The sequence below is a fragment of the Oceanisphaera psychrotolerans genome, from assembly GCF_001870485.1.
In the GTDB taxonomy this organism is placed as follows: Bacteria; Pseudomonadota; Gammaproteobacteria; order Enterobacterales; family Aeromonadaceae; genus Oceanimonas; species Oceanimonas psychrotolerans.
Map to the genome: position 1 here is coordinate 1 of NZ_MDKE01000033.1, position 57,671 is coordinate 57,671.

The window sequence follows — 57,671 nt, forward strand, 5'->3', positions numbered from 1 at the left end:
GAACACGTACCCAGTCAGAAAGAAAAATGCCGTTCACCTTAAGTGAACGGCATTAGGGAATCATCCCGGCTTTTTCTATTTACCCATTAACCTGTCAGGCTGGGGCTGAAGTTTTACTCGGCCTTGTCGGCCGGTGCGGCTTCTGCCCTGGCTTCTTCGGCCGGTGCTGCTTCGGTCTTCTTGGCTTCTTCTACCTTGGTTTCCTCGACAGCAGGTGCTTCGGTGGTTTCTGTCGGCTCTTTCGCTTCCTTGATGGACAGACGAATTCGACCCTGACGATCCACTTCCAGTACCTTGACCTTGACGGTGTCACCCACGGTCAGGTGATCGGACACGTTCTTGACCCGCTCTTCGGTGATCTGGGAGATGTGCACCAGACCATCTTTACCGGGCAGAATGTTGACGAAGGCACCGAAATCGGCCAGACGCACGACCTGACCGTCGTAGATGGTGCCGCTTTCCACTTCTGCGGTCAGCTGCTCGATACGACGAATGGCCAGTTTGGCGGCTTCACCGTCCACGGCGGCAATTTTAACGGTACCGTCATCATCCAGTTCGATGGTGGTGCCGGTTTCTTCGGTCAGGGCACGGATGGTGGCGCCGCCTTTACCGATCACATCACGGATCTTCTCCGGGTTGATCTTGATGATATGAATGCGCGGAGCGAAATCGGAGATCTCGGCACGCGGGGCCTGCATCGCTTCATCCATCACTTTCAGGATGTGCAGACGGGCGTTACGCGCCTGCTTCAGCGCCACTTCCATGATTTCACGGGTGATGCCTTCGATCTTGATGTCCATCTGCAGTGCGGTCACACCCTGGGTGGTACCGGCTACCTTGAAGTCCATGTCGCCCAGGTGATCTTCGTCACCCAGGATATCGGACAGCACGACAAAGCCTTCTTCTTCTTTCACCAGACCCATGGCGATACCGGCTACGGAAGCTTGATCGGCACGCCCGCATCCATCAGCGCCAGCGAAGTACCACACACCGAGGCCATGGAGGAAGAACCGTTGGACTCGGTGATTTCGGATACCACACGTACAGTGTACGGGAACACATCGGCACTCGGCATCACGGCAGCAACGCCGCGCTTGGCCAGACGGCCGTGACCGATTTCACGACGCTTGGGGCTGCCGACCATACCGGTTTCACCCACACAGTAAGGAGGAAAGTTGTAGTGCAGCATGAAGCGGTTGGTCCGGGCGCCGGTCAGCTCGTCGATCAGCTGGGCATCACGCTCGGTGCCCAGGGTGGCGGCAACCAGAGCCTGGGTTTCGCCACGGGTGAACAGGGCGGAACCATGGGTACGGGGCAGCAGACCGGTGGCCACGTTCAGGGCACGGATCATGTCCGGTTCACGACCATCGATACGGGGTTCGCCGCGGACGACGCGGCCACGCACGATGTGCTTCTCCAGCTTGCCCAGCTGTTCTTGCACTTCCTTGATGCTCTGCTCGGGGCTCTCGGTCAGAATGGTTTCCAGCACCCTGGTCTTGATGGCGCCGATGGCATCACGACGGGCGGTCTTGTCGGTGATGCGATAGGCTTCGCCCAGCTCGGCGGTGGCCAGCTCGGCAACCCTGGCTTTCAGGCCTTCATTCTCGGCCTTAGGCTGCCAGTCCCAGGGCTGGGTGCCCACTTCGGCGGCGAATTCGTTGATGGCCTGAACGGCGGTGTTCAACTGCTCGTGACCGTAAACCACGGCGCCCAGCATGACCTCTTCGGGCAGAATGTTGGCTTCGGACTCCACCATCAGTACGGCATTGGCAGTACCGGCAACCACCAGATCCAGCTCGCTGTTCTCCAGCTCGCTGATGGTCGGGTTCAGCACATATTCGCCATTCATGTAACCGACGCGAGCGGCACCGATGGGACCGGCAAACGGAATACCGGAAATGGCCAGAGCAGCAGAGGTGCCCAGCATGGCGATGATGTCCGGCGCGATATCGGGATTGGCCGATACCACGGTGGCGATCACCTGTACTTCGTTTTTGAACCCTTCGGGAAACAGCGGACGGATCGGACGGTCAATCAGTCGCGAGGTCAGCGTTTCGCCTTCCGTCGGGCGGCCTTCGCGCTTGAAGAAACTGCCCGGGATGCGGCCGGCAGCGTAGGTACGCTCCTGGTAGTTAACGGTCAGCGGAAAAAAGTCTTTGCTTTCATCGGCTTCACGCTTGCCAACGACGGTCACCAGAACGGCGGTATCATCGATGCTGGCCATGACGGCGCCGCTCGCCTGACGCGCCATCACACCGGTTTCGAGGGTAACGGTATGCTGACCGTACTGGAAGGTTTTCACGATAGGATTCACGTTGTAGATTCCTTAATATGTTTGGTCTCTTAATTTACCGGCACAGTATACTTGATTCCCGTTTAAAGGACAGAATCGCAAGGGAAAAACAGGCGGGCAGGTGGGGAGTGAAGTGCCGGGATGAGGCGAGAAACACCTGATTCACGGCGCGGTTTTACTCCTGACACCTCAGGCCTTACCCCTAACCTTGAACAACAGTGGCAACAAAAAAGGGGCCGAAGCCCCTTTTTCTTGAACCGGATGGTCGATTAACGACGCAGGCCCAGTTTTTCGATCAGTGAGCGGTAACGCTCAACGTCTTTACGCTTCAGGTAGTCCAGCAGGCTACGACGCTGGGATACCATGCGCAGCAGGCCACGACGGCTGTGGTGGTCGTGGATGTGCTGCTTGAAGTGACCTTGCAGGTGGTTGATCTGGGCGCTCAGCAGGGCTACCTGAACTTCAGGTGAACCGGTGTCGCCTTCGCCACGAGCAAAGTCAGCAACGATTTGGGCTTTGGTTTCAGCATTTAGTGACATCTTGTTACTCCAAAGAGATGAATGTTTATTCCAGCCGATCACTAATTCAGCCGGAAAGCGAGCTGCGCATTCTACCAGTTAAGCCGGTGTTGGCAACCAGAAAATGTCGTCGCTGAAATCAGGCCCTGCCGGGCCTGATTTCAGCCGGAGATCGTCTCCGTTCAGCGTACCAGACGCTTGGGCGCGACCTTGCCATCGTCGTCGATCTCACCGACACCGATAAACTGGTGTTCTTCACCCATGGTCATGCGTACAAAACCGTCGAGTGGCGCACCGGAAACCTGTACCGCCTGGCCCTGATTGATATAACCGGCCACCAGTTCGGACATGTTCACTTCCGGCAGGCTGGCCACGGCGGTATCCATCGGCAACAGCAGCGGATCCAGCTCCAGCCGGGGGGCAATGTCCTGCGCCCGGCAGTTTTCGAGGATGCACTGCAACTGCTCCAGGGTCAGCATGCGATCGGTCGGATAGCCCGCCACTGCCAGCCGGCGCAGCACGGTAACATGGGCGCCGCAGCCCAGCACTTCACCCAGATCATCGACGATGGTCCGGATATAGGTACCCTTGCTGCAATGTACTTCCAGCTCCACTTCATCACCTTCAAAGCGGATCAGGGTCAGCTCATAGACGGTGATGGGACGGGATTCCCGCGGTACTTCGATACCCTCACGGGCGTACTGGTACAGCGGTTTGCCCTGATACTTGAGCGCCGAGTACATGGACGGGATCTGCTCACTCTGGCCACGAAAACGATCCAGCGCCTCGATCAGATCGCCCGGAGCCACATTGACCGGCCGGATCTCGACCACTTCTCCATCCGCATCACTGGTATCGGTGCGCTCGCCCAGCTTGGCAACCACCCGATAGCGCTTGTCCGCATCCAGCAGGAACTGGGAAAACTTGGTTGCCTCGCCCAGGCAGATCGGCAGCATGCCGGTGGCCAGCGGATCCAGGGCACCGGTATGGCCGGCCTTGGCGGCGGCATAAATACGCTTGACCTGCTGCAGGGCATCGTTGGAGGTAATACCGGCAGGTTTATCCAACAACAGGATGCCGTCTACCTCACGGCCACGAAATCGACGCTGACGGCCCATGCTCAGTCCTTCTTCTCTTGGTCTTGGTCTTGTTCGTTCTCATCCCGGTCAGATTCCTGCATCCGGCGCTTGTCTTCGGCAATGGTGCTCGACACCAGGGTGGAAATCCGCATACCCTCGACCAGGCTCTGATCGTAGGAGAAACGCAGTTCCGGGGTCACCCGCAGTCGCATCGCCTTGCCCACCAGGCTGCGGATAAATCCGCTGGCATCTTTCAATACTTTCATGCCCTGTTCGATTTTTTCCGGATCATTTTCCAGGAAGGTAACGAACACCTTGGCGTAGTTAAGATCCCGTGACAATTCCACACCGGATACGGTCACCAGTTTGAGGCGATCATCTTTGATTTCCCGCTGCAGGATCATCGCAATTTCTTTTTGCAGTTCCTGCCCAACCCGGCGGGTACGGCTGAATTCTCTGGCCATAATGATTCAATCCAATAAAAAAAGGAGCCAAGAGGCCCCTTAATATCAATCCAGGTGACGAAAGGATACAGCTGAGCCGACTGTCGGCGGCAGGGATACCGCCGTCAGGCCCCCATTAAGGGTTTATGGCGTGCCGGCGGGCTGTGCCTTCCGGCCCCGGCTGTACCGGGGCCGATGTCGCCCTTACAGGGTGCGCTGTACTTCCACGATCTGGAAGACTTCTATCTGGTCGCCCACTCGTACATCATTGTAGTTCTTCACGGCGATACCACATTCCATGCCGTTACGCACTTCCTGGACATCGTCTTTGAAGCGACGCAGAGATTCCAGCTCGCCTTCGTAGATAACCACGTTGTCACGCAATACCCGGATCGGGTTGCTGCGCTTGACGTTACCTTCGGTGACCATACAACCGGCCACGGCACCAAACTTGGGTGAACGGAACACGTCACGTACCTGAGCCAGACCGATGATTTCCTGCTTGAACTCGGGTGCCAGCATGCCGGTCATGGCCTGCTTCACTTCGTCCAGCAGTTCATAGATCACGCTGTAGTAGCGCAGATCGATGTCTTCCGATTCGATCATCTTGCGGGCAGACGCATCGGCACGGACGTTGAAGCCCACGATGATGGCGTTGGAGGCCGCGGCCAGGCTGGCGTCGGTTTCGGTGATACCACCCACACCGGAGCCGATGATCTTGACCTTCACTTCGTCGGTGGACAGTTTCTGCAACGAGTCGGAAATCGCCTCGATGGAGCCCTGAACATCCGCCTTCAGTACCAGGTTGACTTCGGCCACTTCGCCTTCGGTCATGTTGGAGAACATATTCTCCAGCTTGGCTTTCTGCTGACGCGCCAGTTTCACTTCGCGGAACTTGCCCTGACGGTAGAGCGCCACTTCACGGGCTTTCTTCTCGTCACGGACCACGGTGGCTTCGTCACCGGCAGCCGGCACGCCGGACAGACCCAGGATTTCGACCGGAATGGACGGACCGGCGGTCTTGATTTCACGACCCAGTTCATCCTTCATCGCACGAACGCGGCCATATTCCAGACCACAGAGCACGATGTCACCCTGGTTCAGAGTACCTTCCTGTACCAGTACGGTGGCAACCGGACCACGACCCTTGTCGAGACGCGACTCGATGACCACACCGGACGCCATGCCGTCATACACGGCATTCAGTTCCAGTACTTCCGCCTGCAGCAGGATGGCTTCGAGCAGTTCGTCGATACCCTGACCGGTTTTGGCCGAGATGAACACGAACATGTTTTCGCCGCCCCAGTCTTCCGACATCACGCCGTGCTGAGACAGTTCGCTCTTGACCCGATCGATATCCGCTTCCGGCTTGTCCATCTTGTTGACCGCAACGATCAGGGGGACACCGGCGGCCTTGGCATGCTGGATGGCCTCAACGGTCTGCGGCATCACGCCGTCATCCGCTGCCACCACCAGAATAACGATATCGGTGGCGCTGGCACCACGAGCACGCATGGAGGTAAAGGCGGCGTGACCCGGAGTATCCAGGAAGGTGATCATGCCATTGTCAGTTTCGACGTGATAGGCACCGATGTGCTGGGTAATACCACCAGCTTCACCGGCGGCGACCTTGGCCCGACGGATATAATCCAGGGTCGAGGTTTTACCGTGGTCGACGTGGCCCATGATGGTCACCACCGGAGCGCGAGTCTGACGCTCGGCATCGGTATCCCGATCCGACAGTACCTTCTGCTCCAGTTCGTTTTCACGACGCAGAATCACCTTGTGGCCCATCTCTTCCGCCACCAGCTGGGCGGTTTCCTGATCGATCACCTGGTTGATGGTCACCATGGCGCCCATCTTCATCATGGTCTTGATGACTTCGGCACCCTTGACCGCCATCTTGTTGGCCAGCTCGGCCACGCTGACGGTTTCGCCGATTTCAACGTCACGGCTGACTGGCTGGGCCGGCTTCTGGAAACCATGCTTCATCGAGTTGGGCGTCATCACCTTGGCGCGCTTGCCTTTTCTCTGGCGTTCGTTGCGGCTCTCGCGGTTCTCGCGATCTTCCTTGGTCTTGCCACCTTTGCGCTTCTTGCCACCCACACTGCGGCGGGCTTTCTGCTCTTCGGTTTTATCGGCTTCATCTTCGGCGCTTGGCATGCTCATTGGTCATGACATGGTAATCCGCGTCTTCCGGCTTCTTGGCCGCGGCTTCTTCAGCCCAGCGCTTTTCATTTTCTTCCGCCAGCTTGCGGACTTCTTCGGCCTTTTTCTGTGCTTCCAGCTCGGCCTTGCGCAAGGCTTCCTGCTCACGCTGCTGCTTCAGTTTTTCTGCTTCGCTCTTGGCCATTTCGTCCGCCTTTTTCTGCTCTTTGCTTTGGGGCTTGGTTGCCCCCTGCTCTGTGGTTTTCTGAGCTTGCAGCTGAGCCTGGCGGGCTTTTTCTTCCGCGTCACGCTTGGCTTGTTCTTGCGCCTCACGCTTGGCCTTGTCTTCGGCTTCGCGTTTGGCTTGCTCTTCGGCCTCACGTCGGGCCTGAGCTTCTGCTTCCAGACGCGCCTGCTCTTCTGCTTCCTGTTGACGCTGCTGCTCTTCCAGCGAATCGCGTCTTACGTAAGTGCGCTTCTTGCGCACTTCTACCTGTACGGCTTTGCTCTTGCCGCCGACGACCGGCACACTCAGGGTGCTGATGGTCTTGCGCTGCAGAGTCATCCGCTTGGGTTCTTTATCGTCGGCGCCATGCTGTTTCTTTAAAAACGTCAGCAAGGCGGCCTTTTCGGTTTCCGATACGGTGTCGGCACTGGATTTTTCCATGCCGGCCTCGCGAAACTGCTGGACAAGACGGTCAACCGATGTGTCGATGTCGCTGGCAAGCTGCGTTAATGTAACTTCTGCCATTCATTTACCTCCGCTGATCTTATTCTTCGTTCTGGTCTCCGAACCAGCAGATATTGCGGGCGGCCATGATCAGCTCCCCTGCAAGGGTTTCATCAAGACCTTCAATTCCTTCAAGGTCATCAATGCCCTGTTCTGCCAATTCTTCCAGATCCGCAACACCACGGGCGGCAAGCGAATACGCGAGTTCCCGGGTCATGGAGGGCAGTGCGAGCAGGTCTTCTGCCGGCTCCACCCCTTCGAATGATTCTTCCTGCGCCAGGGCCCGCGTGGTCAGGGCATCCTTGGCACGATTACGCAGCTCCTCCACCATGTCTTCATCCAGGCCTTCGACGCTCAACAGCTCGCTGACCGGCACATAGGCAATTTCTTCCAGGGAGGAAAAGCCCTCTTCCATCAGCAAGGCGGCGAAATCTTCATCGATGTCCAGATGCTGGACAAACAGATTCATGATCTTGTCGCTTTCAACCTGATGCTTGCCCTGCAGATCTTCCACCGTCATCACGTTCAGCTCCCAGCCGGTCAGCTGAGATGCAAGACGAACGTTCTGGCCGTTACGGCCGATAGCCTGGGCCAGATTGCCGGATTCCACTGCAATATCCATGGAATGGGCATCTTCATCAACGATGATGGAGGCCACATCCGCCGGCGCCATGGCGTTGATCACGAACTGGGCGGGATTGTCGTCCCACAGTACGATATCAACCCGTTCACCACCGAGCTCGCCGGAGACGGCTTGCACTCGCGCACCACGCATGCCGACGCAGGCGCCGATGGGGTCGATGCGGCGGTCGTTGGTCTTGACCGCGATCTTGGCACGGCTGCCCGGATCCCGGGCAGCGCCCATGATTTCGATGATTTCTTCACCGATTTCCGGCACTTCGATACGGAACAGTTCTTTCAGGAAGTCGGGGTGACTGCGGCTGACGAACAGCTGGGCACCACGAGCTTCGGGGCGCACCGCATACAGCAGACCGCGGATACGGTCACCGGAGCGGAACGATTCGCGCGGCAGCAGATCTTCACGGAAGATCACCGCCTCGGCGTTGCTGCCCAGATCCAGAATCACGTTGTCACGGGTCGCCTTTTTGACCACACCGGTGATGATTTCGCCTTCCTGATCCTGGAACTGCTCCACCACCTGCATGCGCTCGGCTTCACGTACTTTCTGTACGATAACCTGCTTGGCGGTTTGAGTAGTAATACGGTCGAAGGTGACAGAGTCAATCTCGTCTTCCACATAATCGCCAACCTGGATATCCGGCTCATCGATTTGTGCCGCTTCCAGGGTGATTTCGCCGTAGGGATTGGTCAGCGCTTCCTGATTTTCCACTACCTGCCAGCGACGGAAGGTCTCGAAATTACCACTCTTGCGATCGATTTCGACCCGTACCGAGATTTCGCCTTCGTATTTTTTCTTGGTGGCCGTAGCCAGGGCGGTTTCCAGTGCCTCGAAAATCTTTTCGCGAGGCACGGCCTTTTCGTTAGAAACGGCATCAACAACCAGCAATATTTCTTTATTCATGTCCGACTGCCTCGTTAGTCAAAGTTCGGAACCAGATGTGCTTTTTGGATGTTGGCGAAGGCGATGGGGAACTCGGTTCCCGCCACCTCCAGCCTGATCATGGTGTCGTCTACCGACACCAGAAGCCCGGTCAGTTTACGATGATTGTTCACCGCCATGCGCAGGGACAATGATACCTGCTGGCCTATAACGGCCTGATAATGAGCCGGCTTGAACAGGGGGCGAGCCATTCCCGGAGAGGACACCTCCAAATCATATTCGGTAGAAATGGGATCTTCCACATCAAGCACGGCACTGACTTGCCGGCTGACTTCGGCACAATCAGTTACCTCAATACCGTTTTCATGGTCGATGTACAAACGTAAGGTCGAATGCCGGCCGGCGCGCACAAACTCGAGCCCCAGCAATTCAAAGCCCAGAGCCTCTACCGGCTCTGACAGCATATCGGTCAGTCGTTGTTCCAATGTAGCCAAAGCTACCCCTCCGAAAACAAAAAAAGGGCTCGCAGCCCAGTGAATGTGCACCGATGATACCGGTGCTAAAGTGCAGATAACAAAAAGCCCCGATCTTCAAATCGGGGCTATTCACCTGGACCCTGACTGTCGCCTCGCAGCGACCATTTACCGCACTTACTATTAAATAATATGCGATAAACGTGAGGATTGGTTGCGGGGGCCGGATTTGAACCGACGACCTTCGGGTTATGAGCCCGACGAGCTACCAGGCTGCTCCACCCCGCGTCCGAAATCGTGCGAGATTATAGTTAATCTGAGCAAGAATCTCAACTTAACTATGACTTGGTGCCGAGAGCGGGACTTGAACCCGCACGCCTATACAGGCACTACCCCCTCAAGATAGCGTGTCTACCAATTCCACCACCTCGGCAAAAACTTTATTCGGGTACGTCGCTGCTGTTCGCGGCAGGGACATCACCCGGGATGACGCTTTCTTCTACCTGAGGTACAGAAAGATCTTCCCATTCACTTCCCTGCTTGGTCGCGTTACTGGAAAGATTACCCAGTACCAGACTCACCACAAAGAAGCCTGCTGCCAGCAGCGTAGTCGCCTTGGTCAGAAAATTACCCGACCCGCTGGAGCCAAAAACCGTGTTCGACGCACCTGCTCCGAAGGAAGCACCCATATCGGCGCCTTTACCTTGCTGAATCAGCACCAGACCAATCAAAGTCAGCGCAATAAGCAGATACACCACTAAAAGAATTTCGTACATCAGCTATACCTTTGCTTGACGTCTGAGCCCCGCATCAGACTGCTGTCCGGAGCGGGGCTAATACTAGCTACACCCTTGTCGGGATACAAGCGCAATTTTAAAAAAACCGCTCAACTGCATAAAAAGCCGGCAAAGCGATGATTGCACAACCGTTTTTGCCTCACACCTCACACGAAGTCAAACGATCGCATCGGCGATATGCTCGGCCAGACGACGTACCTGAGGCTCGTCGGCACCCTCGACCATCACCCGGATCAGCGGTTCGGTACCGGATTTGCGCAGCAAGACCCGGCCGGCACCGGCCAATTCATCTTCCGCTGCGGCAACACGCTGCTGTACTTCGCTGTCGGTCAGCGGATCGGTACCGGCATTGAAGCGCACGTTAACCAGTACCTGAGGGTAAAGCACCAGCTCCCGGCCCAGTTCATGCAGGCTGCGGCCTTCATCGACCATGGCGCGCAGCACCTGCAGCGCGGCGACGATCCCATCGCCGGTGGTGTTGTGGTCCAGACTGATGACATGGCCGGAGTTTTCGCCGCCCAGCTTCCAGCCGTGCTCTTTCAGCAGCTCCATTACATAGCGATCGCCCACCTTCGCGCGTTTGAAGGGGATGTCCAGCTCCGCCATCGCCAGTTCCAGCGCCATGTTGCTCATCAGGGTGCCGACCACTCCGCCATTAAGCTGACCTCTGCGCCGAGCATCGCGGGCCATGATATACAGCAACTGGTCGCCGTCGAGCAAGGCGCCGGTATGATCCACCATCGCCAGGCGGTCGCCATCGCCGTCGAAGGCAATCCCCAGATCGGCACCATGCTCCTGCACCGCCGCCACCAGTGCCGCCGGTGCGGTCGAGCCAACCTTATCATTGATGTTGAGGCCATTCGGCTGCACACCGGTGCGGATCACCCTGGCACCCAGCTCTTCAAACACCGAGGGGGCAATGTGGTAGGTGGCGCCATGGGCGCAGTCGAGCACTATGGTCAGGCCGTCGAGGTGCATCTCTGAGGGAAAAGTACTCTTGCAGAATTCGATGTAGCGACCGGCGGCATCGCTGATGCGACTGGCTTTACCCAACTGCTCGGACGGTACGCAGTCCATCGGCTGATCAAGCATGGCCTCGATGGCCAGCTCCACCTCGTCCGGCAGCTTGGTGCCGTCGTGCGCGAAGAATTTGATACCGTTATCGTAATAGGGATTGTGGGAAGCACTGATCACGATACCAGCCTCGGCCCTGAAGGTGCGGGTCAGATAGGCAATGGCCGGGGTCGGCATGGGGCCAAGCAACGCGGCCTGTATGCCGGCAGCAGACAGACCCGCTTCCAGCGCCGACTCCAGCATATAACCGGAGATACGTGTGTCTTTGCCGATCAGCACCTTCTTGGTACCGATCCGCGACAGCACCTTGCCGGCGGCCCAGCCCAGTTTCATCACGAATTCCGGGGTGATGGGATAATCCCCTACTCGTCCGCGAACGCCATCGGTACCAAAATATTTTCTGCTCATCATTGTTATCCCTGATATTGTGCGGCCTGCTGCCATACCCGTACGGCATCGGCCATTTCTTTTACATCGTGTACCCGCAGTATCTGTGCGCCCTGACTCAGCGCAAACAGATGGGCCGCCAGGCCACCGGCCAGACGTTCATCCAGTTCCCGCTGCAGCAGTTGCCCCAGCATCGACTTGCGTGACATGCCCACCAGCAAGGGCAGACCCAATTGGTGCAACTGACCGACCTTGCCCAGCAATTCATAATTGTGTTCGAGTCGTTTGCCAAAACCGTAGCCGGGATCCAGGCAAATCCGCTCGCGGGGAATACCCGCCTCATCGCAGGCCCGCAGCCGTTGCTGCAGAAAATCCACCACCTCGAGCGTGACATCCCGATAATCCGGCGCCTGCTGCATGGTTCTGGGCTGTCCCTGCATATGCATCAGACAAACGGCGGCGCCGCTGTTCGCAGCCACCCGCAGGGCATTCGGCTCACGCAGGGCACGGATGTCGTTGATCAGATCCGCACCGGCCCTGACCGCTTCCTGCATCACTACCGCCTTGTTGGTATCGATGGAGATCCAGCAATCCAGCTCCCGGCGTAACAGTTCCAGTACCGGTATGACCCGATCCAGTTCCTGCTGCTCAGCCACCGCATCGGCTCCGGGTCGAGTCGACTCGCCCCCCACGTCAATCAGGGTAGCGCCGTCTTTGACCATCTGCAGCGCATGACGCAAGGCCGCGTCCCGATCCACGAAATGGCCGCCGTCCGAAAAAGAGTCGGGCGTCAGGTTGAGGATCCCCATGATGCGGGGTGAGGATAGGTCCAGGCTTCTGGAGGTGCTCGATAACAGCATAGTGACGGGTTCCCACAAAATAAAAAGCCCCGAACAGGGGATGTTCGGGGCTCAATTTATCATAAAACATCAGTTACTGGTGGCATCACCGGGCTTATTCATGTCCGGGGCAGCAGACTTGGGCTCATCGGCTTGTTCTGCATCCTTGTCACCGGAGCTGGCGGTCGGGCCCTGGGGCGTGTCGTCAGACTCTTCTTTCCAGTCAGCCGGTGGCCGCACATCACGACGAGCCATCAAATCATCAATCTGCTTGGCATCGATGGTTTCGTACTTCATCAGCGCATCTTTCATGGCGTGCAGGATATCGATGTTGTCCATCAGTATCTGCTTGGCGCGCTCGAAGTTACGATGAATGACGTCTTTCACCTCGGCATCGATGGCATTGGCGGTTTCATCGGACATGTGCTTGACCTTGGCCGCGGTACGGCCGAGGAAGACTTCGCCTTCTTCATCCGCATACAGCAAGGGGCCCAGTTTTTCCGACAGACCCCACTGAGTCACCATCTTGTGGGCAATCTCGGTGGCGCGCTCGATGTCGTTGGAAGCACCGGTAGTGACCTTGTCGAAACCATAAATGATTTCTTCCGCCAGTCGACCACCGTACAGGCTGGAAATCATCGACTCCAGATGCTGCTTGCTGTAACTGAAGCGGTCCTGCTCGGGTAGATACATGGTCACACCCAGGGCGCGGCCGCGAGGAATAATCGACACCTTGTACACCGGATCATGCTCGGGCACCATGCGACCGACGATGGCGTGACCCGCTTCATGATAGGCGGTCATCGCCTTCTCGGACTCGGACATCACCATGGAACGGCGCTCGGCACCCATCATGATCTTGTCCTTCGCCTTTTCAAACTCTTCCATCGACACCAGTCGACGGGCAGAGCGCGCGGCAAACAGGGCGGCTTCGTTGACCAGGTTGGCCAGGTCGGCACCACTGAACCCCGGAGTACCACGAGCAATCACGCTGGCATTGACATCATCGCCCAGCGGCACACGACGCATGTGGACCTTGAGGATTTGCTCCCGGCCACGTACATCGGGCAGGCCGACGACCACCTGACGGTCGAAACGACCGGGACGCAGCAACGCCGGATCCAGTACGTCTGGTCTGTTGGTGGCGGCGATAACAATCACGCCCTCGTTACCTTCAAAGCCGTCCATTTCGACCAGCATCTGGTTCAGGGTCTGTTCGCGTTCGTCGTGACCGCCACCCAGACCGGCACCGCGCTGGCGACCGACCGCATCGATTTCATCGATAAAGATGATACAGGGGGCAGACTTCTTCGCCTGTTCGAACATGTCCCGGACCCGGGATGCACCCACACCGACAAACATTTCGACAAAATCGGAGCCGGAAATGGTAAAGAAGGGTACCTTGGCTTCACCGGCAATGGCCTTGGCCAGCAAGGTCTTACCGGTACCGGGGGGACCTACCAGCAGAATACCGGTCGGGATCCGACCACCCAGTTTCTGGAAACGACTGGGATCACGCAGGTAGTCGACCAGCTCTTTGACATCTTCCTTCGCTTCATCGCACCCGGCCACATCGGCGAAGGTGGTTTTGATCTGATCTTCACCCATCAGGCGGGCCTTGCTCTTGCCGAAGCTCATGGCACCCTTGCCACCGCCACCGCCCTGCATCTGACGCATGAAGAATACCCAAACGCCGATCAGCAGCAGCATGGGGAACCAGGAAATGAAAATAGACGTCAGCAGGCTCGGTTCTTCCGGTTTTTCACCCACGACCCGCACGTTGTTGTTCAGCAGATCATTCAGCAGCTGAGGATCTTCCGCCGGCAGAATAGTGGTAAAACGATCACCACTGCGTTTAACGCCATTGATGGTCTTGCCATCCATCCGTACTTCACGGATCTGCCCTTGGGCTACTTCCTGTACAAAGGTGGTATAGTCCGTCTGGCGTCCACTCGGCTCGCTCGGGCTAAAGCTCTGGAATACCGACATCAACACCACGGCTATGACCAACCACAGGATCAAGTTTTTCGCCATGTCACTCAAATTACTAACCTCACCGGCTGACAGTTTATGACTTTGACAGAGTACTACAGTTTAAAACCTGTAGCCACAATGTAGACTTCTCGAGAACGAGGCCGCGATGAATCGGGCTTTCTCACTTTTACTGCACTGAAAGACCGGCGAACTTCCAACAAGAATTCATCGAAACCGGCTCCCTGAAACACTTTTACAACAAAGCTACCCTTGGGTGCCAGCACCTGGCGGCACATATCCAGTGCCAGCTCCACCAGATACATCGACCGGGGCTGGTCGACTTCGGGTGTACCGCTCATGTTCGGCGCCATGTCCGACAGCAGTACATCGACCTTGTCGTCCCCTACCCGCTCCAGCAGCGCATTCAGTACCGCCTCGTCACGAAAATCACCTTGCAGGAAATCGACCCCGGCGATGGGATCCATCGCCAGCAGGTCACAGGCAATCACCTTGCCCTTCAAGCCGACCTGTTCGACCGAATACTGACTCCAGCCGCCTGGCGCCGCCCCAAGATCCACCACCGTCATGCCCTGTCTGAGCAGACGATCACGCCCTTGTAATTCTTCCAGTTTAAATACAGCTCGCGAGCGCAGGCCTTTTTTTTTGCGCCTGTTGTACATACTTATCGTCAAAATGCTCTTTGAGCCAGCGCGTCGAGCTGGCCGAGCGTTTTTTCTTCGTCATTAAATTATCGCTCTGCTATTACCATTGAAGCTTAGATGGGGGTACAATAGCCCCCTTTCAACCTATTTAACTGAAGCATTTTGCAATGACCCTGACTAATAAGCAAAGACAATACCTCAAAGGACTGGCCCATAGCCTGAAACCGGTGGTATTGCTTGGCCAGCATGGCCTGACCGAAGGCGTACTGGCCGAAATCGATCTGGCCCTCAATTTTCATGAACTGATCAAGGTCAAGGTTGCCGCCGAAGACAGGGAAGTCAAATCACTGATCATGGACGCCATCGTGCGTGAGTCCGGTGCGGTCAAGGTACAGACCATAGGCCACATGCTGACCCTGTATCGCGCCAGCGAGCAGAAGAAAATCTCTCTGCCCAAAGCCTGATTTAGCATCAGAGGCCGGGCATTCAGCCCCGTCGTTGCACCGAACCTGATGACGGTAGCACGGCAAGGATGAACCCGGCGTTATTTCCCTCCCCCCTGTCCTCTTGATCTGCAGCGATGGCGCTATGATTAATCATATATTTCCAATATGTGATTGCCATGCCCAGCCACCCCTACCTGACTGACGAAGAACTGGCACTACTCAACGAGCTCTGCCGACAGGACGAGCCCCAGGCGCAGCTCAATCTGCCGCTGGTTCTCGATGCCAGCATCGGCCCGCTGCTGGATCAAGCCACCAGGCTCGAGCTGAAACTGGAGCTCGGAGATATCAAACTCATCTTTCCTGTGGCATTGAAACACCCCGTTGCCAGCCAGGAGCAGGCAGAACTCAGCTCTCCCAGCATAATCACCAACACCGGCCACCCTCGTGCCTGGCGTCTGCCCAACCCGCAGCATCTGCAACTCGTTCAGCCCAACGGGCGGCCGCTGGCCGCAGAAATCCGGGATCTGTCCACCAATGGCATGCGCTTGTTGTCACGCCGTTCGCTGTTCGGGCTGCATTCAAACAAGAGGGTAACGTTAAGGCTGGGGCAGGATCAGGAACTAACCCTTCAACTCAGGCTGGTACGACAACACAAGGGCCTGCAATTCTGGCTGACCGCGGTACGGTTCGAGCTGTCCATGGCCGACTCGAGAACCTTGTCGGATTTTGTATTCAGAGGCTTTCTGGAGCAGATCAACAAAGGGCAGGAACCATAGTTCCTGCCCCGGTATTCGGCCGCCATGGCCAGGTGTGCTGAGAGCCGAGCCCGATTACAGGTAATGGACCTTGATGATTTCGTACTCGACTTCGCCGGCCGGCGTCTTGACTACCGCAACATCATCCACTTCCTTGCCGATCAGCGCACGGGCAATGGGAGAGTTCACCGAGATCATGTTGGCTTTGATGTCCGACTCGTCATCGCCCACGATACGATAGGTAAGTTCTTTTTCGTCATCCACCTTGAACAAATCAACGGTGGCCCCGAAGATCACCTTGCCATTGTTCGGCATCTTGGTGATATCGATGATCTGGGCATTGGACAGCTTGGCCTCAATCTCCTGGATACGTCCCTCGCAGAAACCCTGCTGTTCACGCGCGGCATGATACTCGGCATTTTCCTTCAGATCACCGTGTTCACGGGCATCGGCAATGGCTGCGATTATTTGCGGGCGCAGTACGGACTTCAGGTGGTCCAGTTCTTCACGCAGTTTCTGCGCACCGCGGATGGTCATCGGTGTTTGTTTCATAGTGGAAACCCGGTTCCTTTAGACAATAAAACAACAAGAGCCCCGCCGGACACCGGCATGGGGCTCGCATCATAAATTCCGTTCAGCCGCCGAGACAGCTTTATCGAGCTGTTCAGACTAATACAGCCGACTTAACGGGTCAAATCATCGAAGAAGCGTTTCACCCCTTCGAAAAAACCTTCCGTCTTGGGTCTGTGCTTCTTGGCAGCCAGGCCACCGCAGGAGTCTTCCAGCTGACGTAACAGCTCTTTTTGTTCTTCGGTCAGGCTGACCGGCGTCTCGATATAGATCTTGCACACCAGATCACCCATCTGACCGCTACGGGCCGAGCGAACCCCTTTGCCCTTGAGGCGGAACATGCGGCCGGTCTGGGTTTCTGCCGGGATCTTGAGTTTGACCCGGCCATCCAGCGTCGGCACTTCCACTTCTCCGCCCAGGGCGGCGGAAGTAAAGCCGATCGGCACCTCACAATAGAGATTATTGCCGTCGCGCACGAAAATATCATGCTCGCGCACGTGCATCTGCACATAGAGATCGCCCGCCGGGGCACCGGCTTCACCCGCCTCGCCTTCTCCGGACAAACGGATGCGGTCACCGGTGTCCACGCCGGCCGGGATCTTGACCGACAGCGTCTTGGTTTTCTGGTAACGACCTTCGCCATGACACTTGTGGCAGGGATCCGTGATGATCTTGCCCTTGCCCCGACACTGGGGACAAGGCTGCTGCACGGTAAAGAAGCCCTGACGCATCTGCACCTGGCCATGACCATGACAGGTCTGACAGGTCTTGGCCTGGGTGCCGGCTTTGGCACCACTGCCGTCACAGACATCACAGCCTACCAGGGTCGGTACCTTGATCTCTTTGGACACGCCCCGCACGGCCTCTTCCAGAGTCAGCTCCATGTTGTAGCGCAAGTCGGCCCCACGAGCCGCACGCTGCTGACGACGCTGACCGCCACCGAAGATATCACCGAACACGTCGCCAAAAATATCACCGAAGTCGGCACCGCCACCACCAAAGCCGTGACCGCCTTGCTGGCCATTAACGCCCTCGTGACCAAACTGGTCGTAGGCAGCCCGCTTCTGGGCATCGGTCAGCACTTCGTAAGCCTCGGTGGCTTCCTTGAACTTGTCACCGGCGTCGGCATCTTCCTTGTTGCGGTCGGGATGATATTTCATCGCCATCCGCTTGTAGGCTTTTTTTATCTCGCGCTCGTCGGCTCCCTTGGAGACCCCGAGCACTTCATAATAATCTCGTTTCGACATAGGCTGATTGCTTACCTGAGTCCTGTTCACACAAAGGCGGGCGTTGGAATCCCAACGCCCGCCACTGGCAGCGTCAATACGCTGGGTTTAGCTTACTTCTTGTCGTCTTTGACTTCTTCGAACTCGGCGTCGACCACATCGTCGTCGGCCTTGCCGGAAGCGTCCTGCGGCTGGGCACCGGCATCAGACGCGTCGGCCTGCGCCTTGGCCTGAGCCACTTCCATCAACTTCTGGGATACTTCCATCAGCGCCTGCTGCTTGGCTTCGATCTCGGCCTTGTCTTCACCGCGAACCGCCGTTTCCAGTGCGCTCAGGGCAGACTCGATGGCGCTCTTGTCGTCGGCGGCCAGGGCATCACCGGCTTCTTCCAGCTGCTTGCGGGTGGCGTGTACCAGGCCATCGGCCTGGTTACGTGCCTGTACCAGCTCCTCGAACTTCTTGTCGTCGGCAGCATTGGCTTCGGCGGCACGTACCATGGCTTCGATCTCTTCCTCGCTCAGACCGGAAGAGGCCTGAATGGTGATCTTCTGCTCTTTGCCGGTATCCTTGTCTTTGGCAGACACGTGCAGGATGCCGTCGGCATCGATGTCGAAGGTCACTTCGATCTGCGGCAGGCCGCGCGGTGCCGGACGAATACCTTCCAGGTTGAACTGGCCCAGCGACTTGTTGTCGCCGGAGCGCTTGCGCTCACCCTGCAGCACGTGAATGGTCACGGCAGACTGGTTGTCGTCGGCGGTAGAGAACACCTGGGACTTCTTGGTCGGAATGGTGGTGTTCTTCTCGATCAGCGCGGTCATCACGCCGCCCATGGTTTCGATACCCAGCGACAGCGGGGTTACGTCCAGCAGCAGTACGTCTTTCTTGTCACCGGACAGCACGGCACCCTGAATGGCGGCACCCACGGCCACGGCTTCATCCGGGTTTACGTCTTTACGCGGTTCCTGACCGAAGAAATCACTAACGGCCTTCTGCACCAGCGGCATACGGGTCTGACCACCCACCAGAATCACATCGTCGATATCGGACACGGACAGACCGGCATCTTTCAGTGCGGTGCGTACCGGATCCAGTGACTTCTTGACCATGTCTTCTACCAGTGACTCCAGCTTGGCGCGGGTCAGCTTGATGTTCAGGTGCTTGGGACCAGAAGCATCGGCGGTGATGTAGGGCAGGTTCACTTCGGTCTGCTGGGCAGAAGACAGCTCGCACTTGGCTTTTTCGGCCGCTTCTTTCAGACGCTGCAGCGCCAGCATGTCGTTGCGCAGGTCAAAGCTCTGCTCGCGCTTGAACTCTTCCACCAGATAGGTGATCAGGCGGTTGTCGAAGTCTTCGCCACCCAGGTGGGTATCACCGTTGGTCGCCAGTACTTCGAAGGTTTTTTCGCCATCCATGTCATCGATTTCGATGATGGAGATATCGAAGGTACCACCGCCCAGATCGTATACCGCGACCTTGCGGTCACCCTGCGCCTTGTTCACGCCATAGGCGAAGGCAGCTGCAGTCGGTTCGTTGATGATCCGCTTGACGTCCAGACCGGCGATACGGCCGGCATCCTTGGTGGCCTGGCGCTGGGCATCGTTGAAGTAGGCAGGAACGGTAATAACCGCTTCGGTCACCGCTTCACCCAGATAGTCTTCGGCGGTTTTCTTCATCTTTTTCAGTACTTCGGCAGAAATCTGCGGCGGCGCCATTTTCTTGTCTTTAGCTTGAACCCAGGCATCACCGTTGTCGGAATTGATGATTTTGAACGGCATGATCTTGATGTCACGCTGTACTTCTTCATCTTCGAAGCGACGGCCGATCAGACGCTTGATGGCAAACAGGGTGTTGTGCGGGTTGGTCACCGCCTGACGTTTGGCGGGCTGACCTACCAGGGTCTCACCGTCATCGGTATAGGCGATGATGGAGGGAGTAGTACGAGTACCCTCGGCGTTTTCTATTACCCGCGGGGTATCCCCGTCCAGGATAGCAACACAAGAGTTGGTGGTACCCAGATCAATGCCGATGATTCTACCCATAAAATCCTCTCTCAATATCTTGAATTCAATCGTAAGCGTTTGGTGTTTTGCTTTAGTGCCTATATGTGGTTGCCATTAACGGCTTTCAAGACACGCATCACATTTTTTTAGACAAAAACCGGTGTTCAGGCCTGCGTATCGATGGCGGGTCCCTTGGACACCATCACCATGGCGGGGCGCAGTACCCGGCCATTCAGCTCATAGCCTTTCATCATCACCGCCAGTACCGAGTTGGGGGCCACCTCGGCGCTTTCAACCATGCTCATGGCCTGGTGCTTGTTCGGATCGAAGGCTTCTCCCTGGGGATCGATAGGCAGCACGCCAAACTTTTCCACCGTGCTCAGCAGCGACTTCAGGGTCAGCCCGACGCCTTCATAGACCGCCTGAAAAGCATCAGTTTCCTTATCGGTATGCTCCAGCGCCCGCTCCAGGCTGTCGATCACCGGCAGCAGTTCGCCGGCAAATTTTTCCAGCGCGAACTTCTGCGCCTTCTCTACATCCTGTGCCGCCCGGCGACGAAGGTTTTCCATTTCGGCCAGGGCGCGCAAGGCATTGTCTTTTTCGGCCTGGGCGCTGGCGGTGGCATCGGCCAGCTGTTGCTCCAGCCCGGCTACATAAGCCGCATCCGGTTGGGTCGGCTCGGTGCCGGCACTTGCTTCGGTGTCTGCCGTCAGCGGCTCCTGCTCGGCGGCTTGCTCTGCGTCAACCTGATGGTGTTTGCTGCTCATGTTGTCTCCCGTATATGTTTACCAGCTGTGAGCTTATATGGGGGCTGCTGATCAGATTTCAAGAGGATATTTTTACGATAACCAACCCGCGTGTAGCACTAAGTGGGTGGGTTATTTAGAATGGAGAAATTACGCGGTCAGGGAATACATGGCCGTCTTGCCTATTCAGCCAGGTCAATACATCGATGGAAACCGACTTCAATACCATAGCTCTTATCGGCAAGCCCGATCACGAAGGTGCCAACCAGACTCTGGTGGCCCTCTATCATTACCTGGCCGGCATGGGCCTGAAGGTGGTGATCGAACGCCGCGTGGGCGAACAGCTGCGCCTGGATCAGGCCGAACTGCTGGAAATGGTCGAGCTGGGCGAACGGGCCGATCTGGCGATTGTGGTCGGCGGAGACGGTAACATGCTGGGGGCCGCCCGGGTGCTGGCCCGTTTCGATGTCGCCGTAGTGGGTGTCAACCGGGGCAATCTCGGCTTTCTGACCGACTTGTCACCGGACAGCTTCGAACAACCGCTGGGGCGTCTGCTGGCCGGTGACTACCAGGCCGAGCATCGCTTCTTGCTGGAAGCCCAGGTGCATCGCCACGGCCAGCTCAAGGCCAGCAATACCGCCATGAACGAAGCGGTGCTGCACCCGGGCAAAATCGCCCACATGATCGAGTTCGAGGTATATATCAACGGACATTTCATGTACAGCCAGCGCGCCGATGGCATGATAGTGGCCACTCCCACCGGCTCCACCGCCTATTCCCTGTCCGCCGGCGGGCCTATCCTGACCCCCAACCTCAACGCCATCACCCTGGTACCGATGTTTCCCCATACCCTGAGTTGTCGTCCCATCGTGATCGATGCCGACTCCCAGGTCAAAGTGGTACTGTCACCCAACAACAAGACCGAGCAGATGCTGATCAGCTGCGACGGTCACGTTTCCCTGTCGGTGCAGCCTGGCGACGAAATTCATATCAGCAAGAGCCCCTATAAACTGAAGCTGCTCCACCCCCGTGGCCATAACTACTTCGAGGTACTGCGCAGCAAACTGGGTTGGGGCAGCAAACTGTTCTGATCACCCGAGGGGTGAAATCTCTGCTCACCCCTCACGAACAACTTGAACTGTACAAAATCACAGTATACTGTATCTCTATACAGCATTATTTTGTGCAGGGGTTCCACCATGTTGCTTCAGCTCACCATCAGCAATTTTGCCATTGTTTCCTTTCTTGAGCTGGATTTACGTCCGGGCATGACCAGCATTACCGGCGAAACCGGCGCCGGTAAATCCATCGCCATCGACGCCCTCGCCCTGGCGCTGGGCGAAAGGGCCGACGCCGACTCGGTTCGCCCCGGTGCCGACAAGGCCGACATCAGCGCCCGCTTTCGCATCGAAAAACTGCCCAGAGTCAAAGCCTGGCTCAGCGAACAGGAGCTGGATGAACAGGATGAGTGCATTCTGCGCCGTACCCTGAGCCGGGAAGGTCGCTCACGCGGTTATATCAACGGCACTCCTGTCCCCTTGTCGCAACTCAAGGCCCTCGGAGCCCTGTTGATCAACATACATGGTCAGCACGCCCACCAGGAACTGCAAAAATCCGACTACCAGCGCGGCCTGCTCGATGCCTATGCCGGTCACCACCAGCTAATGCAACAGGTCAGCACCCATTATCAGCAATGGCGCCAGCTCAGTAACGAGCGCAAGCAACTGCAGGGCGAACAGGCCCAGTGGCAGGCCCAGCGCCAGTTGCTGGAATACCAGGTGGCCGAACTCGACGAACTGGCCCTGGCCGGAGATGAATTTCCCATCCTGGAAGCCGAACACAAACGCCTGGCCAATGGTGCCGAACTGCTCAACGACTGTCAGCTGGCACTGAATGTACTGGCCGATGGTGAAGAAACCAACGCGCTGCAACTGTTACGCCAGGGGCTGAAGGTACTCATCGATCTCGCCCAGATGGACAACCGGCTCAGCCCGGTGCAGGAGATGATAGAAAGCAGCCTGATCCAGCTGGAAGAAGGTCACGGCGAGCTAAGCCGTTACCTGGACCGGCTGGAACTGGACCCGGAGCGGCTGCATGAAGTGGAATCACGACTCGGCACGGTGATGGAGCTGGCACGCAAGCACCATGTGCAGCCGGCAGCGCTACACGACTTTCACCAGGAGATCACGACCCAACTGGCAGAGATGGATCATAACGACAGCCGCCTGCTGGAGCTCGATAAAGAAGTCGAGCAGGCCAAAGAGCAGTTTCTGCAGGCAGCCGAACGCCTCAGTCAGAGCCGGCAGCGCTATGCCCAGTCACTGAATCAGCAAATAACCCAGAGCCTGCATCAGCTGAGCATGGAGCACGGTCGCTTCGAGATCACCGTGACCGCCGATAACGACGGCGGCTATTCCCCGTTGGGCATCGACCGGGTCGAGTTTCTGGTCAGCACCAACCCGGGCCAGCCCATGAGTCCGCTGGCCCGGGTGGCATCGGGCGGTGAACTGTCGCGTATCAGCCTGGCCATTCAGGTGATTACCGCCCAGAAGGTCGAGACCCCGACCCTGATCTTCGACGAGGTGGATGTAGGGGTCAGTGGCCCGACCGCGGCCGTGGTCGGCAAATTGCTGCGACAGTTGGGCGATTCCACCCAGGTGCTGGTGATCACCCACCTGCCTCAGGTCGCCGGCAATGGCCACCAGCATTATTTTGTGAGCAAAGACAGCGCCGACAACGATACCCAGACCCGGATGCAGGAGCTGGACGAACACAGCCGCCTGCAGGAGCTGGCCCGCTTGCTGGGCGGCAACAAAATCACTGCCAACACCCTGGCCAATGCCCGGGAACTGCTGGTCGATTAAACAAACGTGAGGCGTATAGATTGCAAGCCCGGTTTACACCGGGCGATTTGAACGTGAAGCTGTACTAAACTAGGCGCCGCGCCGCGCCGATGACGATATCAATCGCCTGTTGCTCGGCCTGCTGCATGGTGACCTCGTCGGGTATCTCCTGCTGAGTACGGTTGACGATGACCCCGGCGACACACCCTGCCTTCAGTCCCTGACTGGCGCACATGGTAAACAGAGTAGCGGACTCCATCTCGTAGTTCAGCACCCCCATCCCCTGCCACTCCTTCATACTGCCCTGAAATTTCCGCAGCACCCGGGCCGACTGGGTGTCGTAACGCTCCTGACCGGGGTAGAAGGTATCAGACGAGGCGGTAATCCCCACATGGGGCTGAAGGCCAAGATCCCGGGCGGAATCGACCAGTGCACAGGTACAATCAAAATCGGCCACCGCCGGGAACTCCATGGGTGCGAAGTGGCTGCTGGCGCCGTCCAGTCGTACCGAGCCTTGAGTCACTATCATGTCGCCGACCTGAATATGACTTTGAATTGCGCCTGTAGTACCGATGCGCAAGAAGGTCTTCACTCCCAGCTGAGCCAACTCTTCCACCGCAATGGAAGTGGAAGGTCCCCCAATACCGGTGGAGCAAACCACCACCGGCTTACCGTCCAGTTCACCCAACCAGGAGGTAAATTCCCGCTTGCTGGCCAGGTGGCGAGCATCTGCCAGTTGTGAAGCAATACGCTGCACCCGTTCCGGATCTCCCGGAATAATGGCCAGCGTCGCGCCTTGCAGATCCTCATCGGTTATCCCCAGGTGAAAAACATGCTTTGCCATTGGCTGACTCCCGAAAGCTAGTATTGAAAACGAAGATAATAGGCCAGCAACCCACGGATGACCATCACCCACCCCGCTGAACCTATCGAGCATTAACGGGTCTAGATGCTTGCCGCGAAAATATTGAGGCGGTGCCGGCTTTTACAAGCCCAGCCGCAGCGGCTATCATGCCCCTCAAGTCACACAGGATATAATGCAGCCATGCAACTCAAAACCTTGATTTTACCTTTATTTTTAACTCTTCCTCTGGCCGGTTGCGGCCTGGTTTACAAGGTGGACATTCCCCAGGGCAACTATATCGAAGAAAAACAGGTTTCCCAGTTGCGTCGGGGCATGAGCCCGGAGCAAGTGCGCTTTCTGCTGGGTAACCCCATGAGTCTGGACGGATTCAACTCTGACCGCTGGGTTTATCTTTATTACTTCAAGCCCGGACGGGGCGAAGTGGAACAGAAACAGCTGATCCTGAACTTCACCAACAATGCGCTGGTCTCCATCACCGGTGACTACTCAGCCCCTGAAGCCTTCGAGCAGGGCCTTTAATCGCTGCCCGCCCCGCAATAAAAGCAGCCAAAAAACGCGGGGCCGGTCAGTATCAGATCTCTGGATAATATTACTTTTTGGCTCGTTTCGGGTCGGGACGACCGCCGGTAACCTTGTCGGCTCGCCCCTCTTCCTTGGCCTGTTCGGCCCGTCGCCGCCGGATTTCCTTGGGATCCGCCAGCAAGCCGGTAGATCTCGATTCGATCACCCTCGTGCAGTGACTGCTCCAGTTTTACCTGTCGCCCGAAGACCCCTACCATATTGGTCTCCAGGTCAATGTCGGGGTGTTGCTGCAGAATACCGCACTGCTCTATCACCTGCCTGACTGTATCACTGGCCGCCACTTTCATGCTCAGCACCGTCTGCTGTTGTGGCAGCGCGTACACCACTTCAACCCGAATAAGATTCACGACCATACACCTCTCTTGCCCGCTCGCTGAATGCATGTACCATGCATTGGCCAGTTCTTTGAACACACCGCCGAAGGCCAGTTCCACCAGCCGGGAAGTAAACTCGAAATGCAGCTTCAGCTCGACTTTACAGGCATCAACGTCCAGTGAAGTGAAGGTCCAGCCGCCACTAAGGGACTTGAACGGGCCATCCACCAGCTCCATACTGATATGCTGATGAGGATCAAGCACATTACGAGTGGTAAAGGTCTTGCGAATGCCCGCCTTGGCCACTTCAAGGGCCGCGGTGATAGAAGTGTCCGACTCGGATACAATACGACTGGCCACACATCCGGGTAAAAACTGAGGATATGAATCCACATCGTTTACCAACTCATACATCTGTTTCGCGCTGAACATCACCAGCGCACTGCGGGTAATACTGGGCATAACCTCTCCTGGCAGCAGAACGGCCCGATTTTAACATCAATCCCGGCCGGGCTCACCGTTACGGCCGTACAAAAAAACGGCGGTTGCTCTACCGACAATTCCAAAGCCCTGAACGGCCCCGTATAATGGATGCACTATGACAAAAAACAACGCCAAGAAAAAAGCCGGTTCCAGCACCATTGCCCTTAACAAAAAGGCAAGGCACGAATATTTTGTAGAAGAAAAACTCGAAGCCGGGCTTGAACTACAAGGGTGGGAAGTAAAAGCCATGCGGGCCGGCAAGGCCAACATTGCCGATTCTTACGTCTTCATCCGCAATGGTGAAGCCTTCTTGTTTGCCGCCACCATTACGCCGCTTAACGTTGCCTCTACTCACGTAGTCTGTGACCCCATGCGCTCACGCAAACTGTTGCTGAAGCGGCGCGAACTGGATCGCCTGACCGGCAAGATAGAACGCGACGGCTATACGATTGTTCCCCTGGCACTGTACTGGTCCAAGTCCTGGGTAAAAATCGAAATCGGCCTGGTAAAAGGCAAAAAGAGTCATGACAAGCGTCAGGACCTCAAAGAGCGGGACTGGAAGCGCGAAAAAGATCGCATGATGAAGCATAAAAATCGTTAACCCTTGTGGTTGGGCCTGAATTGCCATATCATAAACTTACTTGGGGCTGATTCTGGATTCGACGAGATTCTCGAACTCCTAGGTGCATGCCGAGGTGCGATAGGCCTCGTAAAAAAATCGCAAAAAAATAGTCGCAAACGACGAAAACTACGCACTAGCAGCTTAATAACCTGGTAGAGCCCTTCTGCCCTAGCTTGTCTGTGACTTAGGGAATTGGAAGGTCATACTTCACAGAATCGCGTGGAAATCGAGCCTGACGGTGGAAGCGTTAAAACTAATTTAGGCTAGTCATTCTGTGGCGTGTCTGTCCGCAGCAGGTGGCGAATTCAATGACTGACTAAGCATGTAGTACCGACGACGTAGGTATTTCGGACGCGGGTTCAAATCCCGCCAGCTCCACCAATCGATTGGAAAGGCCCCGCAAGGGGCCTTTTTGTTGGGTAATCAACAGATTACGTTACGTTAGCAAAACCTGAATTACTGCAAAAAATCCCTTAACTGTCACCCCTGTGCAACGACAGAAGTGCTAAGCCTCACACTATACTCTACTGTATCTCCTTCGGTTTTCCATCACTGGCATGTTGTCGTCTGGAACTCTTCAGTGATAGTCCTCAGTATCCTCTGATGCTTATACCTAAATGAAACCACCTCAATATAAGTTCCAGTGCCAGGTAGCAGCTATCCACCAACCTGCTACACTGGGTTTCAATTGATTACTACAGAGTATGGATATGGCAAGGAAACGCCGTCAGTCCGCCGCTGAGGATATGATCGATATCGCAGCAAAACTGCCCTACTGGGTCAGTCTTATCCTGGCACTCATCAGCTATCTGGTTCTTCACCATTATGCCGACCGCCCCTTTCAGTTAGAAAATGTGCCTGGCTCCAATGTGCCTGCCAATCTGACCGGATTAATGCTCCACCCACTGCTGTCGGCAATGCAGTATCTGATACCCATGATCTTCGTCTTTGGTGCGGGAGTCTCGGCTCTTAAGGCGTTTAGAGGGCGTAACTTGGCTCAGAAGTATGTTTCCACCTCCATTCACCAGACAAGAACCAGAGCAACAACCAAACCAACCGATGATATGAGCTGGCAACAGTTTGAACTGCTGGTAGGACAAGCGTTCCGGCAGCAAGGTTATCGAGTCATAGATGGTGGAGAGGAAGGCGCTGACGGTGGTGTAGATGTTCACCTGAAAAAAGATGGACAGACCTTCTTCGTCCAGTGCAAGCACTGGAAGGCGAAGAGCGTGGGTGTTTCCGTGGTGCGTGAACTGTATGGTGTTATCGCTGGCGCTGGAGTAGAAGGAGGCTTTGTAGTCACTTCCGGGAACTTTACCGAAGAGGCCGAGGCGTTTGCCAGAGATAAACGCATCAGCCTACTCGATGGTAAAGCACTGGATGATATGCTGCTTCACGCGAAAATATCTCTGGCAGAAGGCGCACTGAAGGCTTCCCAGCATACCGCGAAAGTCCCGCCATCCACGACAACCCCAGTAGTAAGATGTCCTAGCTGTTCATCCTCCATGGTGAAGCGTAAGGCCCGTCGCGGTGCCAATGCAGGCCAGGAGTTCTGGGGGTGCTCTCAGTTTCCCAAATGCCGAGGAATACGCTCAATTTAGAGACATCATCTCCCTGCCACACCTCATTGCAAAAAGCACCGGTGATACCGTGGCCAAGATATGCCTGAGTGATCGATGCCGTAATCCAATGCCTCTATAATCTGTTGCTTGTCCTTCAGATCTAGCTGAGGTGTTCCATAACGAGCGGTGGTCAGCCCCTCATCTGTAGTGTTCCACAAAAAGTAACCACGCTTTTAGCGCTTTCCCAGAACATTGATGTAGATGAAATGCCCGCGCCTGAAGACAGACACGGGCCGTTTCAATCTTGTCTGGTGCTTATTCAACCAGGGCGGATATTCCTATGGCCTTGCCGCCAAACTCGCCCATGGCATCCATCAGGCAGTCCCACAGGTACTCTGCGGCGGCGCTGTCGCAGAGGATGGAAAAGCAGGGAATCCCCTTGAGCTGATGATGGATCACGATAACATTGATGCGTGCAGCCGAGGTCTGCGCGATGGCCCCCTGGGGGAAGCCATGTTCGCGCAGATCGACGCCACACACTTTAGCCATGATCTCGGGCAGGTGTGCACCGGTCAGCATCAGCCAGGCATGGCTGTCCTGACAAAACAGCGAATAACAGTTGTCGGCAGGCAGGGTGCATTGATCCAGGGTATCGATACTGGCGCCCTTGTCCTGCAGGGAGCCCAGCACCCAAAACTCTTTTTGACTCAGCCTCAGCACCAGCTCACCGTTCTCGGTGGTGCTGGCCAGGTTGGGCTTGATGGGCACCGGCAGCTGAAGCGCTTCGAGGTGCATCACCGCCTTGGTGCCACGAAAACCGCGGCGGGACAGTACCGACAAATCCAGCAAGCCGGCGCGTTCGGCCTGCTTGCGGTCGCTGAGCACATCAAGGGCAATGGCGCCGCCCGCGACAGGGCTGAAGGTGGCGCCGGTCATTTTACGGTAAACAAAACTGCGCTTGTTCAATGCTTCCGGGGTGGTCGAGGTCATCATCACAGCTCCTGACGTTTGTTTTCTGGGTCGAAGAAGGGCAGTGCCACCACTTCGGCGTGGACAAGCTCGCCACCATCCACGCGGATCGGGAAGCGTCCGCCAACAGTGCCCTGATCCGCACCGACGTAGGCCAGGCCGACGATCGCATCCACGGAGGCAGAGAACTCGCAGGAGGTCACGTTACCGCTGATGTCGGCTCCGTTCAGTACCAGGTGCCCTTCTTCCGGCTTGCGGGTACCCCGAGGCAGCCTGAAGCCGACCAGTTTGCGGGTCTGTGGCTGCGCCATCAGAATATCCACCGAACGGCGGCCAACGAAGAAGGGTTTCTTGCGGTTTACCGCCCAATCCAGTGACAGTTCACCCGGGTGGCTCATGCCATCGGTGTCCTGACTGACGATGATATGGCCTTTTTCCAGGCGCAGCAGGCGCTGGGTTTCAACACCGAACGGGCGGATATCGAATTCCTTGCCGGCTTCCATCAGCGCATCCCACAGCGCCTCGCCCTGACTGGAGGGCACATGGATCTCGTAGCCCAGCTCGCCGACAAAGCCCACCCGCAGAAGACGCGCCGGGATAGAGGCAACACGGCCTTCGCGGTAGGCCAGGTACGGGAAGCCTTCCGGACTCAAGTCGATATCTGTGGTCAGCTTTTCCAGTACCTTGCGGGCGTCGGGGCCGGCCAGGTTGACCGCGGCAAATGCCGAGGTGACGTTGGCAATATCCAGATCCAGGCGCCACTGGGCATTCCACTTCATCATCTCGCGATAGACCCGCTCCACACCACCGGTGGTGGCGGTCACATAGAAGTGATTTTCTGCGATGCGACAGGCGACGCCATCATCAATCACCACGCCCTGTTCGTTGGTCAGCACCGCATAGCGGGTCTTGCCGACCGGCTGCTTGAGGAAGGCAAAGGTGTAAATCCGGTTCATGAACTCGGCGGCATCCGGGCCGCGCAGCTCTATGCCGCCCAGGGTGCTGACGTCAATCAGGCCCACCTTGTTGCGGACCTGGCTCGCTTCTGCCTGAATGCAGGCATCACGGGCCTCGGCCTGACCATAAAACGCCGGTCGTTGCCAGTTGCCTGCCGGTATCATTTTCGCGCCCAGCTCGATATGGCAATGATGCATGGCAGTACGGCGGTAGGGGTCGAAGATCCTGCCGGCCACATGGGCCAGCTTTTCGGGCGAGAAGGGGGGCCGGGCCGTGGTCACACCGGTTTCGGTCACGGTACGGCCGGTGGCATCCGCCACCAGGCGCGCCGTCGGCAATGCCGAGTGACGGCCCTGAGAGGGGCCCATGCCCACGGTGGAGAAACGCTTGACCAGCTGTACGTCACGGTAACCCAGGCGGGTGGCATTCACGATATCCCTGACTTGCAGGTCTTCGTCAAAATCCACGAAATCCTTGCCCTTGGGGTGGGTGAAGATCGGCCAGTCAAAGTTTACCTTGCGTTTGCAGTCCACGGTCGGCACAGAGGCGTTTTCCGTCATCCCCAGCGCCTGTAGTGATTCAATGGCCGCACGCTCGCCATCCGCCAGTACCGCCTGCAGATCATGGATGCCATTGACGGAGCCGGCGATGCGCAGGATCTTGGGCAGCTTGCTCAGGGTGAACTCGGCGGCACTATCGTCGTAACGCAGCTGGCCACCGGCCTGGCAGAGCAACTGGTAGACCGGCATGTAACCGGCCGACATGCAGACCAGATCACAGGCGATGGTGTTGCGGTCGCTGGCAACGATGCCACGACTGACGATGCGGCGCACATCCACGGCCCGCACATGCTTGTTACCCCTGGTCGGGATGGCTTCATACACGGTGTGGCCATGCATGATCTCGATGCCACAGGCCTGAACCGCCGTCGCCAGTGACGCATCCTCCGGCGCCGCGCGCATATCGACCACGGCGGCCACCTCGACGCCCTGCTGATTCAGCTCCAGTGCGGTCAGGTAGCCGTCGTCATTACCGGTCAGTACCACGGCCCGTTTGCCCGGCTTCACCGCGTAGAGCTTCATCAGGCGGGTGGCAGCACTGCCCATCATCACGCCCGGCAGATCGTTGTTGCGGAACACCACATGCTGTTCGAAGGAACCGGAAGCCACGATACATTCCTTGGCGCGCACCTTGTACATGCGCTTGCCCTGGATCACCGGCAGGTAGTTGTCGGCAAACCAGCCGTTACAGGCGGCACCGACCAGTACTTTGATATTGTTGTGGGCGGCTACCCTGGCCAGCAGCTCGGCACGCAGCTCATCGGCCTGCCGGCCTGCGGCATCGAAGCGGTGGTAGGTCAGGGCGCCGCCCAGCAGCGGCTGCTCTTCGACCAGCAATACCGACGCACCGCCATCGGCCGCCTTCAGGGCCGCGCTCAGGCCCGCGGGTCCGGCGCCCACCACCACCACATCGTGGAACAGGTAGGCCTTGTCGTAGTATTCCGGCTTGAAATCGAGATCCAGCACCCCGAGCCCGGCCTTCTTGCGGATGGTCGGTTCCCAGATCTTCCAGGTGTCCCTGTTCTTCAGCAGCGGCGCCTTGTAGAAGGAGCGGTAGTAGAAACCCACCGGCATAAAGCGGGAGAAATGTCCCAGCACCGCATCCCGATCGTTATCCAGCGAGCCGTTGTAATTCTGGCCGAACACCCGGGCGCCTCTGTCGCCGGCTCCCGGTCGGCCAGTACGTTCGGCTCCTTGTCCAGCTGGATCAGGGTATTGGCGTCCTGTCCGGCCATGGTCAGCGGACCCCGCGGACGATGATACTTGAACGAGCGCGACAGCAGCCAGCGACCGTTGCCTGCCAGCGCACTGGCGATGGAATCACCGGCAAAGCCGCTGTAATCCTTACCTTCAAAGCTGAAGCTGACACGCTTGTTGCGGTCAATCAGCAGGCCCATGGGGGCATCAAGACGATGGTTCATGCTGTCGCCTCCTTCGGCGCCGCAGCGGGTTCCTCGGCAAAGGAAAAGTCCACGCGCTGGTTGAATATCTCGGACGGATCGTAGGTTTTCAGGATGTCGTCGGTCACCGTATGACGCTCGGCGATAAACCAGTAACCGGACGGTGCGTGCAGCCACCATTCGGTGACCACCCCGGCCTTGTTGTCGGAATAGAAGACGTAGTCGGCCCACTCGCGATCGCTGCAGGTGAGCGGGTCCGGCATTTCGCGAACTTCGCCACCGTGCACGAACTCACTGATATTGCGGGGTCCGTTCAGCGGACAGTGCATTATTTTCATTGTGCTGCTCCTCGCCTGATAGCTGAATTAGTGGCTGGCCGCCGTAGCGCCCATCTCGTTGACCTGACGGAAGACATCGAACCTGTCCATGGCGAACGGCGCGATCAGCGCCGGCACCTTGCCGCCACTGGCCACCAGTTCGGCCATGGTTTTGCCGCAGATCGGCGTGGCCTTGAAGCCCCAGGTGCCCCAGCCCGCATCCAGGTAGTAGTTCTCGACCGGGCTCAGGCCCATGATGGGGCTGTAGTCGGAGGTCATGTCCGTGATACCGGCCCACTGGCGCATCAGGCGCAGGTTGGCCATAAACGGAAACATCTCGATGGCGTGGGCCAGCAGGCTTTCCTTCAGCTCCAGGGTGGAACGGGTGTTGTACAGCGGGTAAGGATCCGAGCCGCCGCCGAAGACGATTTCGCCCCGGCTGGTCTGCTGCACATAGCAGTGCAGCGCCGAAGAGCTGACCAGCGGATCCAGGAACGGCTTGACCGGCTGGGTGACCATGGCCTGCAACGGATAGGTGGTGATCGGCATACGGAAACCGGCCTTGGCCGCCATCAGCGAGCTGTGACCGGCCACCGCCTGAATGGCGCAGCCACACTGGATGGTGCCGCGATTGGTTTTCACCCCGGTGACCCGGCCCTTTTCGACGATGATATCGGTCACTTCGGTCAGCTGGTGCAGCTCAACGCCGCGCTGGGTCGCGCCCTTGGCGTAGCCCCAGGCCACCGCATCGTGACGGGCGGTGGCGCCGTCCATGTGCCAGAGGCCGGCCAGCACCGGCATGTGAGCCGGATTCATGTTCAGGGTCGGGACCAGCTCCCTGATTTCCTGGGGGCCGATAAGCTCGGTGCGACCACCGAAATGCTTGTTGACCTCGGCGCGCTGGCGGAAGGCCCGCACGGTGGCATCGGTATGCGCCAGGGTCAGCTGGCCCCGCTCGGTATACATGATGTTGAAGTCGAACTCGTTGGAGAGCTCCTTGAACAGCTTTACCGATTCGCTGTAAAACCTGACACCTTCGGAGGTCAGGTAGTTGGAGCGGATAACCGCGGTGTTACGCGCCGTATTTCCCCCCCCAAGGTAGCCTTTTTCCAGCACGGCGACATTGGTGATACCGTGATATTTGGCCAGGTAGTATGCGGTCGCAACCCCATGGCCACCGGCGCCGATAATAACGACGTCGTAGCTTGACTTCAGCTCGGATGGCACCGGCAGGTCGGCGTCCTGCTCGAACGGATAGTCGTTCTTCAGACCGTACTTTAATAGTGAGAAAGGCATGGGCCCTCCGGGGATCAGGACTGACCGACTGCAACAGCCGGTTGGATGTCAGACAGCTGCTTGCGCGCGGCTGTCACCGTATTTTTCATCAGGCAGGCGATGGTCATGGGACCCACCCCGCCCGGCACCGGGGTAATGGCACCGGCGACAGGTGCAACATCGACAAAGTCGACATCCCCGACCAGCTTGCGCTTGCCGTCCCGCTCGATGGCGTTGATGCCTACGTCAATCACGGTGGCGCCCGGCTTGATCCAGTCGGCCTTGACCAGCTCGGGCCGGCCGACCGCGGCCACCAGAATATCGGCGTCGCGACAAACGGCGGCGATATCCCGGGTGCGGGAGTGGGCGATGGTGACCGTACAGCTGGCCTGCAGCAGCAGGGCGGCCATCGGCTTGCCGACAATGTTGGAGCGCCCGATCACCACCGCATGCTTGCCGCTCAGGTTACCGTGCGCCTGTTGCAGCATGATCATGCAACCCAGCGGCGTGCAGGGAACCAGCCCCGGCTGCGCCGCGGCCAGGGCACCGACGTTGAGCGGATGGAAACCATCCACATCCTTGTCGGGATTAATGGCGGCGATAATATCGTCTTCATCCAGATGATCCGGCAGCGGCAACTGGACCAGGATGCCGTGCACCTTGGGATCATGGTTCAGACTGTCCACCAGGGCGTTCAGGGTGGCCTGGGAGGTGTCGGCGGGCAGGCGGTGCTCGATGGAGCGAATACCGGCTTCGCCCGCCTGACGCACCTTGTTGCGTACGTATACCTGGCTGGCCGGATCGTCCCCCACCAGGACCACGGCCAGGCCGAGCGTTACGCCCAGCTCTGCCTTCAGCGCCGCCACGTCGGCGGCGACCTGCTGCAGCACCTCCGCAGACAACTGCTTACCGTTGATGATGTGACCCATGTCTGCCCCCTTACTTGAAAATGACGGTCTTGTTGCCGTCGAGGAAGACACGATGCTCGATATGCAGCTTGACGGCACGCGCCAGGGCGACCGTTTCGGTATCCCGGCCGACCGCGACCAGGGCGTCGGCGGAATAGGTGTGATCCACCGGCTGCACGGACTGCTCTATGATGGGGCCTTCATCCAGATCGGCAGTCACATAGTGCGCGGTGGCGCCGATCAGCTTGACGCCGCGGTCATGAGCCTGGTGGTAGGGTTTGGCGCCCTTGAAGCCCGGCAGGAAGGAGTGGTGGATATTGATGGCGCGTCCGCTGAGCTGGGCACAGAGGTTGTCGGACAGGATCTGCATGTAGCGGGCCAGTACCACCAGCTCGGTGCCGGTCTCTTCGATGACATCCAGTAATGCCAGCTCCTGTTCCCGCTTGTTTTCCTTGTTGACCGGCAGGTAGATAAAGCGGATGCCCTCGCGCTCCGCCATCGGGCGCAGGTCCAGATGGTTGGACACGATCGCGGTCACGTCCATATTCAGCTCGCCCTTGCGCAGGCGGTAGAGCAGGTCGTCCAGGCAGTGGTCGAACTTGCTCACCATGATCAGTACCTTGGTCGGGACGGCGACCGTGTGTATCTGCCATTCCATATCGAACCGCTCGGCAATGGTGTTGAACTCGCCCTGGATATCACTCAGCTGGCTTTTGCCGGATTCAATGTGACAGACCGCGCGCATAAAGAAGCTACCGGTGTCCTGATCGTCAAACTGGGACAGCTCGCTGATATAGCAGCCCCGCTCGGACAGGAAGGTGGTGACGGCAGCGACGATGCCGCTGCTGGCCTTGCAGGTGGTCTTGAGTACGAATTGATCTGCGGTTGAATGCTCGGCGCTCATGGTGATACCTCTCGGGAGTCTCAAAAATTATCAGCTCATAACTATTCATATATAAAATAAAAATCAATATATGAATATTCCTTGTCGCATGATGGTCGGTTTTCAGTGGTTTTATTTAAAGTATGATTATTTTTTCACTATGGCAATAACTAAAGCATTCATTTATAAATTTTCTTATTTTTGATTTTTATTTGAATATCAATATTCATATATGAATTTTTTAAATCTAAGGTAGCCGCTTTATCACGCGATGGACAAGCGAATGACGGAAGGTTTGTTTTGTTTATATATAAACTTTAAATTCATTCATGGATTATATTGTGATTGTGGGAGGGGATTCTTATGATGAGCAGCATCGGCACGGGAGCATGGCGCCGGCCGTAATCCATTGGTTATCTGTATCCATGTGGCGGGGCAGCCCGCTGCAACCAGCAGAACCGACAGGCAAACCAGAGAGCGTGATCCATGAGTGAGAAAGACTATACCGTCCCGGCCCTGCAAAAGGGCCTGAAAATACTGGAAATGTTCGGCAGTGATTGTCACCGGCTGACCCAGTCGGAAATGGCCGACGCCTTCGGGGTCTCGGCCACGTCGCTGTATCGCATCATCCAGACCCTGTCCAGCATGGGATATCTGAACAAGGTGGGCAAGAATACCTATGAGCTCGGCTCTCAGGTGGTTTCCCGGGGGTTCAGCTACCTGGCCAGCCGGGAGGTTGTCGAGATATGCGCGCCCTATATTACCCGTCTCAGGGACAGGACCTCGCTTTCCAGTCACCTGGCGATTCGTGAAGGGACCGATGTCATTTATGTGTTCAGGGCCCTCGCCTTGCAGCGCCTTTCTGTCAATGTGCCGGTCGGCACCCGTTTTCCCTGCCATACCACGGCGATTGGCCGGGCCCTGTTGATCGGCATGTCGCCCACCGAACTTGAAGAGTTGTACAAGGGACAGCGGCTGGATGGCTATCCCGAACCGGCCCCTCAGACGCTTCCCGATCTGATCGAGCTGTGCGCCCAGGAACGGGCCCAGGGCTGGAGCATACACTTTTCGGACTATTCCACGGCCATCGCCGTACCGATCCGCAATTACAGTGGCGAGGTGATCGCGGCCATCAATGTGTCCGGCTCCGATCCCATGATGAAGCGAGAGGGCGTCCAGGAGCGCTCCATCCGGGCCTTGCAGGACACGGCCAATGACATCATGAAACAGCTGGGCAGTGAAGGCTGATGCGCTCCGGCTCCCCCCTTTGTTGGGGCAGCCGGAACAGCCTGGCGCGACAAACAGGCCTCTTTCGAGGCCCTTGAACAACACATTCCCGTCGGCGGAGTCAACCGGCCTATTGGCTTCCGAGCGGAAAACGCACCAGAGGCCCGACAGGTTCCTGCTCGGGCGGCACATAGGCAGGCACCGGCTCACCGGCCGGGCCCAGGTGCCTGACCAGGCTGTAGATGGCCCGCAGATCCTCCTCCGTCATGTCGCGCAGAGCAAACCAGGGCATCGGCGGACGCAATTGCCGGGTTCTTGCCTGCTGCAGCCACTCGTCAACGGAAATACCCTGCATATAGAGGCGCAGATTGGTCGGATAAGTGGTGCCCCAGGCACCGTGCCAGCCAAGCTGGTCCCCCGTCAGCCACAACGGCTCCGGAACCTGGCCCCCGCTCTGGGCATAACCGGGGGTATGGCAGTCGTTGCAGCCGGCGATTCTTACCAGATACCGGCCTCGCTCAATCAAGGCTGCATCACCACTGTCTGCCCCCTCGGCCAATACATGCTCAACCGGAGGCAAGGTCAACAGAGCCGCCCCCAGCATCAAAGAGGAAAACCTGAACATCATTGCTCTCCCATCGGCGAACCACCCTGCCACGGACAACCGCATCCCCGGCCATCAGGGTATTCCACTCGATAAGCATAGCCCGGCCACTGGCTCGGGGCGCCCTCGGAGAAGCCGTCGCCGTCTTTTATTTCAGCCGTTAAAAAGGCCTCTTGCGAGGCCTTTGAAGACAGCACCTTTCTTGCCGGATATTCAGTGCACGGAAACCGACTTGAGTCGCTCGGTACCTGACAGCGACTTCGCCATGGCTTCCACCTGCTCGGCCGGCACAGGGCGGGCAAACAGATAACCTTGATAGAGCCGGCAGCCGTTGGTCTGCAGCAGCTTGCGCTGAGCTTCGGTTTCCACCCCTTCGGCAATGACTTCCAGATCCAGGCTGACGGCCATGGCGGTTATGGCCCGGATAATGGCCAGGCTGTTGGTATCATCGGGTAAACGCCGCACAAAAGACTGATCTATTTTCAGCTGGTCCAGGGGGAGTTGCTGCAGATAATGCAACGATGAATAACCGGTGCCAAAGTCATCGATGGAAAAACGAATACCGGACTCTTTAAGGAGCCGCATGCGGGCGATGGCCTGGGGCATATCGGTGATCAGCATCGATTCGGTCAATTCCAGCTTCAACCGCCTCGGGTTGGCACCGGTTAGCTGCAGCACCTTGAGTACCTCATCTACAAAACCCGGTTCATATAACTGGGTGGGACTGATATTCACCGATACATTCACATCCTGTAATTCCGGTCGCCCGGACCAGAGCGCCATCTGCTCGCAGGCGCGCAACAACACGACACGATCTATCCGGCTCATCAGCCCGGCGGCTTCGGCCACGGCAATAAAGTCTGCGGGAGCCAGTATCCCCCGGTGCGGGTGATGCCAGCGCACCAGTGCTTCCAACCCCATCATCTGGTTACCGTCGTTGAACTGCGGCTGAAAATACACACAGAATTCCCCTGCTTCCACCCCGCGAATAATGTCTTCTTCCAGCAACAGCCGCTGAGAGATGGCTTGTTGCATTTCCGGGTCGAAGAAGCGCAGTTGCCCCTTGCCGGCCGCTTTGGCCTCATACATGGCTAACTCGGCCTGCCGCAACAATTCCTCCGCCGGCTGGCTGTGTGCATCCAGGAGCACCAACCCCATGCTGGCACTGCTTCTCAGGCTGTGCTCTTCATACTGATAAGGTTTATCCAGCTGGTTCTGCAAGGTATGACAGAGCCGCTCGAGACGCGTCATCAGTTGGGCCTGCTGCTCGGACGATGCGCCGAGCAAAAACGCAAACTTGTCACTTCCCAGTCGAGCGACGGTGCTCTTCCCCCCCGCAATCTTGCGCAATCGTTTTGCCACTTGCAGCAATAATTTGTCACCGACAAAATTACCCCACAAATCATTGATATTCCTGAAATTATCAAGATCAAGGAAGATCAGCGCTCCCAGTTTCCCATTCTCTGCACTCTCCGACTGCGTCTGCCGGATCCGCTCGAGCAACAGGCGGCGATTGGGCAAGCCGGTCAACACATCATAAAACGCCAGATGATTGATTTTCTCGGCGGCTTTTTTCCGTTCGGTCATATCGGTTATCGCCGCCACATAATGACTGATCCGGCCGTGGCCATCCTTTACCGCGCTGATCGACAACCATTGCGGATAGCAATCACCGGACTTGCGCTTGTTGATGATTTCCCCCTGCCAGCGCCCCGCCGATGCAATACAGTGCCACATCTGCCGATAAAACGTGGCATCGTGCTTGCCAGAGCTGAGTATGGCTGGCGTATAGCCTTTACCTCGTCCTCGGTATAACCGGTGATCTCGCTAAAGGCGCGGTTTACCCGCAGTATCCTGTTATGTGCATCGGTCACCAGCATGGCCTGAGTACTTTCAAACGCCACGGCCGCAATACGCAGATCGGTTTCATTCTTGACCCGGGCACTGATATCGCGACTCAGGGTCACCACCGCCGGTTTGTCGAGATGCCGGCTTTCAAGTCTTTGCGCCACACATTCAAAGACGTGGCAACCATGCTCGGTGTTTAGCTCGTAAGTCAGAGTATTGACCGTTTTCTGCCTCAGGGTCTGGCGAACAAACGCCAGCAAGGCATCAGCCTGCTCCGGCGGAAAAATGTCCCGCACGGTATGCCCCTGGAGCCGATCGATCGCAACATGTGGCAAGCGAGCATCGTCAGCCATGACTTCAAGATAACGCCCGTCTTCATCAATAACACACATCAGATCCGGCAAGGCACGGGTAATGGCCATCAGCCGGGCCTGACTGTCGTGCAGCGCCTGCTGTTCCCGCAAGCGCTGTCTGGCATCCTTGAGAATAAAAACCAGCATCAGGGTCAGTGGCACCACCACCAGCAGAAACGGCCACGTCAGCGACAGGATATGCTGCCGCTGCTGGGGCTCGACGGCCAAAAATACCAGTCCCATCTTCGTGGCGTGCAAGAACAGCGTTACCGGCAACAGCGACCACAGGTTCAGCCGTATCCAGCCCCGCTGCCAGGCGTACCGCACGCCAAGGCCCAGAACCAGTGCCAGCACCATGCACAAGATGCCGATCATGGTACCGGGCCCGCTGAGCCAGAGCCGGAACCCACCGGCCATCAGCAGCGCCAGCCCTCCTGACAGCGGGCCACTGAACAAGCCGGCCACAAAAAGCACCGCATCGCGCACATCCAGCAGCACGCCTGGGCCAATAATTAAGGGCAACGACATACAGGCGATGGCGATGACACCAAACAAGATACCGGAAGTGAGTACCAGCAGCCGGGGATGCTGCTGCCCCCGGCGCACGTTGATGGTCAGCAGCCAGCCCGACGCAAGAATGAGAATGGCCTGTTCAATAATGGATATCAGCATGAATAATGTGGCAACGCATGATTAATGGGCGTGAGGGGAAAAGCGGAAGAAAACCATCGTTACCTGTCTGAGTCACGATGTGATGAACGGTGAGAGTGTAACAGAAGCGTTGTTCAATCCCCATACAAAGCTAATGGAGTCATCATGGCCGCCATGTTCTCCTTCGGCGCCATCGGCAGGGCCCGGAAAACGGCCCTGGCATCGCCATGCCCGGATATGACCCCGACCGCAAAACGGTGGTTTATACCGCGTCTGACTTGACGGCCCTCGGTCTCTGGCCAATAACTAGATAGAGGTAAATACGGCAAGTGCCGGTTTACTCTGGTTCGATCGCTTTGCGATAGGGATGTTTAAGGGGATAACGCTATGATTTTGAACCATATATGGGGTCTTTATGCGCACCCCAAAGAAGAATGGCATACCATAGATCACCACCACGAGAGCCTGAGCTACAGTCTGGTCCACCTGATGTTCATCGCCCTGATACCGGCATTATCCGCCTATGTTTCCGCCACCATGATCGGCTGGAATTTCGGCTCAACCACCAGTACAACCATCATGCTCACCACTCAAAGCGCCCTGATTATGTCGCTAGGCATGTACGTCACGCTTATTGCCGGCGTCTTTGCCCTTGCCTACCTGACCTTCTGGATGGCCAAAACCTTCGGTGCCAAACCCAACTTTACCCAGAGCATGGAACTGGCCGCCTATACCGCAACCCCTCTGTTCATGACGGGGCTGGCGCTATTTTATCCCGAGCCGATTTTCCTGATGATGGTCGGTCTGGCCGGGCTGACCTATTCGGTCTACCTGCTTTATTCCGGGGTTCCCATCATCATGCACATCCCCGAGGAGCGCGGTTTTATTTACGCGAGCTCGGTGGTGACCTGCGGCCTGGTGCTGCTGGTCTGTATCATGGCGGGCTCCGTCATCGTCTGGAGCTGGGGCTTTGGACCGATTTACACCAACTGACCGGCCCACGACCGCATTGAAAAAGGGGTCCGAAGACCCCTTTTTTGTGCCCGGTCACCGTTATGGCTGACCTTCGTTGTAGATTTCCAGATGACTGTTATCGATGGAGTCTTTCTGCTTGGCACTGTCGTTACGCAAGGCATTCAGCGCATCCAGATATTCCTGGTTCACATCCTGAGTAACATACTCGCCGGTGAATACCGAAGTTTCAAAGCGACGCAGCTCGGGGTTGAAATGACGAACCGCATCTTCCAGATCTTCCAGCTCCTGGAAAATCAGGCCATCGGCACCGATCAGCTGGCAGATTTCTTCCACTTCCCGGCCGTAGGCAATCAGCTCGTTGACGGAAGGCATATCGATACCATAGACGTTGGGGAACCGGATTTCGGGCGCGGCTGAGGCAAAATACACCTTCTTGGCGCCGGCTTCCCGGGCCATCTGGATGATCTGCTCGGAGGTCGTGCCGCGTACGATGGAATCATCCACCAGCAGTACATTCTTGCCGGCAAATTCCGACGGAATAGCGTTAAGCTTGCGGCGCACCGACTGCTTGCGCTGCTGCTGACCGGGCATGATGAAGGTACGGCCGATATAACGGTTCTTCACAAAACCCTGACGATAAGGCAGCTGCAGGTTGTGGGCAATTTCCAGCGCGATGTCACAGGACGTTTCGGGGATCGGGATCACCACGTCGATATCGAACTCTTCCCACTCCCGGGCAATTTTGGCCCCCAGCTTCTGACCCATGCGTACCCGGGCACCGTAGACCGAGACCTTGTCGATGAAGGAGTCGGGCCGTGCGAAATAGACATACTCGAAAATACAGGAGTGATGCTGCGGCTCAGCGGCGCATTGCTGGGTAAAGAGCTCACCCTGCCTGGTGATATAAACCGCTTCACCCGGAGCTACATCGCGGATCAGGGTGAAACCTACCGCATCCAGCGCCACGCTTTCGGACGCCACCATATATTCGGTACTGCCGTCTTCGCAGTCACGCTTGCCCAGCACCAAGGGGCGGATGCCGTTGGGATCGCGGAAAGCCAGCATGCCATGGCCGATAATGACCGCCACGGCTGCATAGGCACCCCGTACCTGTTCGTGCACCTTGCTGACGGCGGCAAATACATGGCCCGGCTCGAGGTGCAGGGTTTGCGTCTGCTGATCCAGCTCATGTGCCAGCACGTTCAGCAACACTTCGGAGTCGGAGCTGGTATTGATATGGCGACGGGCGACCCGGAACTGTTCTTCTTTCAGCTCGCGGGCATTGGTCAGGTTGCCGTTATGGGCCAGGGCAATACCGAACGGAGAATTCACGTAAAAGGCTGCGCCTGGGCCACGCTGCTGCTGCCGGCGGTGGGATAGCGCACATGGCCAATCCCCACGTTCCCGATCAGACGCTCCATATGACGCTCTTCAAACACGTCCCGTACCAGACCATTGGCCTTGCGCTGGCGGAAGGTATCCCCCGAAATGGTAACGATACCGGCCGCATCCTGACCTCTGTGTTGCAGTACCGTCAGGCTGTCATACAGCGCCTGATTTACCGGGGTCGTACCTTGAATACCGACAATCCCACACATGTCCTAATTTCCTCAATTCATTATGGCTTGGGGGGTAAAAAGCTGGATGAATTCTGCACCAGGCTGAAAAACCACTGGATCACGATACCAAACTCCGGAATCAACCGGGATTCACGCCACCACACACTCTGTGCGAAGGCCGTCATGGTATCGATAAATAACAACAGGGCCGCTACGATAAGCACGCCCCGCACTGCCCCGAAACAGACGCCCAGTACCCTGTCGGTACCAGAGAGTCCGGTTTTGGTCACCAGCTCACCGATAATGTAATTAATCAGGGCGCCCAGGATCAGGGTCAGGACAAACAGGATGGCAATGGCTGCGCCATTGCGGAATAACGGATCGGAGATCTCGAGATGAACGCTCAGGTCGGCGTAAAAACGACTGGCAACGAAGAAAGCGGCTAGCCAGGTAGCCAACGACATTGCCTCTTTCACAAATCCCCTGACCAGGCTGATGAGTGCAGAAAGGCCGATAATGCCGAGAATTACATAGTCTATCCAAACCATCATGTACTGCCGGGGACCTCTTGAATGCCGCGCATTCTACCAAAGGAGAGAGGTAAAAGGCGAAGGAAAAGCGGATAAATTTCATTCAATATCAAACTAATTTCCGTCGTGAAACGCCGTAAAAAACAAGCCGGGGCATGGGCCCCGGCTCATTTGGCTGATGACATCAGACTCAGCCGATATATTGCAGGCCGCCCATATAAGGCTGCAAAATCTCGGGCACCGCAATACGGCCGTCCGCCTGCTGATAGTTTTCCAGCACCGCCACCAGGGTACGGCCCACCGCCAGACCGGAGCCGTTGAGGGTGTGCAGCAGCTGGGGTTTGCCGTCTGCACCCCGTACCCGCGCCTGCATGCGGCGAGCCTGGAAATCGCCGCAGTTGGAGACAGAGGAAATCTCGCGGTAGGTGTTCTGGGCCGGCAGCCACACTTCCAGATCATAGGTCTTGGCGGCACCAAAGCCCATGTCGCCGGTACAGAGCGCCATCACCCGGTAGGGCAGTTTCAGGCCCTGCAGCACCTTCTCGGCGTGGCCGACCATTTCTTCCAGAGTGTCCCAGGACTGCTCCGGATGAACCAGCTGCACCATTTCCACCTTGTCGAACTGGTGCATGCGCACCAGACCGCGGGTATCCCGGCCATAAGAGCCCGCTTCGGAACGGAAGCAGGGCGTATGGGCGGTGAATTTCAGCGGCAGCTGGTTGGCATCGAAGATCTCGTCCCGACCGATGTTGGTCAGCGGCACCTCGGAGGTCGGGATCAGCGAGAAACGACGCATATTGCCGGCTTCGTCCCCTTCACCCTCGATGGCGGTGTGGAACAGGTCGGCGGAAAACTTGGGCAACTGACCGGTGCCGTACAGGCTGTCGCTGTTCACCAGATAAGGCACATAACATTCGGTATAGCCGTGCTCATTGGTGTGCAGATCCAGCATGTATTGCGCCAGGGCCCGGTGCATGCGGGCAATCTGCCCCTGCATGATCACGAAACGGGAGCCGGAAATCTTGACCGCGCCCTTGAAGTCCAGACCGGCCAGGGCTTCGCCCAGCGCTACATGATCCCGGGGTTCGAAGTCAAAGGTGGTGGGCTCGCCCCAGACGCGAACCTGCTGGTTATCATCTTCGTTTTTACCGACCGGCACCGATTCGTGGGGCAGATTGGGAATGGCGGCACAAAAGGCTTCAATCTCGTTCAGCAGCTGATCCAGCTCGACCTTGCAACCGTCCAGCTCGTCGTTGATGGTCGACACCGCCGCCTTCAGCGGGGCGATATCTTCACCATTGCGGGCCGCCTGGCCGATGGCCTTGGAACGGGCATTACGCTCGGCCTGCAGTTCCTGAGTACGGGATTGCAGAGACTTCCGCTTTTCTTCGAGGCTATTGAACAAGGCTGTGTCGAGCGTAAAACCACGGCTTGCCAGCCGCGCCGCCGTGTCGGCGATGTCGCCGCGCAGGTATTTGGAATCCAGCATGAGTTACCTTATTTGATGCTTGTACTGCGTGTCGCACGCAGGGTCGGAAGTCACTAAATCGAGGTCAAGTTTATCAGCTTAGCGGGGCGGGAGCAACTAGCCGCTGGCCTGCTCATCGAGACTTTTCAGGTAATCGAGTTTGGCCCTTACCTTCTGTTCGAAGCCCCGCTCGTTGGGCTGATAATAACGCCGTTCTGCCAGCGCCGTCGGCAGGTAGGTCTCACCGGCGGCATAGGCTCCCGGTTCGTTGTGGGCATACCGATACTCGGCGCCGTGGCCCAGTTCTTTCATCAGCCTGGTGGGGGCGTTGCGCAGATGCACCGGCACCTCATAATCGGGCAGCTCGCGGGCATCCTTGAGCGCCGCTTTCCAGGCGGTATAGAGGGAGTTGCTCTTGGGCGCACAGGCGAGGTAAACGATGGCCTGGGCAATGGCCCGTTCCCCTTCTGCCGGTCCGACCCGGGTAAAGCAGTCCCAGGCGGCCAGGGCGACTTCCATCGCTTTGGGGTCGGCCAGGCCCACATCTTCCGAGGCGATGGCCAGCAGCCGGCGGGCGATATAAAGCGGATCGCAGCCAGCACTGATCATGCGCGCATACCAGTACAGACCGGCGTCCGGGCTGGACCCCCGAATTGACTTGTGTACCGCCGAAATCAAATCGTAATAGAGATCGCCCTGGTTATCGAACCGGGCCAGCCGCTCGCCGGTCACTTCCGCCAGCAGCGCCTTGTCGATGCGGCGAACCTCTTCATGCGGCTCGGCCATGTCCGCCAGCAGTTCCAGGTAATTCAGCGCCTTGCGCCCATCGCCGTCCACCAGTTCGGCCAGCGCCCGCTGTACACCATCGGCCAACTCGATGCCCTGCCCGGCCAGCCCGCGTTCATCGCTCAGCGCCTGGGCTATCATCAGCTCGATTTCCGCCGACTCCAGCCGCTTGAGCAGATAGACCCGGGCCCGGGACAACAAGGCATTGTTCAGCTCGAAGGAGGGATTTTCGGTGGTGGCACCGATGAAGGTGACGGTGCCGTCCTCGATATGAGGCAGAAAGGCATCCTGCTGAGATTTGTTGAAGCGGTGCACTTCGTCCACAAACAGTATGGTGCGCCGCCCGGCCAGTTTGTGTTCCCGCGCCCGCTCGATGGCGGCACGGATCTCCTTGACCCCGGAGGTAACCGCCGATACCCGCTCGACCTGAGCATCGCAGTAATGGGCAATCAGCTCGGCCAGGGTGGTCTTGCCGGTGCCCGGCGGCCCCCACAGGATCATGGAATGACAATGCCCGGCTTCCAGCGCCCGACGCAGCGGCTTGCCCGGCCCCAGAATATGCGTCTGGCCCAGGTATTGCTCCAGCCGCTGGGGGCGCATCCGCGCCGCCAGTGGGCGAAAGTCGTCCTGTTCGAAGTCCAGACTCAGGGTACTCATGTCATTTCATCCCCATAAAACAAGCGGTAAGCTTTAAGCTGTCAGCTTAAAGCAGCTGCTCCCTCAGCGTTGGTCGTCGACCATCACCCGGCCGGGGGGGTGAAGGTAAAGGTGTCGGCACCGGAGGCGGGCTTGGTATTCACCTGCTTCAAAGTAAATTCACTGCGCTGACCGCCGGACTCGATCACCGTAAAACGCTGAATACGGTTGTTACGGTCGAAACGCAGGCTGAACTGACTGATCAGCTCGCCCGGATCCTTGCTGGTCACCACATAATCGGCGCCTTTGCGAGCCACATCATATTGCTGCCAGCGCCGACCGTCCGCCCCCGCAATCAGCAAAAAGGGCGTGTTCTGTATCGCCTGCTCCAGCGGGGCTATGCTGACCTGCTCCACGAAAGGATCGTACACCCAGACATCATTGCCATCGGACACGATCAGACTTTCGTCCGGCGATACCGTATGCCATCGAAACCGGTCGGGCCGGGCCAGCTGCATGGTGCCCTCGGCACTTTGCATCGGCGCCCCCTGCTCATCGAATACCTGTTGGCTGAACCGGGCAGAAAACCGGTCGAAGGATGCCAGCTTCTGCTGCAATTCGGCCCGGACATCGGCCAGCGCCACGGCACTGACCGACCACAGCAATACCCCTAAGGTTGCCAGTTTTTTCATGGTTACTCCCTGGCTGGCGGAGGTGCCAGCACTTCACGTTGACCGTTGCCGCCCGCCGGACTGACGATACCCTGAAACTCCATCTGTTCGATGATGCGGGCGGCCCTGTTGTAACCTATTTTGAACTTGCGTTGCACGCTGGAGGTAGAGCCACGACGCGTCTCTACGACAAAAGCCACCGCATGGTCGAACAGCTCGTCCAGCTCTTCAACGCCCCCTTCCGGCGCCTCACCGGGCAGCAGCCCCTCGGCACCCACATCGCCGCTCAGAATATCCTCGATATAATCGGGCTCGCCCCGCTCCTTCCAGGCCGCCACCACCCGGTGCACTTCATGGTCGTCCACAAAGGCGCCATGTACCCGGGTCGGGTTGCTGTCACCGGCCGGCAGGTAGAGCATATCGCCCATGCCCAGCAGCGACTCGGCCCCCTGCTGATCGAGAATGGTGCGCGAGTCGATTTTGCTCGACACCTGAAACGACATCCGGGTCGGAATGTTGGCCTTGATCAGGCCGGTGATCACGTCCACCGAAGGCCGCTGGGTCGCCAGGATCAGGTGAATGCCGGCCGCCCGTGCCTTCTGGGCTATACGCGCAATCAATTCTTCCACTTTCTTGCCGACGATCATCATCATGTCGGCAAATTCGTCGATCACCACCACAATATGGGGCAGCTTCTCCAGCGCCGGTGGATAGGTATCCATCGACTGGGTCGGTTGCCACAAGGGATCCCGCAGCGGCTCACCAGCGTCAATTGCATCCTGTATCTTGCTGTTGAAGCCCTTGAGGTTTCGAACTCCCATGGCCGACATCAGCTTGTAACGCCGTTCCATTTCGCCCACACACCAGCGCAGGGCATTGGCGGCCTCTTTCATGTCGGTAACCACTTCGGTCAGCAGGTGCGGAATGCCTTCATAGACCGACAGTTCCAGCATCTTGGGATCGATCATGATGAAACGCACTTCTTCCGGCGTGGCCTTGTACAGCATCGACAGTATCATGACGTTGACCCCCACCGACTTACCGGAGCCGGTGGTACCGGCCACCAGCACATGGGGCATCTTGGCCAGGTTGACGATCACCGGCTCACCGGCAATATCCTGACCCAGCACCAGCGTCAGCGGGTGCTCGCTGCGCGCAAAGGCCTCGCTGTCCATCACCTCGCGCAGATAGACGGTTTCGCGCCGGGTGTTGGGCAACTCCAGTCCCACATAGGGTTTTCCGGGGATCACTTCCACCACTCGTACGCTGATGGCAGACAGGGAACGGGCCAGGTCCCGGGCCAGGTTGGTGATTTTGCTGACCTTGACCCCGGGAGCCAGATCCAGTTCAAACCGGGTAATAACCGGCCCCGGATAAACCCCGACCACATTGGCCTGCACGTTGTAATCCGCCAGCTTGGCTTCCACCAGTCGGGCGATACGTTCAAGCTCGGCCTCGCTGACCATATGCTGACGGGGCTTGGGCGGATCCAGTAGCTCCACCGAAGGTAACGGAGACAGGTCGGTCCGCCGGGATGCGGCCGGCGATCGCGGCGGCGGTACCGGCTCGGATGCCGCCGGATCTTCCCCCTCATTCAGCCAGGGCAGATCCAGTTCATCGTCGTCATCATCCAGAGCCCAGCCGTTGGCTTCGGCGATGGTGGCCATGGCGGTATCGGGCTCAGGCTCGGCCACCGACCCCATCACCGGCTCTTTGCGTACCTGCTCCTTGCGTACCGGTGGCGTCTTTTTCTGCACCGGAGCGCGCGGCGCCGGTGACGCGGCAACCGGTGCCAGCAGAGGATCGTCCTGCTCCGGCTCCCACTCTGGCTCCATATCCGTTTCCGGCACGGCCGGACCATCGAGCCGTTCCTTGAACCGACGCCAGCCGACAAACCCCGCTTCGGAAGCCGCCGGCGATGCGGCTTCGGCAGGAGGCGTTACCGGCATCGTTGTGTCGACGGTACCCCGGCGGCGATGCGCCATGTCGGTTTGCCAGTCGAGCAGCCGTTGCGGTAGCTGGCCGAGCCAGCGCGGACCGTTCAGTACCATGGCGCCCAGACGCTCCACAATCAACAGCCAGGACCAGCCGGTAAAGAAGGTGACACCGGTGGCAAAGCCACACAACAACACCAGGGTGGTCCCCAGAGAGCCAAACATCGAGTTCAGGGCCGACGCCAGCATGTCGCCGATAAGGCCGCCGGAAGAAAAATAATAGATGTTGTCCACGTTCATGCTGGCCAGTGCCAGCAGGCTGAGCAGTAACATCAGAAAGCCGATAATGCGCAGGCTCAGGGTCAGATAACAGATATCGCTCAAGGCCCTCGGCCGCCACAGGGTCACCCAGCCGATCAGCACCATGAAAAATGGCAACAGATAGGCCGAAAAGCCGAACGCAAACAGCAGAATATCCGCCAGCCAGGCCCCCGCCGGTCCGGCAGCATTACGAATGTCCCCGCCCCATGCGGTTTGAGACCAACCCGGATCAGAGGGATGGTAAGAGACCAGCGATAACATCATGAAGATCGCCAGCAAGATAATGATGATCAATCCGGCCTCAAACAGACGCTGTAAACCAGACATGGGAGTAAACAGCTTTTTCTCCGCCAAACGCCCGCTCCTCGCTCATTTTTTTGTTGTGCCACACACCGAAAAGACTGCGACAGTAAAAGTCGTCAGCCATCAAACGACAAACGAGCGGCCGGGGCCGCTCGCAGAGTCAGGTTCCACATCCGTCCCCGCCCGGCATAAAAATACCAGAGCCGGGCAGATTAGCACAGTTTATCGGGTATTTATCACCAGACGATTACTCTGCTTCACTTCTTCCATCACCACATAGGTACGGGTGTCGTTTACCCCCGGCAGGCGCAACAGGGTTTCCCCCAGCAGCTTGCGGTAGGCAGACATGTCCGCTACCCGGGTCTTGAGCAAGTAGTCGAAATCACCGGATACCAGATGACATTCCTGGATTTCTTCCAGCTTCTGTACCGCATCGTTAAACTCGTCAAACACATCCGGTGTGCCGCGGTTGAGGGTAATTTCGACAAAAACCAGCAGTGAGGCATCCAGAAACTGGGGGTTGAGAATAGCGGTATAACCTTCGATATACCCCTGACGTTCCAGGCGGCGCACCCGCTCGAGGCAGGGCGTTGGGCTCAGGCCCACCCGTTTGGACAACTCCACGTTGGAAATACGGCCGTCTTGCTGCAGCTCATTGAGTATGTTGCGATCGATACGGTCGAGCTCTTTGGCCGGCCTGCTGTTCAAATCCAACACTTCATCCATCCTTTGACTCATTCTCGATACATTCCACTATTAATATTAAACCTGCATGGCACAAAACCATACTTTTGTCTTCTGTGCAATACACATATCAGCCTGATGATGAATTTTCAACCGGCGGCCGGTTACCGGCGGAGGCTGATGGGTGCCTGCAGGCTGCAACAGGCAAATAAAAAACCACAAAAATCGATTTATTATACATAAAGCACTTGCAGTACCTTAACACGGCAAATGCTAAACAGGTAGCAGATACGTTTGATAATTACATAAAAAAACCATGATTCTCGAATCTTTATGCCTCGTCATGGGTATTTTAACTGTCTGAATGCTCATGGCGCAATTTATCGCCTGAAGCAGCCGAAATCGCTTTTATGCTATAAATCGACCGATACTGCCGCTGAAAGCCTCAATAAACCAGGTTATTACCGGTTGTTTATCCGGCTCACCGGCAGACAGCCTCTCTGACAGGCCATGTGACCGTTATATTGCATAACTATTCGCCACGGCAAGCTATCGCTATTTTGTCATCACCACCAGCACAGGATTGGACACAAAGCCGATAGGAACAATCGTTTTGTTACACTTTATTCCCTCTGGTCTATCCCCTACAATCGAGACCACTTTATTGTCTGCCTATTTGCCAAGGTTGGAGAAACAAATGAGCCAAGCCAAACACGCCAAACTGCTTATTCTGGGTTCTGGCCCTGCAGGGTATACCGCCGCCGTTTACGCGGCCCGCGCCAACCTTAATCCGGTACTGGTCACCGGCATTCAGCAAGGTGGTCAGCTGACCACCACCACGGAAGTCGAAAACTGGCCGGGTGATGCCGAGGGACTGACCGGCCCGGCCCTGATGGAGCGCATGAAAGAACACGCCGAGCGCTTTGAAACCGAGATCCTGTTCGACCATATCAACAAGGTGGATCTGCAACAGCGTCCGTTTCGCCTCAAGGGCGACAGCGGCGAATACAGCTGTGATGCGCTGGTGATCGCCACCGGCGCCTCTGCCAAATACCTGGGCCTGCCTTCGGAAGAAGCCTATCAGGGCCGAGGCGTGTCAGCCTGCGCCACCTGCGACGGTTTTTTCTATCGCAACCAGAAAGTCGCCGTGGTCGGCGGTGGCAACACGGCGGTGGAAGAAGCACTCTATCTGTCCAATATCGCCGCCGAGGTACATCTGGTACACCGTCGCGAGCAGTTCCGCTCCGAGAAAATTCTGATCGACCGGCTGATGGACAAGGTGGAAAACGGCAATATCGTATTGCATACCAACCGTACTCTGGACGAAGTGCTGGGCGACGAAATGGGCGTGACCGGTGTTCGCCTGAAAGATACCCAGTCCGATGACACCGAACAGCTGGAACTGACCGGCATCTTCATCGCCATCGGGCATCAGCCCAACACCCAGATTTTCGAGGGTCAACTGGAGATGGAAAACGGCTACCTCAAGGTGCAGTCCGGCCTGCATGGCAACGCCACCCAGACCAGCATCGAAGGCGTGTTCGCCGCCGGTGACGTCATGGACCATGTGTACCGCCAGGCCATTACCTCCGCCGGTACCGGCTGCATGGCGGCGCTGGATGCCGAACGCTACCTCGACGGCCTGAAGTAAAGCCCCCTTTTAGCGGAAAGTGAAAAACGGCGCTGTTTGATACAGCGCCGTTTTTATTACTATCGTCAACCCCTGCGGATTGACGTCACCGACCTGGGCATTCACCAGCAGGGCGCACTTATCCCACCACGGTCAGTGGGGCCTTGACCACCTTATCCACCGCTTCCTGCAGCGTAGGGTAAAAGGACAGCTCGCCGGGCACCGGTTGTACCCCGGCTCTGGCCAGGGTCTTGAGCGGCTGATACTGCAGATCTGCCACCACCACTTCCATCCCTCGTTGTCGGCATTGCTCCACGAAACGGTTCAGGGCAACCAGTCCGCCGGCATCCAGAATAGAAACCGCGTCCATATACAGGATGATGCCCCGTTGCTGCCGGCATAATCCCGCCAATTCGCCGAACACCCGATCGGCGGCGGCAAAAAACAGCGGGCCGTTGATCTTGAATACCGACCAGCCTTCCGGCAAAGGCGCCCCCAGCAACTGCCGATGTCCGGAAATATCCGACACCCGGGTCATTTCGGCAATCTCACGCACAAACAGCACCGCCGCCACCAGAATACCGGCGGTGATCGCCAGCACCATGTCGAACAGTATGGTCAACGAAAAGCAGGTCAGAAACACTAGAGCATCACCCACCGGCGCGGTTTTCAGCAACCTGACCGCCTTGTGGGCCTCGCTCATGTTCCAGGCCACCACCATCAGCAAGGCGGCCATGGCCGGCATCGGCAGATAGGCCAGCCATGGCGCCAGTAACACCAGCCCGGTCAGCACCACCAAGGCGTGTACCATGGCGGCCACCGGTGACTCTGCCCCAGCCTTGACGTTGGCAGCCGAGCGGGCGATGGCGGCGGTGGCGGTAATGCCGCCGAAAAACGGGGTTATCACATTACCAATCCCCTGCCCCATCAGCTCGCTGTTGGCACTGTGCCGCTTGCCGGTCATGCCATCCAGCACCACGGCACACAGTAAAGATTCAATCGCACCCAGCATGGCGATGGCAAAGGCGGCCGGCAGCAGATCGCGCAACAGCGCCCAGTTCAACGTCAAGGCCACTCCACCGGGGCCGGGCTGAAGCCAGGGCAAGACCCACTCCGGCAACACCGGCGGGATACCCTGACCGACGCTGCCGTCCGGTAACAGATAACTGAACTGACTGCTGATGGTCGCAATATCCATCCCCTGCCGGTTCAGCAACAGGGTGATGATACTGGCCAGGATCACCGCCGGCAGATGCGCCGGCACCCCGGTTTTAAGTCGGGGCCAGAGCAGCATGACCGCCAGGGTTAACAGTGCAACGGCCAGGCTGGGCCAGTGCAGATGAGGAACAGCCGCCGCCAGCGCCGTCACCTTGCCCAGATAGTGTTCGGGCAGTGCCGCCAGCTCCAGTCCCAGGAAGTCTTTCAACTGCAGGGTGGCTATCACCACGGCAATACCGCCAGTAAAGCCAAGGGTCACCGGCTCGGGTATATACTCGATTAACCTCCCCAGTCTAGCCAGGGCCATGGCCATCAGGATCAGTCCCGACATGCTGGTCGCGAGCAACAGGCCGCCCAGACCATATTGCTGGGCAACGGGATAGAGGATCACCACAAAGGCGGCGGTGGGGCCGGAGATACTGAGCCGGGAGCCACCGGTCAAGGCAATAACAAAGCCGGCGATAATGGCGGTATAAAGCCCGTACTGTGGTGCGACCCCGCTGGCGATGGCCAGCGCCATCGCCAGCGGGGTCGCAATAATACCCACCGTGATCCCGGCCAGCACATCCTTGAGTAGCCTGCGCCGGTTATACGACTCCTGCAGACAGCTTTCGCGCAGGGCATGGCCAACGCGTAACGAAAACAGATGGGCCCGGTGCGACATGGCTCTCTCCCGACGGGTTTTATTAGAATTATTTAAATCGATTATATGCTCATCAATTAATCATTCAATGTTAATATGATTAACATGTTTTGCCGGATACCGGAGCCAATATGGAACAGAAAACCGCTCGCCTGACCCTGCTGATCGAGCCCCGGAAAAAGGAGCTGTTCGAGCAGCTTTGCGCCCAGGAGGATGTGACCCCCTCCCAGAAAGTGCGCCAGTTCATCCGCGACTATATCGAACAAAAAACCGGCCAGGACCGACTCGACGTTAATCCGGACTGACCGCAGGAGCCAGTATGCTGACCTTACTCGATGACCCGCTCTGGTTTCCTGACCCCTCAGAGGCCTTGCTCGAACCCAACGGGTTGCTTGCCGTGGGAGGCGATCTGAGCCCGGAACGGCTGTTGCTGGCCTATCGCATGGGTATCTTCCCCTGGTTTGATCAAAGCCAGCCCCTGTTGTGGTGGTCGCCGGATCCCCGGGCGGTACTGGAGCCCGATAAGCTGCACGTCAGCCGCAGTCTGGCCAGGCTTGCTCGCCGCGGGCAGTACCGGCTGACCATCAACACCGCCTTCGATCAGGTTATCCGCGCCTGCCGCCAGCTGCGGGAGACCCAGGAAGCGGGCACCTGGATCACGGCCGGTATCGAGCAGGCCTATGTTCGGCTGCACCGGCTCGGACACGCCCACTCGGTCGAAGTCTGGCAGGATGAACAGCTGGTGGCCGGGCTCTATGGCATCGGTCTTGGCAGACTGTTTTGTGGCGAGTCGATGTTTCACCGGGTCGACAACGGCTCCAAGCTTGCCATGCTCGGTCTGTGTCGCCACCTGCAGCGCCAGGGGGGAGAGCTGATTGACTGCCAGTTGCCCAACCCGCACCTGATGACTCTGGGGGTCACGACCTGGCCCCGGGCCCGTTTTCTGCATAAACTCAAGGAACTGCAACAGCAGCCTCTGGCACCCAGGTGCTGGCAACCGGATGAGCTGACATTATGAGGGAAGTAAATCTCAAGGTGGGGCTGACGCCCAGACACCAGTGCAGTTACCTGCCCGAGCGGCAGGAGCAGCTGCTGGTGTTGCTCGACAAGGAATTGTTGTGCCTCGAAGGTACGAGCAATTGCTCAGCGCCGGCTTTCGCCGCAGCGGGGCCGACATCTATCGCCCTCATTGCCAGTTGTGCCACGCCTGTGAGTCGCTGCGTATCGACGCCGCCCAGTTCACACCCAGCCGCAGCCAGAAACGCATCAAACGGCTGAACCGGGATCTCCGTGTCAGCCTGAGCGAGCAGCAAAAGCCCGAGTACTTCCAGCTGTATCAGCGTTATATCAACGAACGGCACCAGGACGGCGCCATGTACCCCGCCAGCCGCCAGCAATACGACGGTTTTCTGCTCTGTGACTGGTTGCCGCCGGTGTTTATGGAGTTCTGGCTGGAGCAACAACTGGTGGCCGTGGCCGTCACCGACTTGCTCAACCATGCACTCAGCGCCATGTATACCTTTTACGAGCCCGCTCTGGAGCACCGCTCTCTGGGGACTTTTGCCATCCTGAGCCAACTGCAACTGGCAGCAAAATTAAACAAGAGCTGGTTATATCTGGGCTATCAGGTGGATGATTGCAAGAAAATGAATTATAAACAACACTTCCACCCTCATCAGCGACTCGTGGCCGGACACTGGCAAACGATGAAAGACTGAGCGGAAACTTTACACCCAAGGCGAAATCCGGCATGATCCCTGCCGTTTTTATTGCCTGCGTTAACAAGAGGACTCAATGGCTAAAGAAGACAGTATTGAAATGCAGGGGACCATTTTGGACACCTTGCCGAACACCATGTTTCGCGTTGAGCTGGAAAATGGCCACGTGGTCACCGCTCATATCTCCGGCAAGATGCGCAAAAACTACATCCGTATCCTGACCGGTGACAAGGTCACTGTCCAGCTGACTCCCTACGATCTGTCAAAGGGACGCATCGTCTTCCGCGCACGCTGATCCGTTCGCCAGTCACTCCCTGATCCCACAAGGCGGCGCCTGCTACCGATAGCTGCGCCTTCGGGCGATGTTCTCGCCCCTATTCCGTCAGGCATCCACCTCTTGGATAAAAAATGCCCGGCACCATGATGGTGCCGGGCATTTTGGTGCTTTGCCCGAAGGCCATGACTCAGTGGGCCAGTGAGGCTTCCGACTGATAGTCAAAATGCAGTTTGTCGTCCTCCAGAGTGACTTTAACCGAGCCGCCACCAACCAGTTCGCCGAACAGCAATTCGTTGGCCAGCGGCTTTTTCAGTTGCTCCTGAATGACCCGCCCCATGGGACGCGCGCCCATCGACTTGTCGTAGCCTTGCTCTGCCAACCAGTGCCGCGCCTGCTCACTGACCTCCATCGACACACCCTTGGCATCCAGCTGTGCCTGCAGCTCGACGATAAACTTGTCTACCACCCGGTGAATCACTTCCATATCCAGGTGATTGAACCAGATGATATGGTCGAGCCGGTTACGGAACTCGGGGGCAAAGGTACGATTGATTTCGGTCATGGCGTCATGACTGTGATCCTGCTGCTGGAAGCCGATAGACTTGCGTATCGTTTCCTGTACCCCGGCGTTGGTCGTCATCACCAGTATCACGTTGCGGAAGTCCGCCTTGCGGCCGTTGTTGTCGGTCAGGGTACCGTTGTCCATCACCTGCAGCAGCAGGTTGAACACGTCCTGATGGGCTTTTTCAATCTCGTCGAGCAACACCACCGCATGAGGGTGCTTGATCACCGCATCGGTGAGCAACCCGCCCTGATCGAAGCCCACATAGCCGGGAGGCGCCCCGATCAGCCGGGACACGGTATGGGACTCCATGTACTCGGACATATCGAAGCGAACCAGCTCGATGCCGAGGATCCGCGCCAGCTGTTGGGTCACCTCGGTCTTGCCCACCCCGGTCGGGCCGGCAAACAGGAAGGAGCCGATGGGCCGCTTCTCGTTGCCGAGGCCGGAGCGACTGAGCCGAATGGAGTCGGTCAGCACTTCTATTGCCTGATCCTGGCCGAACACCACCATCTTGAGTTTGGGCTCCAGATTCTTCAGTGCCTCCTTGTCGGAGCTGGATACGGATTTTTCCGGAATACGGGCAATCTTGGCCACGATGGCCTCGATATCGCCGACACCGATGGTCTTCTTGCGCTTGGAGGGCGGCATCATGCGGATTTGCGCGCCCGCCTCGTCGATGACGTCTATCGCCTTGTCGGGCAGATGACGGTCGTTGATGTATTTGGCAGACAGCTCGGCCGCCGCCCGAATCGCCTTGCTGGTATAGCGCACATCATGATGTGACTCGTAACGGCTCTTCAGCCCCAGCAGTATCTTGGTGGTGTCATCCACCGATGGCTCCAGGATATCGATTTTCTGGAAACGCCGCGCCAGGGCCCGGTCTTTTTCGAAAATCTGGCTGTATTCCTGATAAGTGGTCGAGCCCACACAGCGGATCTGACCGCTGGACAACATGGGTTTCAGCAGGTTGGCCGCATCGAGCTGACCACCCGAAGCCGCGCCGGCACCGATGATGGTATGAATTTCATCGATAAACAGGATGGCGCCTTTCTGCTTCTCGAACTGCTTGAGCAACGCCTTGAAGCGCTTCTCGAAATCGCCCCGGTACTTGGTGCCGGCCAGCAAAGAGCCCATATCCAGCGAGTAGATGGTGCTGTCGGCAATGATTTCCGGTACATCCTTGTGCACGATGCGATAGGCCAGTCCTTCGGCAATGGCCGTTTTACCCACACCAGCCTCCCCCACCAGCAGCGGGTTGTTCTTCCGCCGGCGACACAAGACCTGGATAGCACGATTGACTTCATGATCCCGACCGATCAGCGGATCGATACGGCCTTCCTTTACCCACTGGTTCAGGTTGATCACAAAGCCTTCGGTCTGGTTGCTGGCCGCCTCATCGGTATTTTCTTCCTGCTGCGCGGGCGGAGCCTCTTCCTGCACGCCGTCCTTGCGTACGCCATGGGACAGGAAGTTGACCACATCCAGCCGGCTGATCTGGATCTTCTTCAGCAGATACGCCGCCTGGGATTCCTGCTCGCTGAAAATGGCCACCAGCACGTTGGCGCCGGTCACCTCGGCATTGCCGGAAGACTGCACATGAAACACCGCTCGTTGCAGCACGCGCTGAAAACCGAGAGTGGGTTGCGTTTCGACTTCGTCGTCCCCCACCGGTATCAAGGGTGTGGTCTGTTCGATAAAGGTATGAATTTCGCGGCGCAGCTGCTCAAGTTCTGCGCCACAGGCCACCAGGGCCTCCTGGGCAGATGGGTTATCCAACAGCGCGAGTAGCAGGTGCTCCACCGTCATAAACTCGTGGCGAGCACGACGCGCTTCGTTGAAAGCGTCGTT

At 57.5% G+C, this 57,671-nt stretch carries 44 protein-coding genes, 2 tRNA genes, 1 other RNA gene and 8 pseudogenes (1 of these 55 running past the window's edge); 15 read left to right on the forward strand and 40 right to left on the reverse strand.

What is annotated here, in order from left to right; genetic code table 11:
- Positions 1-113 precede the first annotated feature (113 nt).
- The 14 genes and pseudogenes from pnp to rlmE form a co-directional block, all read right to left on the reverse strand.
- Positions 114-2,314, reverse strand: a pseudogene (gene pnp / locus BFR47_RS11520) (polyribonucleotide nucleotidyltransferase).
- Between the two features lie 248 nt (positions 2,315-2,562).
- A complete protein-coding gene (rpsO, locus tag BFR47_RS11525) occupies positions 2,563-2,832 on the reverse strand; it encodes a 30S ribosomal protein S15 (RefSeq protein ID WP_071473214.1) in 270 nt (89 codons plus the stop codon).
- Between the two features lie 161 nt (positions 2,833-2,993).
- Positions 2,994-3,929 (reverse strand): tRNA pseudouridine(55) synthase TruB, encoded by a 936-nt coding sequence (truB, locus tag BFR47_RS11530; protein ID WP_071473215.1) that lies wholly within the window; start codon positions 3,927-3,929, stop codon positions 2,994-2,996.
- A gap of 2 nt (positions 3,930-3,931) precedes the next feature.
- Entirely contained in the window at positions 3,932-4,354 is a 423-nt protein-coding gene (gene rbfA, locus BFR47_RS11535; protein WP_071473216.1) for a 30S ribosome-binding factor RbfA, read from the reverse strand.
- A gap of 183 nt (positions 4,355-4,537) precedes the next feature.
- Positions 4,538-7,232 (reverse strand): annotated as a pseudogene (infB, locus tag BFR47_RS11540) (translation initiation factor IF-2).
- A gap of 19 nt (positions 7,233-7,251) precedes the next feature.
- Positions 7,252-8,754 (reverse strand): transcription termination factor NusA, encoded by a 1,503-nt coding sequence (gene nusA / locus BFR47_RS11550; protein ID WP_071473218.1) that lies wholly within the window; start codon positions 8,752-8,754, stop codon positions 7,252-7,254.
- Between the two features lie 14 nt (positions 8,755-8,768).
- Positions 8,769-9,227: a ribosome maturation factor RimP gene (rimP, locus tag BFR47_RS11555; protein WP_083399116.1), complete on the reverse strand. Its 459-nt coding sequence runs from the start codon at positions 9,225-9,227 to the stop codon at positions 8,769-8,771.
- 190 nt (positions 9,228-9,417) lie between these two features.
- Positions 9,418-9,494, reverse strand: a tRNA-Met gene (locus tag BFR47_RS11560).
- 58 nt (positions 9,495-9,552) lie between these two features.
- Positions 9,553-9,639 (reverse strand) — tRNA-Leu (locus tag BFR47_RS11565).
- Positions 9,640-9,646: 7 nt separating this feature from the next.
- Positions 9,647-9,982, reverse strand: coding sequence for a preprotein translocase subunit SecG (gene secG, locus BFR47_RS11570; RefSeq protein WP_071473219.1), 336 nt, complete (start codon positions 9,980-9,982; stop codon positions 9,647-9,649).
- 177 nt (positions 9,983-10,159) lie between these two features.
- Entirely contained in the window at positions 10,160-11,485 is a 1,326-nt protein-coding gene (glmM, locus tag BFR47_RS11575) for a phosphoglucosamine mutase (RefSeq protein ID WP_071473393.1), read from the reverse strand.
- A 5-nt stretch (positions 11,486-11,490) separates the two neighbouring features.
- Positions 11,491-12,324, reverse strand: coding sequence for a dihydropteroate synthase (gene folP / locus BFR47_RS11580; RefSeq protein ID WP_071473220.1), 834 nt, complete (start codon positions 12,322-12,324; stop codon positions 11,491-11,493).
- 69 nt (positions 12,325-12,393) lie between these two features.
- Positions 12,394-14,346, reverse strand: coding sequence for an ATP-dependent zinc metalloprotease FtsH (gene ftsH, locus BFR47_RS11585; protein WP_071473221.1), 1,953 nt, complete (start codon positions 14,344-14,346; stop codon positions 12,394-12,396).
- A gap of 44 nt (positions 14,347-14,390) precedes the next feature.
- Positions 14,391-15,021, reverse strand: a pseudogene (gene rlmE, locus BFR47_RS11590) (23S rRNA (uridine(2552)-2'-O)-methyltransferase RlmE).
- Between the two features lie 85 nt (positions 15,022-15,106).
- On the opposite strand from rlmE, the gene yhbY reads away from it, so the two are divergent.
- Both yhbY and BFR47_RS11600 read left to right on the forward strand, forming a co-directional pair.
- Complete coding sequence (yhbY, locus tag BFR47_RS11595; RefSeq protein WP_071473222.1) at positions 15,107-15,403, forward strand: ribosome assembly RNA-binding protein YhbY; 297 nt, start codon at positions 15,107-15,109, stop codon at positions 15,401-15,403.
- A gap of 158 nt (positions 15,404-15,561) precedes the next feature.
- Positions 15,562-16,161 (forward strand): PilZ domain-containing protein, encoded by a 600-nt coding sequence (locus BFR47_RS11600; RefSeq protein WP_139215168.1) that lies wholly within the window; start codon positions 15,562-15,564, stop codon positions 16,159-16,161.
- Positions 16,162-16,215: 54 nt separating this feature from the next.
- On the opposite strand, the gene greA is transcribed toward BFR47_RS11600, so the two are convergent.
- From greA to grpE, 4 genes are all read right to left on the reverse strand, one after another.
- Positions 16,216-16,692: a transcription elongation factor GreA gene (gene greA / locus BFR47_RS11605; protein WP_071473224.1), complete on the reverse strand. Its 477-nt coding sequence runs from the start codon at positions 16,690-16,692 to the stop codon at positions 16,216-16,218.
- A gap of 131 nt (positions 16,693-16,823) precedes the next feature.
- A complete protein-coding gene (gene dnaJ, locus BFR47_RS11610) occupies positions 16,824-17,957 on the reverse strand; it encodes a molecular chaperone DnaJ (protein WP_071473225.1) in 1,134 nt (377 codons plus the stop codon).
- 92 nt (positions 17,958-18,049) lie between these two features.
- Positions 18,050-19,975 carry a molecular chaperone DnaK gene (gene dnaK / locus BFR47_RS11615; protein WP_071473226.1) on the reverse strand — a complete coding sequence of 642 codons (1,926 nt, stop codon included), beginning with the start codon at positions 19,973-19,975 and terminating at the stop codon, positions 18,050-18,052.
- Between the two features lie 125 nt (positions 19,976-20,100).
- Positions 20,101-20,703, reverse strand: coding sequence for a nucleotide exchange factor GrpE (gene grpE / locus BFR47_RS11620; protein WP_071473227.1), 603 nt, complete (start codon positions 20,701-20,703; stop codon positions 20,101-20,103).
- A 185-nt stretch (positions 20,704-20,888) separates the two neighbouring features.
- On the opposite strand from grpE, the gene nadK reads away from it, so the two are divergent.
- Positions 20,889-21,773, forward strand: a complete 885-nt coding sequence (gene nadK, locus BFR47_RS11625; protein WP_071473228.1) for an NAD(+) kinase — start codon at positions 20,889-20,891, stop codon at positions 21,771-21,773.
- A 108-nt stretch (positions 21,774-21,881) separates the two neighbouring features.
- Positions 21,882-23,546 carry a DNA repair protein RecN gene (gene recN, locus BFR47_RS11630; RefSeq protein ID WP_071473229.1) on the forward strand — a complete coding sequence of 555 codons (1,665 nt, stop codon included), beginning with the start codon at positions 21,882-21,884 and terminating at the stop codon, positions 23,544-23,546.
- Between the two features lie 64 nt (positions 23,547-23,610).
- Here recN and udp read toward each other — a convergent pair whose 3' ends face one another.
- Entirely contained in the window at positions 23,611-24,369 is a 759-nt protein-coding gene (gene udp / locus BFR47_RS11635) for a uridine phosphorylase (RefSeq protein WP_071473230.1), read from the reverse strand.
- Positions 24,370-24,570: 201 nt separating this feature from the next.
- On the opposite strand from udp, the gene BFR47_RS11640 reads away from it, so the two are divergent.
- Positions 24,571-24,909 (forward strand): outer membrane protein assembly factor BamE, encoded by a 339-nt coding sequence (locus BFR47_RS11640; RefSeq protein ID WP_071473231.1) that lies wholly within the window; start codon positions 24,571-24,573, stop codon positions 24,907-24,909.
- Positions 24,910-24,979: 70 nt separating this feature from the next.
- Here the strand turns inward: BFR47_RS11640 and BFR47_RS11645 are convergent.
- Positions 24,980-25,325: pseudogene (locus tag BFR47_RS11645) on the reverse strand (RnfH family protein).
- Positions 25,300-25,748, reverse strand: a pseudogene (locus tag BFR47_RS19310) (SRPBCC family protein). Before BFR47_RS19310 ends, BFR47_RS11645 begins: the two co-directional pseudogenes overlap by 26 nt.
- 136 nt (positions 25,749-25,884) lie before the next feature.
- Here BFR47_RS19310 and smpB point away from each other — a divergent pair.
- From smpB to BFR47_RS11665, 3 genes are all read left to right on the forward strand, one after another.
- Positions 25,885-26,370 (forward strand): SsrA-binding protein SmpB, encoded by a 486-nt coding sequence (smpB, locus tag BFR47_RS11655; RefSeq protein ID WP_071473233.1) that lies wholly within the window; start codon positions 25,885-25,887, stop codon positions 26,368-26,370.
- 42 nt (positions 26,371-26,412) lie between these two features.
- Positions 26,413-26,772: a transfer-messenger RNA gene (ssrA, locus tag BFR47_RS11660) on the forward strand.
- 329 nt (positions 26,773-27,101) lie between these two features.
- Entirely contained in the window at positions 27,102-27,992 is an 891-nt protein-coding gene (locus BFR47_RS11665) for a restriction endonuclease (RefSeq protein ID WP_071473394.1), read from the forward strand.
- A gap of 276 nt (positions 27,993-28,268) precedes the next feature.
- Here BFR47_RS11665 and BFR47_RS11670 read toward each other — a convergent pair whose 3' ends face one another.
- The 7 genes from BFR47_RS11670 to purU are packed head-to-tail and all read right to left on the reverse strand — an operon-like array spanning position 28,269 to position 35,243.
- A complete protein-coding gene (locus tag BFR47_RS11670) occupies positions 28,269-28,946 on the reverse strand; it encodes an aminomethyltransferase family protein (RefSeq protein ID WP_217645539.1) in 678 nt (225 codons plus the stop codon).
- The gene (locus BFR47_RS11675) at positions 28,946-31,513 is read right to left on the reverse strand and encodes an FAD-dependent oxidoreductase (protein ID WP_245748918.1); all 2,568 of its coding nucleotides are present in this window, start codon (positions 31,511-31,513) and stop codon (positions 28,946-28,948) included. Before BFR47_RS11675 ends, BFR47_RS11670 begins: the two co-directional genes overlap by 1 nt.
- Complete coding sequence (locus tag BFR47_RS18700) at positions 31,465-31,860, reverse strand: (2Fe-2S)-binding protein (protein WP_245748907.1); 396 nt, start codon at positions 31,858-31,860, stop codon at positions 31,465-31,467. Before BFR47_RS18700 ends, BFR47_RS11675 begins: the two co-directional genes overlap by 49 nt.
- Complete coding sequence (locus BFR47_RS11680; protein ID WP_071473234.1) at positions 31,857-32,177, reverse strand: sarcosine oxidase subunit delta; 321 nt, start codon at positions 32,175-32,177, stop codon at positions 31,857-31,859. Before BFR47_RS11680 ends, BFR47_RS18700 begins: the two co-directional genes overlap by 4 nt.
- A 27-nt stretch (positions 32,178-32,204) precedes the next feature.
- Positions 32,205-33,452 carry an FAD-dependent oxidoreductase gene (locus tag BFR47_RS11685; RefSeq protein WP_071473235.1) on the reverse strand — a complete coding sequence of 416 codons (1,248 nt, stop codon included), beginning with the start codon at positions 33,450-33,452 and terminating at the stop codon, positions 32,205-32,207.
- A 14-nt stretch (positions 33,453-33,466) separates the two neighbouring features.
- The gene (gene folD / locus BFR47_RS11690; protein ID WP_071473236.1) at positions 33,467-34,360 is read right to left on the reverse strand and encodes a bifunctional methylenetetrahydrofolate dehydrogenase/methenyltetrahydrofolate cyclohydrolase FolD; all 894 of its coding nucleotides are present in this window, start codon (positions 34,358-34,360) and stop codon (positions 33,467-33,469) included.
- Positions 34,361-34,370: 10 nt separating this feature from the next.
- Positions 34,371-35,243: a formyltetrahydrofolate deformylase gene (gene purU, locus BFR47_RS11695; RefSeq protein ID WP_071473237.1), complete on the reverse strand. Its 873-nt coding sequence runs from the start codon at positions 35,241-35,243 to the stop codon at positions 34,371-34,373.
- Positions 35,244-35,708: 465 nt separating this feature from the next.
- On the opposite strand from purU, the gene BFR47_RS11700 reads away from it, so the two are divergent.
- Positions 35,709-36,470, forward strand: coding sequence for an IclR family transcriptional regulator (locus BFR47_RS11700; protein WP_071473238.1), 762 nt, complete (start codon positions 35,709-35,711; stop codon positions 36,468-36,470).
- A 109-nt stretch (positions 36,471-36,579) separates the two neighbouring features.
- Here the strand turns inward: BFR47_RS11700 and BFR47_RS11705 are convergent, their stop codons facing one another.
- The 3 genes from BFR47_RS11705 to BFR47_RS18710 form a co-directional block, all read right to left on the reverse strand.
- A complete protein-coding gene (locus tag BFR47_RS11705) occupies positions 36,580-37,077 on the reverse strand; it encodes a hypothetical protein (protein ID WP_217645541.1) in 498 nt (165 codons plus the stop codon).
- 189 nt (positions 37,078-37,266) lie between these two features.
- Positions 37,267-38,790, reverse strand: coding sequence for a putative bifunctional diguanylate cyclase/phosphodiesterase (locus BFR47_RS18705; RefSeq protein ID WP_245748908.1), 1,524 nt, complete (start codon positions 38,788-38,790; stop codon positions 37,267-37,269).
- Positions 38,688-39,926: a PAS domain S-box protein gene (locus BFR47_RS18710; protein WP_245748909.1), complete on the reverse strand. Its 1,239-nt coding sequence runs from the start codon at positions 39,924-39,926 to the stop codon at positions 38,688-38,690. Before BFR47_RS18710 ends, BFR47_RS18705 begins: the two co-directional genes overlap by 103 nt.
- Before the next feature lie 366 nt (positions 39,927-40,292).
- Between BFR47_RS18710 and BFR47_RS11715 the strand changes: the two genes are divergently transcribed.
- Positions 40,293-40,898: a Yip1 family protein gene (locus BFR47_RS11715; RefSeq protein WP_071473239.1), complete on the forward strand. Its 606-nt coding sequence runs from the start codon at positions 40,293-40,295 to the stop codon at positions 40,896-40,898.
- 60 nt (positions 40,899-40,958) lie between these two features.
- Here the strand turns inward: BFR47_RS11715 and purF are convergent.
- The 7 genes and pseudogenes from purF to lrp form a co-directional block, all read right to left on the reverse strand.
- Positions 40,959-42,478: pseudogene (gene purF / locus BFR47_RS11720) on the reverse strand (amidophosphoribosyltransferase).
- A gap of 20 nt (positions 42,479-42,498) precedes the next feature.
- On the reverse strand, positions 42,499-42,987 hold the full coding sequence (locus BFR47_RS11725; RefSeq protein WP_071473397.1) for a CvpA family protein: 489 nt from the start codon (positions 42,985-42,987) through the stop codon (positions 42,499-42,501).
- 172 nt (positions 42,988-43,159) lie between these two features.
- On the reverse strand, positions 43,160-44,458 hold the full coding sequence (serS, locus tag BFR47_RS11730) for a serine--tRNA ligase (RefSeq protein ID WP_071473240.1): 1,299 nt from the start codon (positions 44,456-44,458) through the stop codon (positions 43,160-43,162).
- Positions 44,459-44,554: 96 nt separating this feature from the next.
- Positions 44,555-45,880 carry a replication-associated recombination protein A gene (locus BFR47_RS11735; RefSeq protein ID WP_071473241.1) on the reverse strand — a complete coding sequence of 442 codons (1,326 nt, stop codon included), beginning with the start codon at positions 45,878-45,880 and terminating at the stop codon, positions 44,555-44,557.
- A gap of 63 nt (positions 45,881-45,943) precedes the next feature.
- Positions 45,944-46,551, reverse strand: a pseudogene (gene lolA, locus BFR47_RS11740) (outer membrane lipoprotein periplasmic chaperone LolA).
- A 2-nt stretch (positions 46,552-46,553) separates the two neighbouring features.
- Positions 46,554-49,139, reverse strand: a complete 2,586-nt coding sequence (locus BFR47_RS11745) for a DNA translocase FtsK (protein WP_071473243.1) — start codon at positions 49,137-49,139, stop codon at positions 46,554-46,556.
- A gap of 171 nt (positions 49,140-49,310) precedes the next feature.
- Entirely contained in the window at positions 49,311-49,814 is a 504-nt protein-coding gene (gene lrp, locus BFR47_RS11750; protein WP_239552505.1) for a leucine-responsive transcriptional regulator Lrp, read from the reverse strand.
- A 655-nt stretch (positions 49,815-50,469) separates the two neighbouring features.
- Here lrp and trxB point away from each other — a divergent pair.
- A complete protein-coding gene (trxB, locus tag BFR47_RS11755; protein ID WP_071473244.1) occupies positions 50,470-51,423 on the forward strand; it encodes a thioredoxin-disulfide reductase in 954 nt (317 codons plus the stop codon).
- Between the two features lie 118 nt (positions 51,424-51,541).
- Here trxB and dauA read toward each other — a convergent pair whose 3' ends face one another.
- Positions 51,542-53,284, reverse strand: a complete 1,743-nt coding sequence (dauA, locus tag BFR47_RS11760; RefSeq protein ID WP_071473245.1) for a C4-dicarboxylic acid transporter DauA — start codon at positions 53,282-53,284, stop codon at positions 51,542-51,544.
- 110 nt (positions 53,285-53,394) lie between these two features.
- Here dauA and BFR47_RS11765 point away from each other — a divergent pair, with 110 nt between their 5' ends.
- The 4 genes and pseudogenes from BFR47_RS11765 (at position 53,395) to infA (ending at position 55,276) form a co-directional block, all read left to right on the forward strand.
- Entirely contained in the window at positions 53,395-53,568 is a 174-nt protein-coding gene (locus BFR47_RS11765) for a CopG family transcriptional regulator (RefSeq protein ID WP_071473246.1), read from the forward strand.
- A 14-nt stretch (positions 53,569-53,582) separates the two neighbouring features.
- Positions 53,583-54,281 carry a leucyl/phenylalanyl-tRNA--protein transferase gene (gene aat / locus BFR47_RS11770; RefSeq protein ID WP_071473247.1) on the forward strand — a complete coding sequence of 233 codons (699 nt, stop codon included), beginning with the start codon at positions 53,583-53,585 and terminating at the stop codon, positions 54,279-54,281.
- Positions 54,275-54,981, forward strand: a pseudogene (locus BFR47_RS11775) (arginyltransferase). Before aat ends, BFR47_RS11775 begins: the two are co-directional and overlap by 7 nt.
- A gap of 76 nt (positions 54,982-55,057) precedes the next feature.
- Entirely contained in the window at positions 55,058-55,276 is a 219-nt protein-coding gene (infA, locus tag BFR47_RS11780; protein ID WP_007419779.1) for a translation initiation factor IF-1, read from the forward strand.
- Positions 55,277-55,445: 169 nt separating this feature from the next.
- Here infA and clpA read toward each other — a convergent pair whose 3' ends face one another.
- Positions 55,446-57,671: the 3' portion of an ATP-dependent Clp protease ATP-binding subunit ClpA gene (gene clpA / locus BFR47_RS11785; RefSeq protein ID WP_071473248.1), read on the reverse strand. 30 nt of this gene lie beyond the right edge of the window; the window shows 2,226 of its 2,256 coding nt (coding positions 31-2,256); its start codon lies off the right edge, out of view; its stop codon occupies positions 55,446-55,448.

Coding starts and splice junctions, on each gene's coding strand:
- rpsO (WP_071473214.1), bottom strand. CDS start 2,832: ATGTCACTAAATGCTGAAACCAAAGCCCAAATCGTTGCTGACTTTGCT.
- truB (WP_071473215.1), bottom strand. CDS start 3,929: ATGGGCCGTCAGCGTCGATTTCGTGGCCGTGAGGTAGACGGCATCCTG.
- rbfA (WP_071473216.1), bottom strand. CDS start 4,354: ATGGCCAGAGAATTCAGCCGTACCCGCCGGGTTGGGCAGGAACTGCAA.
- nusA (WP_071473218.1), bottom strand. CDS start 8,754: ATGAATAAAGAAATATTGCTGGTTGTTGATGCCGTTTCTAACGAAAAG.
- secG (WP_071473219.1), bottom strand. CDS start 9,982: ATGTACGAAATTCTTTTAGTGGTGTATCTGCTTATTGCGCTGACTTTG.
- glmM (WP_071473393.1), bottom strand. CDS start 11,485: ATGAGCAGAAAATATTTTGGTACCGATGGCGTTCGCGGACGAGTAGGG.
- folP (WP_071473220.1), bottom strand. CDS start 12,324: ATGCTGTTATCGAGCACCTCCAGAAGCCTGGACCTATCCTCACCCCGC.
- yhbY (WP_071473222.1), top strand. CDS start 15,107: ATGACCCTGACTAATAAGCAAAGACAATACCTCAAAGGACTGGCCCAT.
- BFR47_RS11600 (WP_139215168.1), top strand. CDS start 15,562: ATGCCCAGCCACCCCTACCTGACTGACGAAGAACTGGCACTACTCAAC.
- greA (WP_071473224.1), bottom strand. CDS start 16,692: ATGAAACAAACACCGATGACCATCCGCGGTGCGCAGAAACTGCGTGAA.
- dnaJ (WP_071473225.1), bottom strand. CDS start 17,957: ATGTCGAAACGAGATTATTATGAAGTGCTCGGGGTCTCCAAGGGAGCC.
- dnaK (WP_071473226.1), bottom strand. CDS start 19,975: ATGGGTAGAATCATCGGCATTGATCTGGGTACCACCAACTCTTGTGTT.
- grpE (WP_071473227.1), bottom strand. CDS start 20,703: ATGAGCAGCAAACACCATCAGGTTGACGCAGAGCAAGCCGCCGAGCAG.
- nadK (WP_071473228.1), top strand. CDS start 20,889: ATGGAAACCGACTTCAATACCATAGCTCTTATCGGCAAGCCCGATCAC.
- recN (WP_071473229.1), top strand. CDS start 21,882: ATGTTGCTTCAGCTCACCATCAGCAATTTTGCCATTGTTTCCTTTCTT.
- udp (WP_071473230.1), bottom strand. CDS start 24,369: ATGGCAAAGCATGTTTTTCACCTGGGGATAACCGATGAGGATCTGCAA.
- BFR47_RS11640 (WP_071473231.1), top strand. CDS start 24,571: ATGCAACTCAAAACCTTGATTTTACCTTTATTTTTAACTCTTCCTCTG.
- smpB (WP_071473233.1), top strand. CDS start 25,885: ATGACAAAAAACAACGCCAAGAAAAAAGCCGGTTCCAGCACCATTGCC.
- BFR47_RS11665 (WP_071473394.1), top strand. CDS start 27,102: ATGGCAAGGAAACGCCGTCAGTCCGCCGCTGAGGATATGATCGATATC.
- BFR47_RS11670 (WP_217645539.1), bottom strand. CDS start 28,946: ATGATGACCTCGACCACCCCGGAAGCATTGAACAAGCGCAGTTTTGTT.
- BFR47_RS11675 (WP_245748918.1), bottom strand. CDS start 31,513: ATGCCGGTGGGTTTCTACTACCGCTCCTTCTACAAGGCGCCGCTGCTG.
- BFR47_RS18700 (WP_245748907.1), bottom strand. CDS start 31,860: ATGAACCATCGTCTTGATGCCCCCATGGGCCTGCTGATTGACCGCAAC.
- BFR47_RS11680 (WP_071473234.1), bottom strand. CDS start 32,177: ATGAAAATAATGCACTGTCCGCTGAACGGACCCCGCAATATCAGTGAG.
- BFR47_RS11685 (WP_071473235.1), bottom strand. CDS start 33,452: ATGCCTTTCTCACTATTAAAGTACGGTCTGAAGAACGACTATCCGTTC.
- folD (WP_071473236.1), bottom strand. CDS start 34,360: ATGGGTCACATCATCAACGGTAAGCAGTTGTCTGCGGAGGTGCTGCAG.
- purU (WP_071473237.1), bottom strand. CDS start 35,243: ATGAGCGCCGAGCATTCAACCGCAGATCAATTCGTACTCAAGACCACC.
- BFR47_RS11700 (WP_071473238.1), top strand. CDS start 35,709: ATGAGTGAGAAAGACTATACCGTCCCGGCCCTGCAAAAGGGCCTGAAA.
- BFR47_RS11705 (WP_217645541.1), bottom strand. CDS start 37,077: ATGATGTTCAGGTTTTCCTCTTTGATGCTGGGGGCGGCTCTGTTGACC.
- BFR47_RS18705 (WP_245748908.1), bottom strand. CDS start 38,790: ATGTGGCACTGTATTGCATCGGCGGGGCGCTGGCAGGGGGAAATCATC.
- BFR47_RS18710 (WP_245748909.1), bottom strand. CDS start 39,926: ATGCTGATATCCATTATTGAACAGGCCATTCTCATTCTTGCGTCGGGC.
- BFR47_RS11715 (WP_071473239.1), top strand. CDS start 40,293: ATGATTTTGAACCATATATGGGGTCTTTATGCGCACCCCAAAGAAGAA.
- BFR47_RS11725 (WP_071473397.1), bottom strand. CDS start 42,987: ATGGTTTGGATAGACTATGTAATTCTCGGCATTATCGGCCTTTCTGCA.
- serS (WP_071473240.1), bottom strand. CDS start 44,458: ATGCTGGATTCCAAATACCTGCGCGGCGACATCGCCGACACGGCGGCG.
- BFR47_RS11735 (WP_071473241.1), bottom strand. CDS start 45,880: ATGAGTACCCTGAGTCTGGACTTCGAACAGGACGACTTTCGCCCACTG.
- lrp (WP_239552505.1), bottom strand. CDS start 49,814: ATGGATGAAGTGTTGGATTTGAACAGCAGGCCGGCCAAAGAGCTCGAC.
- trxB (WP_071473244.1), top strand. CDS start 50,470: ATGAGCCAAGCCAAACACGCCAAACTGCTTATTCTGGGTTCTGGCCCT.
- dauA (WP_071473245.1), bottom strand. CDS start 53,284: ATGTCGCACCGGGCCCATCTGTTTTCGTTACGCGTTGGCCATGCCCTG.
- BFR47_RS11765 (WP_071473246.1), top strand. CDS start 53,395: ATGGAACAGAAAACCGCTCGCCTGACCCTGCTGATCGAGCCCCGGAAA.
- aat (WP_071473247.1), top strand. CDS start 53,583: ATGCTGACCTTACTCGATGACCCGCTCTGGTTTCCTGACCCCTCAGAG.
- infA (WP_007419779.1), top strand. CDS start 55,058: ATGGCTAAAGAAGACAGTATTGAAATGCAGGGGACCATTTTGGACACC.